General features: G+C 61.7%; 40 protein-coding genes and 3 pseudogenes. 31 read left to right on the top strand and 12 right to left on the bottom strand.

The features are described from left to right. Positions 1–6 precede the first annotated feature (6 nt). Positions 7–561, bottom strand: coding sequence for a hypothetical protein (locus tag FB009_RS28800; protein ID WP_145162631.1), 555 nt, complete (start codon positions 559–561; stop codon positions 7–9). A gap of 780 nt (positions 562–1,341) precedes the next feature. Beyond that, positions 1,342–1,560, bottom strand: a pseudogene (locus FB009_RS33990) (IS3 family transposase); the annotation flags it as partial. A gap of 711 nt (positions 1,561–2,271) precedes the next feature. Here FB009_RS33990 and FB009_RS28805 point away from each other — a divergent pair. Further along, positions 2,272–2,883: a hypothetical protein gene (locus tag FB009_RS28805; RefSeq protein ID WP_186447690.1), complete on the top strand. Its 612-nt coding sequence runs from the start codon at positions 2,272–2,274 to the stop codon at positions 2,881–2,883. 104 nt (positions 2,884–2,987) lie between these two features. Here the strand turns inward: FB009_RS28805 and FB009_RS28810 are convergent, their stop codons facing one another. Further along, on the bottom strand, positions 2,988–3,251 hold the full coding sequence (locus FB009_RS28810) for a hypothetical protein (protein ID WP_145162634.1): 264 nt from the start codon (positions 3,249–3,251) through the stop codon (positions 2,988–2,990). 1,226 nt (positions 3,252–4,477) lie between these two features. Between FB009_RS28810 and FB009_RS28820 the strand changes: the two genes are divergently transcribed. Genes FB009_RS28820 through FB009_RS28840 form a run of 5 tightly spaced genes read left to right on the top strand, consistent with a single transcriptional unit; the run spans position 4,478 to position 9,696 of the window. Then, the gene (locus tag FB009_RS28820) at positions 4,478–5,473 is read left to right on the top strand and encodes an ABC transporter ATP-binding protein (protein WP_014989622.1); all 996 of its coding nucleotides are present in this window, start codon (positions 4,478–4,480) and stop codon (positions 5,471–5,473) included. Continuing rightward, positions 5,466–6,284, top strand: coding sequence for an ABC transporter ATP-binding protein (locus FB009_RS28825; RefSeq protein WP_127628199.1), 819 nt, complete (start codon positions 5,466–5,468; stop codon positions 6,282–6,284). Before FB009_RS28820 ends, FB009_RS28825 begins: the two co-directional genes overlap by 8 nt. A gap of 44 nt (positions 6,285–6,328) precedes the next feature. Continuing rightward, complete coding sequence (locus FB009_RS28830; RefSeq protein ID WP_014989624.1) at positions 6,329–7,849, top strand: ABC transporter substrate-binding protein; 1,521 nt, start codon at positions 6,329–6,331, stop codon at positions 7,847–7,849. A 40-nt stretch (positions 7,850–7,889) separates the two neighbouring features. Beyond that, positions 7,890–8,807, top strand: a complete 918-nt coding sequence (locus FB009_RS28835) for an ABC transporter permease (protein ID WP_028055184.1) — start codon at positions 7,890–7,892, stop codon at positions 8,805–8,807. A gap of 4 nt (positions 8,808–8,811) precedes the next feature. Then, positions 8,812–9,696: an ABC transporter permease gene (locus tag FB009_RS28840; protein ID WP_145162637.1), complete on the top strand. Its 885-nt coding sequence runs from the start codon at positions 8,812–8,814 to the stop codon at positions 9,694–9,696. 15 nt (positions 9,697–9,711) lie between these two features. Here FB009_RS28840 and FB009_RS28845 read toward each other — a convergent pair whose 3' ends face one another. Continuing rightward, positions 9,712–10,644: a LysR family transcriptional regulator gene (locus FB009_RS28845; protein ID WP_014989627.1), complete on the bottom strand. Its 933-nt coding sequence runs from the start codon at positions 10,642–10,644 to the stop codon at positions 9,712–9,714. Positions 10,645–10,947: 303 nt separating this feature from the next. Between FB009_RS28845 and FB009_RS28850 the strand changes: the two genes are divergently transcribed. The 7 genes from FB009_RS28850 (at position 10,948) to FB009_RS28880 (ending at position 15,951) form a co-directional block, all read left to right on the top strand. Next, on the top strand, positions 10,948–11,733 hold the full coding sequence (locus tag FB009_RS28850) for an SDR family oxidoreductase (RefSeq protein WP_028055186.1): 786 nt from the start codon (positions 10,948–10,950) through the stop codon (positions 11,731–11,733). Positions 11,734–11,737: 4 nt separating this feature from the next. Then, complete coding sequence (locus FB009_RS28855; protein WP_028055187.1) at positions 11,738–12,106, top strand: cupin domain-containing protein; 369 nt, start codon at positions 11,738–11,740, stop codon at positions 12,104–12,106. 160 nt (positions 12,107–12,266) lie between these two features. After that, complete coding sequence (locus tag FB009_RS28860; RefSeq protein ID WP_014989630.1) at positions 12,267–13,049, top strand: substrate-binding periplasmic protein; 783 nt, start codon at positions 12,267–12,269, stop codon at positions 13,047–13,049. Between the two features lie 25 nt (positions 13,050–13,074). Next, on the top strand, positions 13,075–13,752 hold the full coding sequence (locus FB009_RS28865) for an amino acid ABC transporter permease (protein WP_014989631.1): 678 nt from the start codon (positions 13,075–13,077) through the stop codon (positions 13,750–13,752). Further along, complete coding sequence (locus FB009_RS28870) at positions 13,749–14,516, top strand: AroM family protein (protein ID WP_127587129.1); 768 nt, start codon at positions 13,749–13,751, stop codon at positions 14,514–14,516. Before FB009_RS28865 ends, FB009_RS28870 begins: the two co-directional genes overlap by 4 nt. Beyond that, positions 14,513–15,154, top strand: a complete 642-nt coding sequence (locus tag FB009_RS28875; RefSeq protein WP_145162640.1) for an ABC transporter permease subunit — start codon at positions 14,513–14,515, stop codon at positions 15,152–15,154. The genes FB009_RS28870 and FB009_RS28875 overlap by 4 nt, the downstream gene beginning before the upstream one ends. Further along, the gene (locus FB009_RS28880; RefSeq protein ID WP_028055190.1) at positions 15,151–15,951 is read left to right on the top strand and encodes an amino acid ABC transporter ATP-binding protein; all 801 of its coding nucleotides are present in this window, start codon (positions 15,151–15,153) and stop codon (positions 15,949–15,951) included. Before FB009_RS28875 ends, FB009_RS28880 begins: the two co-directional genes overlap by 4 nt. A 181-nt stretch (positions 15,952–16,132) precedes the next feature. Here FB009_RS28880 and FB009_RS28885 read toward each other — a convergent pair whose 3' ends face one another. The 3 genes from FB009_RS28885 to FB009_RS28895 are packed head-to-tail and all read right to left on the bottom strand — an operon-like array spanning position 16,133 to position 19,840. Next, positions 16,133–17,059 (bottom strand): dihydrodipicolinate synthase family protein, encoded by a 927-nt coding sequence (locus tag FB009_RS28885; protein ID WP_014989635.1) that lies wholly within the window; start codon positions 17,057–17,059, stop codon positions 16,133–16,135. A gap of 13 nt (positions 17,060–17,072) precedes the next feature. Continuing rightward, positions 17,073–18,434, bottom strand: coding sequence for a dihydroorotase (locus tag FB009_RS28890; RefSeq protein WP_153423489.1), 1,362 nt, complete (start codon positions 18,432–18,434; stop codon positions 17,073–17,075). Between the two features lie 23 nt (positions 18,435–18,457). After that, a complete protein-coding gene (locus FB009_RS28895; RefSeq protein ID WP_033051449.1) occupies positions 18,458–19,840 on the bottom strand; it encodes an amidase in 1,383 nt (460 codons plus the stop codon). A 147-nt stretch (positions 19,841–19,987) separates the two neighbouring features. Here FB009_RS28895 and FB009_RS28900 point away from each other — a divergent pair. From FB009_RS28900 to FB009_RS28915, 4 genes and pseudogenes are all read left to right on the top strand, one after another. Then, positions 19,988–21,244 (top strand): annotated as a pseudogene (locus FB009_RS28900) (ISL3 family transposase); the annotation flags it as partial. A 151-nt stretch (positions 21,245–21,395) separates the two neighbouring features. Continuing rightward, positions 21,396–23,093 (top strand): ISL3 family transposase, encoded by a 1,698-nt coding sequence (locus tag FB009_RS28905; RefSeq protein WP_101806773.1) that lies wholly within the window; start codon positions 21,396–21,398, stop codon positions 23,091–23,093. Between the two features lie 201 nt (positions 23,094–23,294). After that, positions 23,295–23,912, top strand: coding sequence for a type IV toxin-antitoxin system AbiEi family antitoxin domain-containing protein (locus FB009_RS28910; protein WP_011970322.1), 618 nt, complete (start codon positions 23,295–23,297; stop codon positions 23,910–23,912). Continuing rightward, entirely contained in the window at positions 23,905–24,774 is an 870-nt protein-coding gene (locus FB009_RS28915) for a nucleotidyl transferase AbiEii/AbiGii toxin family protein (protein ID WP_011970323.1), read from the top strand. The genes FB009_RS28910 and FB009_RS28915 overlap by 8 nt, the downstream gene beginning before the upstream one ends. A gap of 90 nt (positions 24,775–24,864) precedes the next feature. Here the strand turns inward: FB009_RS28915 and FB009_RS28920 are convergent, their stop codons facing one another. Beyond that, entirely contained in the window at positions 24,865–25,806 is a 942-nt protein-coding gene (locus FB009_RS28920; RefSeq protein WP_011970324.1) for a PfkB family carbohydrate kinase, read from the bottom strand. Positions 25,807–26,071: 265 nt separating this feature from the next. Then, on the bottom strand, positions 26,072–27,178 hold the full coding sequence (locus FB009_RS28925; RefSeq protein WP_011970325.1) for a LacI family DNA-binding transcriptional regulator: 1,107 nt from the start codon (positions 27,176–27,178) through the stop codon (positions 26,072–26,074). Positions 27,179–27,421: 243 nt separating this feature from the next. Here FB009_RS28925 and FB009_RS28930 point away from each other — a divergent pair, with 243 nt between their 5' ends. The 3 genes from FB009_RS28930 to FB009_RS28940 all read left to right on the top strand — a co-directional run bounded on the left by FB009_RS28930 (position 27,422) and on the right by FB009_RS28940 (position 30,047). Further along, the gene (locus FB009_RS28930; RefSeq protein ID WP_101778514.1) at positions 27,422–28,267 is read left to right on the top strand and encodes an ABC transporter substrate-binding protein; all 846 of its coding nucleotides are present in this window, start codon (positions 27,422–27,424) and stop codon (positions 28,265–28,267) included. A 68-nt stretch (positions 28,268–28,335) separates the two neighbouring features. Further along, positions 28,336–29,259, top strand: a complete 924-nt coding sequence (locus FB009_RS28935) for an amino acid ABC transporter permease (protein WP_101778491.1) — start codon at positions 28,336–28,338, stop codon at positions 29,257–29,259. Next, positions 29,256–30,047 carry an amino acid ABC transporter ATP-binding protein gene (locus FB009_RS28940; RefSeq protein ID WP_101793099.1) on the top strand — a complete coding sequence of 264 codons (792 nt, stop codon included), beginning with the start codon at positions 29,256–29,258 and terminating at the stop codon, positions 30,045–30,047. The genes FB009_RS28935 and FB009_RS28940 overlap by 4 nt, the downstream gene beginning before the upstream one ends. A 4-nt stretch (positions 30,048–30,051) precedes the next feature. Here the strand turns inward: FB009_RS28940 and FB009_RS28945 are convergent, their stop codons facing one another. Genes FB009_RS28945 through FB009_RS28955 form a run of 3 tightly spaced genes read right to left on the bottom strand, consistent with a single transcriptional unit; the run spans position 30,052 to position 32,730 of the window. Continuing rightward, positions 30,052–30,990 (bottom strand): ornithine cyclodeaminase, encoded by a 939-nt coding sequence (locus FB009_RS28945; RefSeq protein ID WP_127658497.1) that lies wholly within the window; start codon positions 30,988–30,990, stop codon positions 30,052–30,054. Between the two features lie 10 nt (positions 30,991–31,000). Next, the gene (locus FB009_RS28950) at positions 31,001–31,711 is read right to left on the bottom strand and encodes a GntR family transcriptional regulator (protein WP_003526921.1); all 711 of its coding nucleotides are present in this window, start codon (positions 31,709–31,711) and stop codon (positions 31,001–31,003) included. A 17-nt stretch (positions 31,712–31,728) separates the two neighbouring features. Beyond that, positions 31,729–32,730: an SIS domain-containing protein gene (locus FB009_RS28955; protein WP_101806777.1), complete on the bottom strand. Its 1,002-nt coding sequence runs from the start codon at positions 32,728–32,730 to the stop codon at positions 31,729–31,731. Between the two features lie 147 nt (positions 32,731–32,877). On the opposite strand from FB009_RS28955, the gene FB009_RS28960 reads away from it, so the two are divergent. The 11 genes and pseudogenes from FB009_RS28960 to FB009_RS29005 all read left to right on the top strand — a co-directional run. Further along, complete coding sequence (locus FB009_RS28960) at positions 32,878–34,011, top strand: FAD-dependent oxidoreductase (protein WP_234888307.1); 1,134 nt, start codon at positions 32,878–32,880, stop codon at positions 34,009–34,011. Then, entirely contained in the window at positions 34,011–34,361 is a 351-nt protein-coding gene (locus tag FB009_RS33435; protein WP_234888308.1) for a glycerol-3-phosphate dehydrogenase C-terminal domain-containing protein, read from the top strand. The genes FB009_RS28960 and FB009_RS33435 overlap by 1 nt, the downstream gene beginning before the upstream one ends. A 98-nt stretch (positions 34,362–34,459) precedes the next feature. Then, positions 34,460–35,299 (top strand): sugar phosphate isomerase/epimerase family protein, encoded by an 840-nt coding sequence (locus FB009_RS28965; RefSeq protein ID WP_101806779.1) that lies wholly within the window; start codon positions 34,460–34,462, stop codon positions 35,297–35,299. A 16-nt stretch (positions 35,300–35,315) separates the two neighbouring features. Continuing rightward, entirely contained in the window at positions 35,316–37,388 is a 2,073-nt protein-coding gene (locus tag FB009_RS28970) for an NADH:flavin oxidoreductase (RefSeq protein ID WP_127658495.1), read from the top strand. A 272-nt stretch (positions 37,389–37,660) separates the two neighbouring features. Further along, on the top strand, positions 37,661–38,356 hold the full coding sequence (locus tag FB009_RS28975; protein ID WP_101778481.1) for a GntR family transcriptional regulator: 696 nt from the start codon (positions 37,661–37,663) through the stop codon (positions 38,354–38,356). Positions 38,357–38,691: 335 nt separating this feature from the next. After that, positions 38,692–39,294 carry an amino acid synthesis family protein gene (locus tag FB009_RS28980; protein ID WP_127658494.1) on the top strand — a complete coding sequence of 201 codons (603 nt, stop codon included), beginning with the start codon at positions 38,692–38,694 and terminating at the stop codon, positions 39,292–39,294. A 19-nt stretch (positions 39,295–39,313) separates the two neighbouring features. After that, a complete protein-coding gene (locus tag FB009_RS28985) occupies positions 39,314–40,153 on the top strand; it encodes an alpha/beta fold hydrolase (RefSeq protein WP_101778477.1) in 840 nt (279 codons plus the stop codon). After that, positions 40,150–41,085 (top strand): flavin reductase family protein, encoded by a 936-nt coding sequence (locus FB009_RS28990; RefSeq protein WP_028055208.1) that lies wholly within the window; start codon positions 40,150–40,152, stop codon positions 41,083–41,085. The genes FB009_RS28985 and FB009_RS28990 overlap by 4 nt, the downstream gene beginning before the upstream one ends. Next, on the top strand, positions 41,082–42,122 hold the full coding sequence (locus tag FB009_RS28995) for an LLM class flavin-dependent oxidoreductase (protein ID WP_102045257.1): 1,041 nt from the start codon (positions 41,082–41,084) through the stop codon (positions 42,120–42,122). The genes FB009_RS28990 and FB009_RS28995 overlap by 4 nt, the downstream gene beginning before the upstream one ends. Positions 42,123–42,127: 5 nt before the next feature. Then, positions 42,128–43,591, top strand: a complete 1,464-nt coding sequence (locus tag FB009_RS29000; protein WP_101793094.1) for an aldehyde dehydrogenase — start codon at positions 42,128–42,130, stop codon at positions 43,589–43,591. 5 nt (positions 43,592–43,596) lie between these two features. Further along, positions 43,597–43,688, top strand: a pseudogene (locus tag FB009_RS29005) (NIPSNAP family protein); the annotation flags it as partial.

A 43,688-nucleotide genomic window follows, 5' to 3' on the forward strand; every position in this document is an offset into this window, starting at 1 on the left:
GTCGAGTCAGGCGCTCCACCCGGAGGTCTGTTGCGCACCGCCAGGGGGCATGCCGCCACCCGGCTGCCCGGCACCGCTGAAGCAGAGCTGCGCCGTCACCGGCAGGCCAATGCAGGCGCTCCACCCGGAGGTCTGTTGTGCACCGCCAGGGGGCATGCCGCCACCCGGCTGCCCGGCACCGCTGAAGCAGAGCTGCGCCGTCACCGGCAGGCCAATGCAGGCGCTCCACCCGGAGGTCTGTTGTGCACTGCCAGGGGGCCCCACCGAGGCCACACCAACCCCGGCTGAAACAGGTATATCGATGGGATGGACGACAGAGACATCTGGAGGCCCGTCGGTCAGTACAAGTTTCACATCATCCGGAACTTCAATGCCCCGCTCGCGAAGCACGGCTCTTGGGTCGTGCTCAACCTGTTTGCGAAAATCAGGATCAGCCCATGCTTTTGCGACTACTTTAGCCCACTCACGGTTGAATGAATCCGTATGCGCAAAGTCCTTGCGATCTCCCGCCTGCATCGTTTCCTCCCTCGTTTGTAGGTAATCTCGATCCGTATGCAGCATTCGACATGCCGCAACAAATGCCGTTGATTACTTTTGGAATCTGCCCAAACGCCATCTCATCAGTTGTCGAGATGAAGCTGCATAACCTTGAGGGCCAACATGTGTAGCGTACATTTGAAAACTTATGCCATGATGGCCAAATCAACTATGACGCGTGCTAATGTACGGGGGCGACATAACAGCCGGAGGGCGATGTCGACCTCCAGACGTGCCGCTCGAGATGTTATTTTCGAATGTAAGAAGATAATAATAAAAATACAAAACTTAGAAAATGTCAATGGAGAGATTATTAACCTCCGGAACTTGCGCCATATCCAAACTATTCAAATGATTATGTGGGACAAACTGAGTATATTTTCCCTATAATTTTTTAGGGGCAAATGTGTAAAAACGACGATTTCCAAGCAGGCAAGGAAGTAAATATCGCTTAAGTTGTAGACGAACCACCTGAAATTCGAGATGTTTTTAGTGGTGGTTCACGTCAATATCGCATTCTTGGAATGTAGCAACCTAAGACTGTGCATGCATCGTATAATTTCTAAGTTCGGTTTTGTATGGATAAACGGTGCCCGCGTAAGTCGCAGTGACCCGACTCGCGCCATTAAGTTTAGACACGGGCTCCGTGTAAGTCAGCTTCGGTGAGGAGCGGGGATCCTTTGCAAAGAGGACCGCTTCAGTGGTGAGATGTTCTCCTTCTGCGCCGCGAGAGTCACATGATGTCTTCTGTGTGCCGCCGCCGGGATGCAAGAACTGTCAATCGGTGAACATGTGATCGAATGTGGCGTTCGATTGCAGAAGCCGCACCGCCATGGAGACGATCATGCCCGCTTGCCCCGGCAAGCGATTAGCGTCGTTAGTCCGCGTGCGACACGCCGGACGGAAATCGAGGTGTCGGGGACCGACGCGACGGCACTCGCGCGTCGCATCATCAACGACATTGAGCACAATCTGCGACCGTAGGCGACTGGTCATGGCGAAATCCAGCGACGAGGGTGCGTTTTGTACTTGTGGAACGCGCCGTTCGCAGGTGTTTAGGTAAGGGCCGCTCATGGCGCACACGTGCTATCGGAGAGCTGGTGGCCTAAGGTCTCTTTTTGCAGCCCTATGCTTGCCCCTGGTTGAAACGGGTACTCATGATAGAAGATGCGCCAGGCGCTCCAAATCGCCAAAAGACCGCATCGCTTGTAATACGACGGCAGCACCCAAGTTGTTTGATGTCGGTGCCGGGGAAAGTTGATATCAAAAGAAGAACTGCAATTACTCGATCAAACAGGAGAACATAGAATTTCGAGGGCACCTTTGTCGCCAGCTGAATCACGGCTCTTATCGACACAGCTGTTCAGTTACATAGCAGAGCTGTTGAAAGAGAGAGGGATTCGAGGTGGTGGATACCTGTCATGACGGCAAGCATTGCTGCGGTTTCTGGTATAATGGGAATAATTGTTGGCGCAGTCCTTCGAGCAGGGAGCTGATCAAAGCTGCCCATATGTTGCTATCCGAAGCAGCGATTTACATGTCATCCGTTCTTCCTCGAGTTCGAGTCTAGGCTTGAGGAGCCGAGCGCAATTCTGCTGTTCTCTGCGACCTGCGGTTGAACTCAAAGCCTTAAGAAGCTGGGTTCCGTGACAGCGATCTGCGCATTCGGACGAAACGATCGGAAAGCAGACCGTCGGTTTCTAGAAGCTCGGTCGAGTAGCCTGGACGACTGACATGGGCGCAAAGCCGCTCAATCGAATGAGAGGCTCTCTGGACAAAAGGGCACGGCCCCACAACGCGTGGGGCCGTTCCCCCTCAGATTTCAGTGCCGACTGGCAGGCGCCCGCCTTGGCCGTGCGACCGCCCACCGCCGAGTATACCGCTGAGAGCAACAGTTACGACCATTCGATTACGCAGAACATCACCCTCAACCTGCCCGCTGGCTGGCTGATCGACGCGCTCGGCCTGCGCCTCTCCGATGGCCGGTCGATCGAATACCGCAACACGGATGCCGAAGTGGTGTTCATGGATCCGTCGGTGCACCGGGTCGGACGAAGCGCGGCCTTGGTTGATCGCGCCGCGTTCCTTGCGATGCTCGCGCGCGAGGAGCTGGTCGCGATATGGGCGGTGGCGGGGGAGAAAAGCGTCTTCGGCCAACTTCACAGCAGCGGCTTCGGCGGCCGCCGCGCCTTCACGCGCCTGTTCCATTCGGAGGCCGGCGCGCTTCAGGCGCTTCCGCGGTTCGAGACCTTCGAGAAGCCTTCCCGCCAACAGCGCGCGATCCTTCTAGGGGAGGACGCCGAGGGTCTGGCTGACGACGAGGAAGATGCCGATGTCGAAATGTGACCGCGACTGACTAGGCCGCGAGTAGCCGTCGCGGTCAGAACTGCCTCAGCGCGGGGAGGTCAGCGCCGTTATATTCGAAGTAGAGCAGCACCACGCGGCTGCGTTCAGCGAGGCCGGTTACTGTCTTGACGCGGTCGCCTTGAAAGCCAGCATGAAGCACTTCCGCTTCGGTCACTAAATTGGCCATCAAGTGCGTCACGCTGCGGCCCTTCGTCGCCGGCGCTGAGTTTTTCTCCGTTGAGATAAGATTCAAGAGCTTTGCAGCGGGCGCGCTGGGTCAGCCAGTAGCGGTCGTAGGCGACGGTGGTGACGATCGCAGTGAGGATGGCTGCCCATTCGAAGATTATCCCCAAAAATTCCTTGTACATCCGCCTATCCTCTGCCGGTTATCAGCGGCTCGGCTTTATCTCCCTGACCGTTTAGTAATTCGCATTAGATCTCTTTAAGAGCCATGCACACAGACGGCAGCCGATTCCTATGCGGCTTCGGGCTTCCCTGACGGCTGCGGTACGACGCGACGAGTATGCATAGCGCCAAAATGCGCCGCCTCCGACTGCAAGATCAGCGAGGCGAACGGCAGGTTTCGGGATCAACCAAGCTATGGCTGGATGACCAACATGGCGGCGCAAAGCGGCCGGCATGACTCTGCCCTTGAGACTCTGCATTCGGTCGAAGAGAGCCGTTCTTCACGTGGCCTGTCCACAGCTTGTTACGAGGATGTTCACGTTCTGGGCCAAAAAGATCGCATAATGTATCGATCGGAACAGGCGGGCGAGTATACGCCGGCTGTACCCACTTGCGGCCGCCCTTCATATCGAACGCTGCACGTCTGCTTCCAGACCCAAAAGCCGACACGGGATCAATGCCTTGCTTTTCCTTGGTGATTTCGCCAGCCAGCGTGACCAGATGGTTTTCGCAGACCGCTTTTACCAGCCCGTGAAGAACCTGCGTACGCTCAACCAGGATGATCGAGGCTGAACTTCATAATTGTCGGAAAGAACTTTCGGCGTCGCGGGCGAGAGGCCCATCCAATATTTTAGCCGGTCAAACGTAGTGCGCAACCCAGACGGGTCGAGTTCCACTGTTCATCAACACACAGTCAGTCAATTCGCGCAAGGATCGCTCGGTCGGTGGTACTATGCCTAAAGGCAACTTGCCCGAGCCGAAGCGGTAGCAGCTTGCCCGAGCGATTGAGATCGTGCGCGAGGAGTTCGCGGATGCCTTGGCGGGAGGCGAGGCGGAATTCAAGAAAAAGGGGAAAAGGGTTCGGATCCTACCAGATAAGCGAAGAGGCGCCTTCCTACCTCGACAAAAGGATTATGCCTATCGTCTCAAGGTGAATGACCTGGGCAGCACCTCGAAAAATCGTCGCCCTTGATTACGATCGTTGGGAGGCATTGAAATCTGAACTGTGGCCGGTCCGAAGGTTCAAAAGGAGGGCGACTCGCGCTTGATCATCGCCGATTAAATCAGAAGATTGGCATAGGCGATTAGCTATAGCGTCATCCGAAAAGGGATACTTTTCCTGCCCGGCACCCCTTTGCCATGATTTCCCCAGGTCCACGAAAGTTCGACATTGGCGGAAGGCGCATCGATGGCTTTGCTGGAGATAAGCGATTTAAACATCGAGGTCGTCACGGGTTCCGGCGTGCTTCACGCCGTGCGTGGCATCGATCTCGCTGTCAACGCCGGCGAGACGCTTTGCATCGTGGGTGAATCCGGTTGCGGAAAATCCCTGATGGCGCTCTCCATAACGGGCCTCCTGCCGCCCGTGGCCCGGTGTTCGGCAACACGTCTGGCTTTCGAGGGGCACGATATCCAGCATCTGTCGCGCCGCGAACTCGAAGACCTCAGGGGTAAGGGCATCGGCTTCATTTTCCAGGATCCGATGACCGGGCTCAATCCGACCATGACGATCGGACGACAGCTGATGGAGGTGCATCTGCGCCATGTCGGACGTGACCGCGAGGCGGCAAAGACGGCTGCGGTCTCTTTCCTGACACGGGTCGGCATCGCAAACGCCGCCACCCGGCTGCGCCAGTATCCGCACGAGCTTTCCGGTGGCCTGCGTCAGCGGGTGATGATCGCCATGGCGCTGATGGCCCATCCGCGGCTCATCATCGCCGACGAGCCGACCACCGCACTTGACGTCACTATCCAGGCGCAGGTTCTCTCTCTGCTCAAGTCGTTGCAGCGCGAGCACGGCATCGGCCTCGTCTTCATCACCCATGATCTAGGCGTCGTCGCGGCCATCGCGGACCGTGTCGCCGTCATGTATGCCGGGGAGGTGGTCGAGACCGGCGATGCCCGCGACGTACTTGCCGATCCCCGCCATCCCTATACCAGGGCGCTCATTTCCTGCGTACCTTCAACGACACCTTCGCCCGCCGGCGTTTCGGTTGAACTCGGCACGATACCCGGACGGGTGCCGCTGCTGCATGGCCGGATCGAAGGCTGCGCTTTTGCGCCCCGTTGCGCGCTGGTCCGGGACCGGTGCAGCACGGAAACGGTACCGGCGCGGCCCGCGGGCGCGGTGGAAATCTGCCGCTGTCTTTTCGCCATTGAAAAGAGGGAATTTTTCCATGCGTGAGCCCCAGGGAGCGCCCTTGCCCCGTCTCGCGCTGGAAGCGCGGGCTGTCAGTCACAGCTATCCCGGCCATCAGGCTTTCAAAGCGCTGACCAATGTCTCCATCGCCCTGCGAGAGGGTGAAACGCTTGCTGTCGTGGGGGAATCCGGTTCGGGGAAATCCACTCTTTCGCGCATCCTGCTCGGGCTTTCCCCATTGAGCGAGGGAAGGGTGCTTTGTTTCGGAAAGGACATCGGGAGCCTGTCCCGTCGGGAGCGGGCGGCCCGTATGCAGCCCGTCTTCCAGGACCCCTATTCTTCGCTCAATCCGCGCCACACGCTTGCCGAGATCGTCGCGGCGCCTTTGCTTGCGCGCGGCGAAGCCCGCGCCTCCGCCTTGAACCGGGCGACTGGCCTTCTCGAAGAGGTGGGGTTGGGATCGGCCTATGCGCGTCGCCGGCCGTCAGCGCTTTCCGGCGGTCAGCGCCAAAGGGCGGCGATCGCACGCGCCTTGATCGCTAACCCCGAAATCCTGGTTTGCGACGAGCCGACCTCGGCATTGGATGTGTCGGTGCAGGCGCAGATCCTAAACCTGCTCCAGCAGCAACGCCGGGAACGCAAGCTCTCCGTCCTGCTCATCACGCACAATATCGGCGTGGTCGCCCACATGGCGGATCGGGTGGCGGTGATGCGGCACGGCGAGATCGTCGAAACGGGAAGCGTTCGCGACGTGCTTCTGGAGCCGCGGGAGGATTACACGCGGCTCCTTATTTCTTCCGTACCCGATCTGCACGGCGGGCTCCATTCCGAAAGGCCCTGGGACGCCGCACCGTGACGTCCAATGCATGCCCTGAATTTCCCTCAACACCGGAGTTTGTGATGTCCAGAATGGTTTCGGCTGCCGTTTCTCTCTCGCTGCTGGCGGCGTCCGTCGCGGCGGCGACCCCCGCATTCGCCGGTAAAGCGGATGATACGCTGGTTGCGACCTTTGCCGCCCAGCTGCCGAGCCTCGACCGCTTCTATGCACCCGGTCGCGAGGGCTTTCTTCTCGGCCTCCTCATCTACGATACGCTGATCTACCGTGACACACAGACCTTCGAGCTCAAATCGCTACTGGCGACGGACTGGAAGTGGATCGATGAAAAGACGCTCGAACTTCATCTGCGCAAGGGTGTGACGTTCCACAATGGCGACCCCTTCACCGCCAAGGACGTCGCCTACACGTTCAATTTCGCCGCCGACCCCAAGAACAAGGTGTTTGACCGCATCACGTCCGCATGGATCGAGCGGGTGGAAGTCATCGACGATTACACCGTGCGTCTTCACGCCAGCAAGGTGACGCCGCTTGCCTTGCAGTACATCGTCCAGGTGCCGATGATGCCGGCGGATCACCGGGAGAAGATCGGGCTCCAGGCCTTTTCGGAGCAGCCCGTGGGAACGGGACCCTACAAGGTCGCGGGCAAAAAAGGGTCCGACATCGTCTTCGAGCGGTTCGATAGCTACTTCGACGGCGGCCCCAAGACCAAGCCCGAAATCAAGACGCTCGTTTACCGCACCGTTCCCGATGTGAACACCCAGGTGGCGGAACTGGCGCGGGGAGGGGTAGATTGGGCCTGGTATATTCCCGCTGACCAGGCTGAACGCCTTGCCGCCATTCCCACGGTTACGGTGGTGAACGCGCCGACCTTCCGCATCGGCTTCCTAACCATGGACGCGGCGGGCCTTGCCACGCCCGACGGGCCCCTGACGGACACGCGCGTGCGCCAGGCGATCAACCACGCCATCGACCGGCAGGCCATTGCTAAGACTCTGATCGGCGGATCGGCCGAACCCATTCGCTCCGCCTGCAATCCCATCCAGTTCGGTTGCGAGCAGGATGTGAAGGATTATGCCTACGAGCCGCAGCGGGCCAAGCAGCTCCTGGCTGAAGCCGGTTTTGCCGATGGCTTCGACATCGACATCTACGGTTTCCGCTCGCGTCCCGTGGCGGAGGCGATCGTTGGTTATCTCGGTGCTGTGGGCATCCGGGCCAATCTGGTCTGGCAGCAATACTCAGCCGTGGTGCAGCAACGCCGCGATCGAAAGGCGGCCCTCGTTATCGACGATTTCGGCTCGTCTGGTATTGCGGATGCGGGAGCCCCGACCAAGTTCTATTTCAACGGCGCGCCGGACGACCAGTCGCGTGATGCCGAAGTCGATGCGTGGCTGGAAGAGGCCGGCAGCACCAACGATGCCGACAGCCGCAAACAGGCCTTCTCGGCCGCGTTCAAGCGCATTGCCGATCAGGCCTATTGGACGCCGCTCTTTACCATGCCGATCAACTACGTGATGTCCGCCGAACTCGAAGGCCCCGTGCCGAAGGACGAGAACGTCGAGTTCTGGAAATACCACTGGAAATGATTACCGGCCAGGTTGTCGCCCGAGGCTGTGGGAGGCCGAGATGAAGAACTTTTTAATCCGCCGCGTGCTGATGGCGCTCATGGTGCTTCTCACCATTTCGTTCATCAGCTTCGTCATGCTGAAGGTCTCGGGCGATCTGGCCATTTCTCTTGCCGGCGAAAATGCCGGCGCGGATTATGTCGACTTCCTGCGCAAGACCTACGGGTGGGACAGGCCGCTCTACATTCAATATGGCGACTGGCTGTGGAATGCGCTGCACGGTAACCTCGGCGCGTCGTTCTACTATGGCAAGCAGGTGATGGCGCTGGTGGCCGAGCGCATGCCCGTGACCTTGAAACTGGGCGCGCTGGCGACCGGCCTTGCAATCGCGGCCGCGATCCCGATGGGCATGGCCGCGGGCATACGTCCAGGCTCTCTCGTGGACCGGATCGTGCTGTTCATCGCGCTGCTCGGGGGCGCAACGCCGATCTTCTGGACCAGCTTCCTGCTGATCCTGGTGCTCGGGCTTAATCTCCGCTGGCTGCCGATCACCGGTGGAACCGACATGCAACATCTGATCATGCCGGCGCTGGCGCTCAGTTTCTACTCCATGCCGGCGATCATCCGCATCGTGCGCTCCGGCATGGTCGACGTTATGGCGTCCGACTACATCCGGACCGCCCGGGCGAAGGGACTGCGCGGTCCGGCAATCTATTTTCGGCATGCGCTGCGCAACACGCTCGTGCCGGTTGTCGCCGTCGCGTCCGTCCAGTTCGGTTTCCTGCTCGGGGGATCCGTCGTCGTGGAGAACATCTTCGCCATCAACGGGATCGGATATCTCACCTGGGAGGCGATCAACCAGAACGACTATCCGGTCGTACAGGCTTCGGTTCTCACGGTGTCCGCAGCTTACGTGGTGCTGACGCTTTTCGCCGACCTCGTCAACCGCGCGATCGATCCGCGCATTCGACTGGAGTAAATCAATGACGGCATCGACCCCTCTTGTGGCGGATGACCAGCCGAGCCTCTCCCGCTCGCGACTTCCAACCGCCGGGCCGGGACTTTGGGTGGGAGGCGCGATCCTTCTCCTGACGGTTCTGCTGGCAATCTTCGCGCCTTTGCTCGCGCCGCATTCCCCGTACGCCCAGTCGCTAGCCGAGCGGCTCATTAAGCCGGTTTTTATGGGCGGAACCTGGGATCATCCGCTCGGCACGGATCATCTCGGCCGGGACGTGCTCAGCAGGCTAATCTACGGCAGTCGGATGTCGCTGGCGGTCGGTTTCGGCACGATCCTGATTTCGGCGGTCCTCGGCATCGGCCTGGGGCTCGCCGCCGGCTTTCGCGGCGGCAGGACGGACGCCTTCGTGGTGTTCCTGCTGACCGTCCGCCTCAGCCTGCCGATCATGCTGGCCGCCATCGCGCTCAATGGCCTTCTCGGCAATTCGCTGGGGCTGATGATGCTGATCCTCGCCTTCTTCCTGTGGGACCAGTTCCTCGTCGTGTCGCGGGCGCTGGCGATGCGGCTCAAGAATGCCGAGTTCGTCCTTGCCGCGCGCGCGGCCGGCTTCTCGGATTTCCACATCATAGTGCGCGAGGTATTGCCCAATATGACCGGCCCTCTTGTTATCGTCGCCACGCTGGAAATGGCCCACGCGATCATGCTGGAATCCGCCCTGTCATTCCTCGGGCTCGGAATCAGGCCGCCGGCGGCCTCCTGGGGCCTGATGATCGCCGAGGCGAAGGATTTCGTCTACTTCGAGGCTTGGCTGGTCAATATTCCGGGGTTTGCCATCTTCACGCTGGTGGCCGGGATCACCCTGTTCGGCGAAGGCCTGCGGACGGTCTTCGAAAACGCAGGCGGGCGTTAGGGAAAACGTCGCGCGTCAGCTCGGGACACGCGACGTCAGTCCGTGGTCGGCGATAACGTCGGCAAAGGCACGCAGTTCTGCCCGCAGGTGCTTCAGGAACAGCCGGCCAATGGGCGAAAGCCCTGGATGATTGTGGAACACCGCGACGAGCGAACGCTTGATTAGCGGGCGGAACGGGCGGGCCACCACTTGGCTCCCTTCCAGATGCTGGAGAACGTAGGGCAGGGTTATCGCCACACCCATCCCCTGTCGCACCATGTCCGATGCGATGGTGGAGAGATTGGTGGTGATGAAACGGGTGTCGTCGAGCGGCCGATCGAAGGCCAAGCGCACGTCGAACTCTTGCCGCACCTGCAAACCCAGCGTGATGATGGTTTCCTCGAGAAGATCGTCGGCGGTGACGATCTCCCTGGCCGCGAGGTGATGGCCCGGTGGCAGCAGGCAAGCCATCTCCGTCGTCATCAGCGGATGCTGGATCAGGTCCGGAACCTCGATCGGCAGGAAGGTCAACCCGAGATCGACCGATCGGTCCTGAACCTTCTGAACGACCTCGCGGCTCGAATAGCTTTCCACGGTGATGCGCACGCCTGGCTTGTCTTTGCGAACCCGCTCGATGGCAAGGGGAACCAGGGCCGCCGTCAGCGGCAGGACCGTGGAGATGGACAGCTGGTTCCGTTGTTCGCCGCGCAGGCGGGATGCCCGGTCGGCCAGCATTTGCATGTTGTCGAGCACGCCGTCTATCGAGGCCAGAAGCTCCTCGGCGGCGGATGTCAATCGCAGGCCGGATTTCGACCGGATCAGCAGGCTGACGCCAAGCTGCAGCTCCAGATCCTTGAGCGCCTGGCTGACCGAAGGCTGGGTAACGCGCAAAATGCGCGCCGTCTCGGTGACGTTCAAAACCCTTGAGAAAAGTCTGAAGATTTCAAGGTGCCGGATGCTTGGTCGCATGATGAGGCCTCCCGCCGCTTTCTGAAAGTTTCATTCGGGCCTGCCTGCCGACACTGACCACCTTAGCCGTCGGCACACCGCGCCATCAACTGCCAAATGTGACCCGAAACGCCGCGTTGCTCGGCGCGACGTCCCACTCGTGCTCGCGCGTGGTGAAATTTCAGGGCTTCGCCATGGTCATAGGCGAAGAGCTATATGTTGATAATTTGATCTTCGTAGACATTGCCGCCGCATCTTGAAACTCTTCCTCCATGCCCTCCGTCCGCGTTGCGGGAAAGGGAGGGACGACATAGAGGATGGATCATGGACTTCGGATTGAAGAACAAAACCGCGCTGGTGCTTGGTGCGGGCGGTGGCCTTGGCGGGGCGATCGCTCTTTCGCTTGCAAGCGAGGGTGCGCTAGTTGCGGTGGCCGACATCTCGCTCGACGCGGCAGAGGCGACCGTTGCCCGCATCGTCGGTGAAGGTGGCCGCGCGGTCGCCGTGCAATGGGATCTGGCGAACCTCGACGCGATTGCCTCAAATGTCGCCCGTATCGAAGCGGAAATGGGACCGGTCGACGTTCTCGTCAACAATACCGGCGGGCCGCCGCCGACCCCGGCCGAAGGCCAAAAGGCGGAGCTTTGGCTCGACAATTTCAAGTCCATGGTTCTGTCGGTCATCAAGATCACCGACACCGTATTGCCGAGCATGAAGGAGCGGCGCTGGGGGCGCATCATCACTTCCACGTCCTCCGGCGTGATCGTGCCGATCCCGAACCTTGCCGTTTCCAACGCGCTGCGCATGAGCCTCGTCGGCTGGTCGAAGTCGCTGGCCACGGAAGTGGGCCGTTTCGGCATCACCGCGAACATCGTGTTGCCGGGACGCATCGCCACGCAGCGCATCACCTTCCTTGACGAGCAGAAGGCCGGGCGGGAAGGGCGAACCGTTGAACAAGTGGCTGCTTCGTCCACCGCTTCCATTCCCGTCGGGCGTTACGGCGAGCCGGCCGAATACGGCGATGTGGTAGCCTTCCTGGCTTCTGCGCGCGCCTCCTACCTCACCGGCTCGGTCATCCGGGTCGACGGCGGCATGATCGCGAGCGTATGACGCCATGAAGATCGATTGGAACAGCTTGCCGCCTGCCGCCGGATTGCGGACAGGTACCGTGCGCAAGGCCGTCTGTGGCAATCTCATTTCCGCCGTCTTCATCGAAAACGCAGGCGATACCGTCTTCGACGGACGGCTGCACTGGCATGAAAACGAGCAGCTCATGGTCATTCTGTCGGGCCTTTGCACGATTGTCGTTGATGGCAAGGAGATCGAGGCGACACCGGGCGACCTTGTTTTCGTGCCATCCGGGGCGCGGCACGGTGTCGTGGCCTGCGGCCCGGAGGGGTGCAGCTACTACGAGATTTTCGCGCCCGCGCGACCCGATCAGTTGCCCGGGTGGGTCGGAAAGCCGGTGATGCATTTTGATTGAACCGTGAAGCGTCGGCGGGCCTCCATAAGCGTTCGCCTATGCCTTCATTGCCGGAATGAATCTGGCATGAAAACAAATTATCGGCTCATCTGAGCTTCTGAAAAAACAAGAATGGGGAACCGGCAAGCTGCTCCACTTGCCAAAACTGGAGATCAACCAAATGAAGATTATGAAACTGCTCGCTTTCTCCCTTGCCGGGCTAATCGCCGCCGGTCATGCGGTGGCGGATGATTTCAAACAAGCCCTCGTGCAAGAAGGCCAGTTGACCATCGCGACCACCGGTAACGCACCGCCGCTGACCCTTGTCCAGTCCGACGGCTCCCTCGGCGGCTTCGACGTGGCCCTGTGCGAGCGGATCGCCCAGGATCTCGGACTAAAGGCTGAGTTCGTGCGCGTTGATTTCGCGGCGACCATTCCCGGTCTCAAGGCCGGGCGCTTCGATATGATCTGTTCGGCGGTGGCCCGCACGCCAGCCCGCATGGCCTCGCCCGATCTCTATCTTTCCGAACCGACCGTCGAGAACTTCACCACTCTGGTCGTGCCGAAGGATAGTGAGGTCGCCTCCGTCGATCAGGGGCGTGGTCACCGGATCGGCGTCGTGCGCGGCGGGCAGGAAGGGCCTATTCTGGAAAAGATTTTCGAGGGCGACGTGACGGTGACGACTTACCCCGGTATCGCCGAGGAAATGCTCGATCTCAAGAACGGGCGAATCGACGCGGTTTCGATGAACTATCTTACTGCCCGTTTCCATGCGCGGGCAGAGGAGGGCGTGACCGTGCTTGAGCCCGGCTTCGTCGTCGAAAACGTTTCGCCCTATACGCACGGGCTCGTCGTCAGCCGCAACGAACCCGATCTGCTGGCAGCGGTCAATGATGCGCTCGCCAAGCTGAAGGCGGACGGCACGATCGACAAGCTGAAAGAGACATGGATCACCGGCGAGTGATCCTGACGGGAAGCGGACGGCATCCATGGATATGAACTATCTTGCGGAAAACCTTCCGCTTCTCCTGCAGGCGGCCTGGGTCACAGTTTGGTTGACGGTGCTGACGCTCATTCTGTCGACCGTCATCGCCCTTCCGCTTTCCGTCGTCGGCCTGACCCGCGTCTCGCCCGCCTCCCAAGCGCTGGACATGGCGACCCTTCTCCTGCGCTCGCTTCCGACGCTCGTCATTCTGTTTTTCTTCTACTATGGGCTTCCGCAGTTCGGCATCGTGCTTTCGCCCTTTCCGGTCGCAGTGATCGGGCTCACGCTTTCGGCCATCGCCTACAATATCGAGATTTTTCGCTCCGGCCTGCGGGCGGTCGATCCCGGACAGATCGAGGCGGCGCGGGCGCTGGGGCTACCCGGATGGCGCACCTGGGTCCAGATCGTCTTTCCTCAAGCGCTGCCGATCTTCACGCCCACCTACCTCTCCAATGCCACCCTTGTCCTCAAGGGCACGTCCGTTGCCTCGATCATCACCATTCCTGAACTCACATCTGTGGCCAACGAAATCGTTTCCATGACCTATCAGCCCTTCGAAATCCTGATCGCCGCTGCCCTCATTTATATCCTGATGGGGGGCGTGCTGAGCCTCGCCGCTCAGGCCGTACGCTGGAACATGACACGCCGGCTTGCGTCTTCGGCAAAGGAGGTCGGCGCATGAACGGCAACCATCCTCCCTTGAGGATCGGATTCGTGAGCCTCGGGCAGGGCCCGCGCCCCGATCTCGAAGCCCTGCATAACCGTCTTTTCGCCGCCCATGGCTTCGAAATCGTGCCGGTCTGGGAGCACGTCCTCGATAAACTGACGGCGACCGAGCTGCAAGCAATAGAGGCCGGCGCCGAAGCACCGGCCATCCGCGCGCTCCATCACGGCGCAGGTTCGGACCGGGCTGTCGGTCCTCCCGGAACCAATACATGGTTCGACCGGGAGGCGCTGACCGGTCGCCTGGGCGCGGCTATCTCCCGGCTTGAAGATAAAGGGGTGACCCTCACCATCGTCTGTGCCGCCGAGATGCTGCCGGCGCTTGATATTCGCTCCCGCCTGCCGGTCATCTTTCCCGCCTATGCGATGACGGCGCAGACCGAGATGCTCGCCCGCACCACGCCGGCTGCGCGCATCGGGTTTGTGGTCTATGGCGACCGCCAGCGCCGGCAGCAAGTCGAGGGGTGGCGGAGCCAGCCCTGGGCCGGAGAACTGTCGCTCCACTTCAGCGGTGCTGGCAGCGATATCGACGCGATCGTCGGCGATCTCGCGCCTGTCCGGCCGGATCTCGTCTTCATCTGGGCCTACGGTGCCGCAACCGGTCCCGGCGCGGCGGAGCAAATCTCCCGCCGGCTTGGCGTACCGGTCGTTTCCGCCGCCATGGCGGCCGTTCGCATGGCGCTGTCCTTCCTTCCCGCCGGCGCCGAACAGGCATCGTCATGACGGAGATGGGGCAGACGGTCGCACTTTATATGCAGGGTACCGGGCAGGCTTTGCTGCTGCTCGTCGTCAGCGGTGCACTCTCGGTGTTGATCGGGCTCGGTTTCATGCTGCTCGATATCGGCGGAAACCGCTTCAACGGCGCCGTGATCCGCATCTACAGCTGGCTCGCTCAGACGACGCCGCCGCTGATCCTGCTTTTCCTCGCATTCTACGGCTCGACCTGGGCTGGCTGGAACGTCTCGCCGATGATGGCGGCGATCGCCGCCTTCACCTTCTTCGCGGCCGCCTACTACTACGAGATCTTCCGGGCGGCCTATGAAGGTGTGCCCGTCGGCCAGGCCGAGGCTGCCCGGGCGCTCGGTATTCCATACTGGAGCTTTGTTCGCTCGGTTCTGCTTCCTCAGGTGCTCCGCATCGCATCCGGCCCGCTCATCGGCCGCACCACCGTGCTTTTCAAGGAGACCTCGCTTGCCTCGGCGATTTCCACCGCGGAGATCATGAGCGTTGCAAACGGGCGTATCTATGCGGGTGGCAATCCGCTCGTCCATGTCCTCATCGCCGGCGCAATCTACGCGACGATCAATATCGTTCTCATCCGGATCGAGCGCCGACTTTCCGCAAAGGTCACCTCCCCATGAATATAGCGAAGCAAGACCGGCGCTGGCCGGATCGTCCCGACCCGGAAAACATTGTCGAACTGCGCGGCGTTCGGCTGGATTATGGCATTCTCAACGTCCTGCACGATGTCAACTTGACCATACGCGAGGGTGAGACGGTCGCCATCATCGGCCCGTCCGGGTCCGGCAAGACCACGCTCCTGCGGTGCATCAACTACCTGGCGCGACCGACAGCCGGCGAAGTCTGGGTCGACCGGCATCTCGTCGGGCAGGTTGAAAAGGGCGGCAAGCTCCATCCCGCCACCGAAGGCGTCCTGCGCCTGCACCGGCTGGAGACCGGCATGGTGTTCCAGCAATTCAATCTCTTCCGCAACATGACGGTGCTGCAAAACGTTATGTATGCGCCAGTTGCCTGTCGTGTGACCTCGAAGGAGGAAGCACGAGATCGGGCTGTGCGGCTCATCGAGCGCGTCGGGCTCGGGGGAAAGCTGTCCGCCAGGCCCCACGAGCTTTCGGGCGGCCAGCAGCAACGCATCGCCATCGCCCGCGCGCTCGCCATGCAGCCTAAGGTCATGCTCTTCGATGAGGCGACCTCGGCGCTCGATCCGGAACTTGCCCGGGAGGTTCTTGAAGTCATGCGTGAGCTTGCCCGCGAGGGCATGACGATGGTGGTCGTGACCCACGAGATGGGATTTGCCCGCAACGTCGCCGATAGGGTCGTTTTCATGGAAAACGGCCGCATTGTCGAAGACGGTGCACCCGCGGTTATCTTCTCCGACCAGGCGCCGAAACGCATTCGGAATTTCCTGAGCCACTAGATTGCATGCCCCTTCGAGTTGGCTTTTCAGCACCGTCCTGGAGGCTTCCATTCAATAATGAAGCGCTCTGACACGGTTCTAGGGAACCGGACTGTGGCGCGGCCGCTCCAATACGGTTTATCAACGCAAACAAGGCCGGTGTCTTTCGACACTGGCCTTATTTGCGGGCAAGGCTTCCAGTTCAGAGCAACGCGGCGAGGCGCGCTTCCTGCCGGGCGATCAAACGCTCGAGCTCGGCGATGGCGGCGGCATTCAGCGGCGCGCCGGGCTTACGGATCGTTGCGGAGGCAATGGCGCCGCGCCGCGCAAGGACGTACTTGCGTACGGCAAGGCCGATGCCGGGCTGCTGTTCGTAGCGCACCAACGGCAGGTGGGCATCGAACACGTCCTGTGCATGGTCCATGTCGCCCTTCGTTACGCTCTCGCAGACCGTCACGAGCATTTCCGGATAAGCGAAACCTGTCATAGCTCCGTCGGCGCCGCGCGCCATTTCCTCCGGCAGGAACACCCCGCCGTTTCCGCACAGAACGGATATCCTTCGGCGTCCCTTGGCTTCGGCGGCGCGCAGGGCGGTAATCTTGTCGAGGCCCGGCCAGTCCTCATGCTTCAGCATGACGATTTCCGGCACATCGTCGACGATGCGGCCGAGAAGGTCGTTGCTGATTTGCACGGTCGTTGCGAGCGGAAAGTCCTGGAGGCAGATCGGCACGTCCACTCCAAGCGTCTCTGCGCATTGCCGGTAATAACCGAGGATCTGCTGGTCGGTGCGCAGGCTCATAGGCGGGGCGATCATCACGCCGGCCGCGCCCATGTCCATCACCGTCCGGCCGAGTTCGCCGATCGCGGCAAGCCCCGGTGCGCTGACGCCGACGACGACGGGCACATCGCCCGCCCGCAGGATGACGCGCTGCGCTACCTCGCGTGCTTCGGACTGGGTCAGCTTGGGAGCCTCGCCCATCATGCCGAGGATGGTGATCCCGCTCGCGCCGGATTCGATGTAGAAATCCGTCACCCGGTCGAGACTTTCGATGTCGATCGCACCGTTCTCGTGAAAAGGAGTGACCGCGATGACATAGACACCGCGCGAAGCGGCACTGATTTGCGCCATGAGACGTGACCTTTCAATGTGTTGGAAACCAGCCCAGGCCGTGGCGGCGAAGGTACTGACCGTTGCCCTGCGACAGCAGGATTTGCGAGCCGTTCCAGGCCGGCTTTCCGCGCAACCAGGTTGCCGCGACGCGAACATCGAACCGGCGGCCGTCGAATGGGCTCCAATTCAATCCGTCATGCGCCTTCGCGGCATCCCAGATGAATTCACCTTGTTCAAGCACGCAGAAATCCGCGTCGAGTCCAGGTGCGAGCGCACCCTTGCGGCCGGAAAGGCCGAAGAAGCGGGCAGGCCGGGCGGCAAGATACTCCGCCGTCAGCCGCGCAGCGTCGTGCCCGCGCGCCTGTGCGGCGGAGAAGAAGGCGGGTACGAGGGTTTCGAGGCCGGGAATGCCGGCGCCAGCCTCGTAAATCGAGACGGCGAGCTTGTTGTCGATCGGCCAGCTGGCATGATCGGAGGACACGAAGGCCACGGTTCCGCATTCCAGCGCGCGCCAAAGGCCGTCAATGGCATCGGGTCGGATCGGCGGGTTTACTTTCATGCGAGCGCCGAGTAGGTCACCGTCGTGTGCGGGGTCGAAGCAGAGATAGTGGACACAAAGCTCGCCGGTCACAGGAGCGCCGATGCCGGCGAAGGCGCCGACCTGCGCGAAACCTTCTTCGTGCGAGATATGGACAATATGGGCGTGGGCGCCGACGGCCTGGCCGAGCGCCAGGAACTGCCCGGTGGCGGCAAGCTCGGCGGCGAGCGGTCGGCTGTCGGAATGGGCGCCGATCCCGTCCCGCCCCGCCGCCCGTGCCTTTGCTGTGCGGGAACGGACGATCTCCTGATCTTCGTTGTGCAGGCCAAGGGGAAGATCGCGGCCAACAAGTTTTTCCAGGAGGTCAAGCGTCAGCGCTTCGTCTATGCGGGGGAATCGCACCGGGCTACTCTCGAATGAGGAGATCTTGAAGGCGACAACGCCGCCTTCGATCAAAGCTTCCACATGATCGAGACCGCTTTCCTTCGTCACCGTCGCGTAAAGTGCGACGTCGCAAAGGGAATGGGCCGCGACTGCGGATATCTTTGCCGCGAGCCGCTCCGGTATATCGAGCGGCAGCGGCATGTCGTACGGCATGTCGACGATGGTGGTGACCCCGCCCGCAAGCGCTGAAGCGCTCGCCGGCGCAAAGCCGACGAGGCCTTTGCTGTTGGTCGCGTGGGTCTGGCCGTCGATAGAGCCTGGCAGGATGAGGCAGTCACCGTAGTCCACCACGGTTGCAGCACTGGGCGCCACGCCGGCGCCGATCTCCGCTATCTTTTCCCCCCGGACGGCCACCCAGCCGGAGTGTGTTCCTTCCGGCGTGACAACCCGTCCCATGATCACCGAATCCATCGCTGTCTCCTTGTCCGTGCCCGTCAAATTGCGGGTGCGTTCTGAATCCACGGATGGGCTTCCTCGTAGAGCTTGGCGATGGAGACCAGCGACCAGTCGGCCCCGAACGGCGCGATCAGCTGGAAGCCAATCGGCATCCCGCTTGCGGAAGGTGAGGAGGGAATGGAAATCGCTGGCAGGCCGGCCGCGTTGACGAAGCCGGTGAACGCCCGGTGATAGGGAGGTGCGAAATCCTCGGCTTTCCAGGGCATGGCGCCTGCGGCCGGGGTAAGCACGAGATCGTAGGTGTCGAACGCACGCGCGAACTGCTCGTAGACAGAGCGGTAGGCCATCAGCGCGTCGAAGAATTCCACGGCCGTCAGCGCACGGCCCTTTTCGATCATCGGCGGATAGGGCGCGCCGACCTTGCCTTCCCAATCGGTGTCCTTAAGCAGCCAGGCAAGACCAGTCGCTCCCATCACCGGCCAGTGCTTCTCGAATAGGACGGCATCGAAGGGGGCAGGTCCGTCCTCAACGACGAAGCCGAGTGCCCTCAAGTTGTCCGCCACTTCCGCCACGGAGGCTGCGATCGGCTCCTCCACCGTCATGCCGGCGACCTCGCGTACGAACAGGACCTTCTGCCCGCGGCGCACGGGTTCCACCCCTCCTTTGGAGAACCCATAGGAGGCCCGGTCATGCGCGTCGGGGCCTTCGATGGCCGAAAGTGCCAAGGCGAGATCGTCCACGGTGCGGGCGAGCGGACCGATGATTTCGAAGTCACCAAGGATGGGCGGTAGGCCGTTGACACGGGCGACGCGCCCCGTCGAAGGCTTGAGGCCGACGAGATTGTTGTAGGATGCCGGACGGCGGATGGAGCCGCCGCCGTCCGTTCCAATTGCCACGGTTCCGACCCCGGCCGCTGTCGCCGCAGCACCGCCACCCGTCGAGGCGCCGGAAGTCAGCGCCGGATCATACGGGTTGCGTGTCACGCCGAAGGCGAGCGTGTTCACATTGCCACGCCCGAGGGTGAATTCCGATACATTCGTCTTGCCCAGGATGACGGCGCCTTGCGCGCGCAGTCTTTCGACCGGCGTCTCGTCTTTCTCGGCGATCTGGCCTTTGTAGAGCGCGCTGCCCCAGGCCAGCTGGAGATCCTTTACGGGAATGTTGTCCTTGATGGTGATCGGGATTCCGTCGAAATCCCCGAGCGGCGTATTGGCGGCAAAGCGTGCGTCGCTTTCACGAGCCGCCTGGCGTGCGCCTTCGGCATCGAGAACGGCAAAGAGGTTGAGAACGGGGTCGATATGGCCCGCGCGCACCAGGACGGCCTCGATGACCTGGCTTGGCTTGGCCTGGCCGCGACGGTAGGCTGCACCGAGCTCGCTCGCCGTGTATTGCCACAGCGGCTTTTCCGTTTCGATTCTCATATTCACTATCCTTCGGAGACTAAATTCTGAGCGCGAGACTGAATTTCTGCTCAATTTTTGTCCAATAGGATCGCGAGATATGACTATAGGCGTTGGACTATATAGGGCACTCGCATTGTAGGTTCGTGGTATCGCTGGCCACGAATGCTTGTAGGCTTGACTGGCCACAGGAGGGGCGGTCGCCCGGGTGAGTACTTAATGCATCGGCTCGGCATGCCGGTTAGCGACGACACGATCCTGCGGCAATTGAAGCGCAATCATCCGGCGTCCATGCAAAAGGACGATATTCGGGTTGTGGGCATTGATGATTGGAGCTGGCATTCCACGCGGTCCGGCACGATCATGGTCGATCTCGAGCGTCAATCGGTCGTCGATGTTCTGGACGACCGAAGCGTCGAAAGCGCAAAAGCATGGTTCCAAGAACGCCCGACGATCGAGGTCGTTAGCCGTGATCGCTGTGGTCCGTTGCCCAGGCAGCCCGGTAGGACGCACCGCAGGCTCCCCGGTGGCTGATCGCTTTCATCTGGTCCAAAATCTCAGGGCGGCGATCAAGGAGCAGATGAGCGTTTATGGTCACACCCATGTGAGACCCATTCTCTCCGAAGATGCTATTACCAGCGCTACGGCACAACACCGCCGAGCCCGCTTGGCGCACAGGCAATTCCGTTAGGAAATATTCGACACGCTTCAAGCTTTGCGCCAGCAGGGCCTCACCTACAGCGAGATTGCGAGGCGGACCGGATACGAGCGACGCAGCATCGCGAATTGGCTTACTTCCAACGCACCTCGAGACAGAAACCGGGCAGCATTGAACGTATTTCAAAACATTTCTGGCTGAATGCTGGAAGAATGGAAACCGCGTTGGGCGCCATCTGCTTTACGATATCAAGAACCGCGGCTACACGGGTAGCCGCTCCAATCTGGAGCGCCTGTTGAAGGTCTGGCGTGAAGCCGAAAACATTCAACCCGACGACCCGCCTCCAGATGTGGATGTTTCAGAACCCGTCCGCGATCCTGACCCCGGCCATATGATCTCGTCTGTGGTGGCCGCAGCTTTGTGCATAAAACCGCGCGGCCTGCTGACAGATCGTCAGGCCGGAAAAGCCAATGCCTTGAAGCAGGGTTCGACAGTGTTCGCCATAATGCGTGGCCTCGCCTTGCGCTTCAACGGCATCTTGCGCAGCAGGAATTCGGAGGCACGGGCTAAATGGATCGACGATCCATTGACACCGAGCTTACGGCAACATGCGTTTCGCCAGCGTTTTGCGCCGGGATATTGATGCCGTCAAAAATGCCATCGAACTCCCTTGGAGCAACGGTCAAGCCGAAGGGCAGATCAACCGCCTCAAGATGCTGAAGCGAGCAATTTACGGTCGCGCCGGTCCAGAACTGATGAGGGCGAGAAATGCTGCCGCTGAATCACAGAAATTGAGGATTGTCGTTTGGCACTTAAACGTAAGAATGCGGCCGTTTCTTTCTTGTTTGGCATTTAATTGGGTCTTCCTCAATTTGTGTGGTTCACTCGCCGTTAGGCATGATGCCGCTATAGGCGGGTATGCGAACGAAAATGAAATGGTCGCCCGGCCCGGGGGCAAAAGTTCTGGGTGTTGCGCTCACAGATGATGACGGTTGGGCTGTTTCAGCTGCCGGGCCAGCTTTCGGCATTTGCCCTGATTGCGGACGCCGGACCCGAAATCGGCATGGCTGGTCCAACCGAAGCCTCCAAGATCTGCCGGTCCAGGGCAAAACCGTAACGGTGAAGCTTCGGTTGAGCCGCTGGCGGTGCGCGCATCAGAAATGTGAACGACAAACATTCACCGACCGACTGCCGACGATTGCTTCCCCTTATGCGCGCCGGACAAGGAGGGTCTCCGAGATTGTCGGTCTGCTCGGCCATAGCGCAGGCGGCCGGCCCGGCGAGCGCTTGATGCGACGGCTCGGCATGCCGGTCAGCGACGACACGATCCTGCGGCAGCTGAAGCGGGATGCCGCGCTCGTTTCCTGCGATGCCACGATCCGGGTCATCGGCATAGATGATTGGAGCTGGCGGCGATCGTGGCGCTACGGCACGATGATCGTCGACCTGGAGCGCCGTTCGGTTGTCGATATTCTTGAGGACCGGAGCGTAGCGAGTGTCGCGCGATGGCTGGAGCAGCATCCTTCTGTCGAGATCGTGAGCCGAGACCGAGGCGGGCTGTACGCACAAGCTGCTCGCGAGGGTGCGCCGCAAGCTCGTCAAGTCGCTGATCGGTTCCATCTCATGCAGAATCTGCGAGTCGCAATCGAGGAGCAGATGAGCCTTGGCGGCCGCGCCACCGGACGAGCATTGCTGCCGGATAAATGGATCGGGAGCGCGCAAATCGATCTGCTTCAGGATGATCCGCACGTTGGCGCAAGGCACCGGCGCCGGGGGCGTCACGCTCATCGAGAATCACGGCAGGCGGTGTTCGATACAGTGCACGCTTTGAATGAGGAAGGTTTGTCCTGTTCGGAGATCGCACGTCGCACCGGCTACGGGCGGCGCAGCATCGCGAAATGGCTGACTTTCGAAACGCCACCCGACCGACAGAAGGCGGCGTTGAAGCCGACATCGCCCCTGTACTTTGAGGCGTTCCTCGCCGCGTGCTGGAAAGATGGCAATCGCTGCGGACGGCATCTTTTCCACGATATCAGACAGCGCGGCTACACGGGCAGTTTCTCGAATCTCGAGCGGCTTCTCGCAAGCTGGCGCCGCACCGAGAGGTCGGTCAAAGACAGTGCGTCGCCGGCTCCGATCATACCCGATCAACCGCCTCGCGATGCTGTCACCCCGATAAGGGATCCGGAGACCGGCTATGTGATCTCGCCGGTGGTCGCGGCTGCCCTTTGCATGAAGCCGCGAAGCACGCTGACGATCACTCAGGCAAGAAGGGTCGATGCCTTGAAACAGGGTTCGCCTGAGTTCGCTTTGATGCGCAGCCTTGGCATGCGCTTCCGCGGGATCTTCCGCAGCCGCGATCCGGGCAAGCTCGACAGCTGGATTGACGATGCCGTTAATTCGGGTTTGGTCGCAATTGAGCGGTTCGCACGCGTCCTGCACCGTGACATCGGCGCCGTCCGCAACGCCGTGGAACTCCCCTGGAGCAACGGCCAGGCGGAAGGCCAGATCAACCGTCTGAAGACAATTAAGCGTGCGATGTATGGCAGAGCGGGCGCGGCGCTCCTCAGAGCGCGCATGCTACCGCTGATCAATAATCATCACCACACAAAGTGAGGAAGACCCTAATTAAATGCCAGGCGACATGATGTCTTCGGGTTTGTCGCAGTCGCTCGACCTGTCCGGTAGTCCATCGTCGAGAAGTGCTGAATTTTTGCTTCATGGACGCCGACCGCGCAAACTGAGGGCTTTCTCAAGTCTGTGAAAGGTGATACAAATCCTCGTACAATAGTTTCTGTGCTCCGAGTTTTCGTATCAATGTCTGGCTCCGTCACTCAACGTCAAATCGCCCGGACCGTGCTCATCGAGCGCGGAATAGCACGCCTGGCGGAGCTTCGGAACGCTGGTGTGACGGCGGCAACCATGAGCCGGATGGAACGGGATGGCGAGGTGCTGCGACTTGCCCGTGGCCTCTACCAACTTCCCGACGCCGAGCTCGATACCAACCATAGTCTGGCAGAGACCGCCAAGCGTGTTCCGAAAGCCGTTGTCTGTCTTGTTTCAGCTCTCGCATTCCACGGCCTGACCGATCAGCTGCCGAGACACGTGTGGCTTGCCATAGGCCGCAAAGACTGGGCGCCGAAACTAGATGGCACACCTATTCGTATCGTGCGCTTTACGGACAGCCTGCTTAACGATGGTGTCGAAATCCATGTGGTCGAAGGCGTTCCTGTAAAGGTCTTTGGAGTCGCCAAAACAATTGCCGATTGCTTCCGCCATCGCAGCAAGATCGGTCTTTCTGTGGCGATCGAGGGACTTCAGGAAGCACTGCGGCAGCGCAAGGCTACGCCCAGCGACATCGTCAACCAGGCCGAACGTGGTGGTGTCGGCACCGTGATCCGCCCCTATCTCGAGGCATTGACCGTCAATGGCTAAGGAGATCAGAAATGTTGGTGCCTCGGTGCGCGCCCGCCTGCTGCAACTCGCCAAGGCAAGCGGGCAAAGCTTCGATGTGGTTCTGACGCGTTTTGCCCTTGAGCGGTTACTGTTCCGGCTCAGCCGGTCACCCCATGCCGGTCGTTTCGTGCTGAAGGGCGCCATGCTGATGATGAGCTGGTTCGACGATCCGCACCGCGGAACGCGCGACCTCGACCTTCTGGGCTTTGGTAATCCCGAGCCGGACCCGATGCTGGCGACCTTTCGGGAAATCCTGGCGCAAGAGGTTGATGATGGCGTCATGTTCGATGCCGACACCCTGCGGGTGGATCGCATCCGTGAGGAGCTGGAATATGGTGGGCTCCGGCTACGGGCGGTCGCTTCGATCAGCGGCGCCCGGATCAACCTGACGATCGACATCGGCTTCGGCGATGCGCTAGAGCCCGGGGCGGAGATGTTGGACTATCCTTCAATGCTGGATTTCCCGGCGCCACGACTCCGGGCCTATGCGCGGGAGACAGTCATCGCCGAGAAGTTCCAGGCGATGGTCATGCTCGGGCGTGTGAACAGCCGGATGAAGGACTTCTATGACATCTGGATTCTCAGCAGGTCTTTTGATTTCGATGATGACAGGCTGGCGCGCGCAATCGCCGCCACCTTCGAGCGCCGCGAAACGCCGATCCCTGAAGACCTACCGGATGCTTTGACGGATGCTTTTGCTAAGGACGAGCAAAAGCAACGGCAATGGCGCGCTTTTGTCGAAGGCGTTGCGCACAATCCGGGGGATCTGACGAATGTCATCGCGGAGATTGCTTCGTTCCTGATGCCGCACGCTATTGCAGCCGCGAAGCTGGGAAAATAAGAGCTTGGCTTCAGACCGTCGGACAGTGGAGCATCGACAAATCGGCTACGTTGGCCGGCTATCGGTATAATGCGTCGTCATTTATCCTCCTTATATCAGGGAGCGTTTGCTTTTATCCTGGTTTTGTCGCAGCGGCGCGTTGTAGGCGGCTTCCTCGGGCGGGCTTGCGGAACGAGTGGTGCGGTAGATCTCCTCCAGGTCCATCATGTTTGAAAGGTCAACACTCATGGTGGCCGCGTGTCCAAAGGCGCCGCGCGTCAGGCAGGTCTTCGCAGCCGCCTCTGCCGCCTCCTTCAGGACCGTTTCTGGATGGCGGTTGTTGAGAAGACCGACGAGGACGTTGGCGATATGAGTATCGCCCGCGCCAAGAGTATCGATCGCCTCGACCGGAGTGGCCGGTGCTTCGAACACTCCGCCCTCACCAGCCAGAAGCGCACCTTCGATACCACGGGTGACGAGGCTCCAGCGTGCGCCGGCTACCCTCGCGTTCTGCGCAAGCGCCACCGCTTCCTCACGCGAAGCGCCGCCACCCGAGAAGGCGATTAGGAAGCAATGGGGCGCAACGCGGGTGATGTGCTCGGCGTCGTGTACGGTCGCAAGATCATAGGAGACCTTCGTTGCCTCTGCGAAGCGCGGCAGCCACGCATCGACATGGCTTGAGCGGCCGGTGTGGATGGCGTCGAAGTCAGGAAGCCGCGCGAGGTCCGCCTGGGAGGGAGCAATGATCGACACACTAAGGTTCGCGCCCACGAACACCCGATCACCGTCCTGCGTCTCGATCACACAATAGGCCGTCCGCCCTGGCTCTATCCGCAGTGAGGCGACATCGACGCCTTCTTTAATCAGTGCGTCGCGGATAAGGCGTCCCGCATCATCGTCGCAGACTGCGCCGGCATAAGCCGTCTCCGCCCCCGCGCGGCGGGCAAAGACGGCATGGTTCACGCAATTCCCGCCGGGGAACATGAGGTTCTCGCCGCGGTAGCAATCGACCACATTGTCACCGAAGGCTAGGATTCTGACGGGTCGTGGCATCTAACAAGCTCTCCTGAGAAGACACTGAGAACGTTCTCAATTAAAGAACTGCGCCTTGAAAGGCAACTAATTTACTCGGTGGGACGGTCTGAAACGAAGACCGTAGCTGGTCTGAAACGAAGACCGTAGCTGGAATGCGGGCGAAGTCCGGACGGCAGGAGCTTAGTGCCCAACGAAACTCGCGGGCGTTCGAGGAGAATTCTCAAAAATGAGTGCCAGGCGCTTGCGCACCTTGCGAGGGCAACACCTGGGCTGACCTTGTGGGTTACAGCCGGGCGACGGAGCCGCGTTCGATCAGTTCGGCGGGCATCAACACCGTGCGAGGCGGATAGTCCTCGCCGCGAATGCGCTCAAGCAGCATCCGCGCGGCGGCTTCGCCCATGGCGAGACGCGGCTGTGCCACGGTGGTGATGCCGGGGCGGTGGAAACTCATCCAGTCGAGATCGTCGAAGCAGATGATAGAGAGATCCTGCGGGATCGAAAGCTTCAGCTCCGTGAGCGCCCGCATGGCGCCTTCGGACATTGTGCCGTCCGTGGTGAACAGCGCCGTTGGCGGGTCCGACGCTATCATCAGGCGCGGGACGACCGCTTGCGCCGCGAGCGCGGAATAGCTGCCCGCTTGCAGTATCAGGCGCTGGTCGACGGGCAGGCCCTCGATTCTATGCGCCCGGATATAGCCGAGGAGGCGCTGCCAGCTCGGATAGAGCGTATCGGTCTCGATCGGATCGCCCGCCACGGCGCGGGCGAGGAATGTATCCAACCCGCCGCTTCCTTCGTCGACGAGTTCCGCCACGATGGCGATCCGGCGGTGTCCGGCTGCAATCAACTGGCGTACCGCATGTTCGGCGGCGGCGATGTTGTCTGTTGCTACGCGGTCCACCATCAGGCCGGCGACCGCACGGTCGATAAGAACGAGCGGGACGCCCACGGTTCGCAGATTGTGCAGGTGCCGCGCCTTGCGCGTGTCGCTGGGGGTGACGATCAGTCCGTCCACCTGCTTCTGCGCCAACAACTCGACCGAATGAACCTCTTTGAGCTGTGTTTCGTCGCTGTTGGTGATCAGCAGGCCGAAGCCGTTGGCCTCCGCGACATTGGAAATACCGCGCAGCACCGAGGCGTAGAACGGGTTCTGGATATCGCCGGCAACGACGCCGAGCGTGCGGGTTTTGCCGGTGATGAGGCTGCGCGCGAGCGAATTAGGCCGGTAGCCGAGATCCTGGGCGGCCTTGAGCACCTGCTCCCTCTTCTTTTCGCTAGTATAGCCGTAGCCGCCAAGAACGCGGCCCGCGGTCGCCGTGGAAACGCCTGCTGTGCGTGCAACATCCGCGATCGTCGCCTTGCTTTTCGGAGCCCCGGGGAAATTTCCTCTCACATCTATGGCCTCGCTAAATGAGAATTTTTTCAGTTAGGGTTTGAGAAAAATTGTAGTCCTTTTTAGGTGTTACCAGATCGGCGTTCCATTTCAACGTCTATTGCAACCTTTTTGTCCGCACGAGCACGCTTGACTGACAGGCATTCTCCGTGTCTCATATGTGAGAACGTTCTCGTTATGCACAAGGGGAACCAGAGAACGCAATCGCGGACCCACCGTGTTCGCTACAACAAGGAGGATGTCATGTTTAAATCCATTCTGGCTGGATGTGTCCTAAGTGCGGTGCTGGCGATGCCGGCGCTCGCCGAGGTCATTCCCGCGCTCCACGATGCCCTGCCGCAGGAGTACAAGGAAAACGGCGTAAAGGCCGCGGTCTTCAACGATTGGGCACCGGACGAGTTTCAGGACGCTGACGGCCAGCTCAAAGGCTGGAGCGTCGATATCGCCAAGGAGATGGAAGAGCGCCTCGGCGTGCCCTTCACCTTCGAAGGGACGAGCTTCGACGCCATCATCCCAGGCCTTCAATCCAAGCGATTCGATGCGGGCTTCTCGTCCTTCGGCACCACGGCGGAACGCCTGAAGACACTGGATTTCGTCTCCCAACGCAAGATCGGCACCTCGTTTGCCTATCCGGCCGACAGCAAGCTCGACATCAAGACGGCGGCTGATGCCTGCGGTCTGACGGTTGCGGTGCTGAACGGCTCGTGGGATCTCGGGCTTCTGGAAAAGCTGAACGACAACGAGTGCAAGGATAATCCGGTGACCATGCAGACACACGGCACGCAGGCCCAGGCGGAGCTCGCCGTTCGCTCCCAACGCGCTCAGGCGACCGTGGCCGGTTCCGTCAAGCTCGCCTACATGGCCAAGCAGACCGGGGACCTGAAGGTGTCCGAACTGGTTCTCTCGCCGGTGAACAGCTGCATCGGCGTGCGCAAGGGCGATCCGCTCGGGCAGGTCATGACGGATGCGATTCAGTCGATGATCGACGACGGCACCTATGAGAAGATCATGGCCAAGTGGGGTCTGAACGATTCCGGAATGCTGACCCAGGCGCTTTTGATCACGGAAGAAAATCCGGCGGACCTCTAGGAACGCCCCCCCGGCCCGGGCCTTTCCTCCGGGCCGGGGGGCGCTTGCGACCGGCACAGGATATGACAATGTCTCAAGAACCGTTACACCGCCCCTCGATCCACGACGTCAAGCCCATCGCGGTGCCGAAGGTCGGCCACTGGATCGGCGGCGTGGTCCTTGCCATCCTGGCCGTCGTCTTCCTGCAAGTGCTCGTCACCAACAAGAACATGCAATGGAGCGTCGTCGCCAAATACATGTTCAGCCCGGCCATCCTGTCGGGCCTCGGCATGACGCTGCTCCTGACGTTCCTCGCCATGGTTCTCGGCCTCGCGATTGGCGTCGTGCTTGCCATCATGCGCCTGTCGGCTAGCCGCGTCTTCCAGGTCGTCAGCTGGGGGTGGATCTGGTTCTTCCGAGGCGTGCCGCCGCTGGTCCAAATGATCTTCTGGTACAACCTGGCGCTTCTCCTGCCCGAAATCTCGATCGGCATTCCCTTCGGCGGGCCGAAGTTCCTTTCCTGGAACACCAACCAGCTCATCACCCCTTTCAGCGCCGCGATCATGGGCCTTGCCTTCACCGAGAGCGCCTATGCCGCCGAAATGATCCGCGCTGGCATCCAGGCCGTGAATGCAGGCCAGACGGAAGCGGCCGCCACGCTCGGCATGAAGCGCGGGCAGACGTTGCGCCGCATCGTGCTGCCGCAGGCGCTACGCATCGTCATTCCGCCGATCGGCAACGACACGATCTCGATGCTGAAATTCACCTCGCTCGTCTCTGTGCTGGCGCTGCCCGATCTGCTCTATTCCGCCCAGATGGTTTATGCGCGCACCTACCAGACCGTGCCGCTGCTGCTCGTCGCGACGATCTGGTATCTCGTGCTCACCACGGTCCTGACGGTCGTCGAACACGCCGTCGAGCACCGATTGAAATCCGAACACCACGCCGGCGCGAAGAAGGCGGGCGGGTTTTTCCCATTCCGGCTCTTCGCACGCCAGCGGGAGGCCATATGATGAACGACGAAATGACTGCCGAGCCGCTGCTGAAGGTCGAGCGCCTGCGCAAGAGTTTCGGCGCGCATGAGGTGCTGCGCGGGATCGACGTCGCGGTGATGCGCGGCGACGTGACCTGCATCGTCGGGCCCTCCGGCTCCGGCAAGAGCACGCTTCTGCGCTGTCTCAACTATCTCGAAAAGCCGACCGGTGGCGCGATCTTCCTGCGCGGCGAGCCCGTCGGCGTGCGCTGGAAGGGCGAAAAACTCTACGAGATGAGCTTCAACGAGCTAGCCCGCCAGCGTCAGCGGATGGGCATGGTCTTCCAAGGCTTCCATCTCTTTCCGCACAAGACCGTGCTCGAAAACGTCATCGAGGCGCCGTTGCAGGTCAAGCGCGTGCCGCGCGCCACGGCGGTCGACGAGGCGATGGTGCTTCTGGAGCGCGTCGGCATGAAGGACCGCGCGACCTACTATCCGGCGCAGCTCTCCGGCGGCCAGCAGCAGCGTGCGGCAATCGCACGTTCGCTGGCGATGAAGCCGGATGTCATGCTCTTCGACGAGCCGACTTCGGCGCTCGACCCAGAGCTCGTCGGCGAGGTTCTCGCCGTGATGCGTCAGCTTGCGGACGACGGCATGACCATGGTCGTCGTCACGCACGAAATGGGATTTGCGCGGGACGTCGCCGATCACCTGATCTTCATGGACGGTGGGGTGATCGTCGAGCAGGGGCAGCCAGTCGAGGTGCTGACGCGCCCGCAGCACGACCGCACGCGGGCCTTTTTGGCACGGGTTCTGGCGGACGCCTAAGGCGTCAGCCGAGCGTCTGCGAAAGCGCAGCGGCGGTGAAAAGGTCGAGATGGGCGCCGCCGTTGTTCTTGAACACGGTGATCTGATCAGCGCCGGTGCGGCCTTCTCTTTTCCCCTGCACGAGCTCGAAAAGATCGGCCCCTACGGCATTCCAGGTAATTGCGCCGGATGCGACGGCCTGCGAAAGATCGCCGCCGCCCTGCATGTTGTTGCGGCTGTCGACGAAGATCGTGCCGCGCGTCAGGGCCGCGTTGTCCGCTTCTCGAAGATGAGGCAGATAGGCACCGACGAGATCGAGATGGGCGCCGGGCCGCAGAAGCGTGCCCTTGACCAGCGCCTTGTCCGACATGGTGACGCAAGACACCACGTCGGCGCGGGCAACGGCGTCATCGAGATCGTCGCCGACCACAGCGTCGATGCCCTTCTCCCGAAGCTGGGCTGCGACAGCCTCGGCCCTTGAGGGGGTGCGGTTCCAGATCGTGACCCGCCGCAGCGAGGGGCGTGCGGCGAGATGCGCTTCGGCGAAATGCGAAGCGAGCGCACCGGCGCCGACGACCAGAAGGTCTTCGACGTCCTCGCGGGCGAGGATGGCGGCGCCGAGAGCGGAATCCGCGGCTGTCTTGCGCGCCGTCATGGCTGCGCCATCGGCGATAAGCAGCGGCCCGCCGGTCTTGCCGTCGAATAGCGCCACCAGCCCTTGAACGGCCGGCTGCGGTGGCGTGAGGCTCGTGTTCTGTGGAAAGACGCCGACCATCTTCACGACGATCGGGCCGCCATTTGCCCAACCGGGCAGCGTGACGAATTGGGCTTCGCCGCCGGCTGGGTCGGATTGCACCACGACCTCGGAGGCAGGCATTTCCCCGAGATGCGCCTTGCGCAGTGCCTCGATCAGAAACTGCCAGGAAAGCGCCGCGTGAACGGCGGCGGCGTCAAAAACATGCATGTCGAACCTTTCAGGACTTGATCGTGTAGGTGACCAGATGGCTTGGGGTGACGAGCTGCGACAAAGCGAGCGGGCGCCCCTCGGCGTCGGTGACTATCTTTTCGATGCGGTAGACGGGCTGGGCGGCGCTGACGGAAAGAATGGCGCGCTCGCTGGCCGAGGCGAGGTTGACGTCGATCTGCCGCTCTGCATGGGCCGGCTCAATGCCGGCCTTGTCGCGCAAGGCGGCGAAGAAGGAGCCGCCGGCGGCGACCGTCTCTACCACATCGGGAAAGCGCGCCGCGTCGAACCAGAGGGTTTCGAGCGTCATCGGCCTGCCGTCGTCCTCCAGCAGCCGGTCGAAGCGGATCAGGGCTTCCGCCTGCACCCGGGCGCGGATGGCCGGCGCATCGGGATTGTCGGTCCGAGCAAGGATGCGATGGCTGGCTTTTCGGCCGAGCCCGTCCATCGTTTCGGAAAAGCCGGAGAGGGAAACGAGCGTCTGGCGCACCTTTCCCGGCATGACCAAGGTGCCGCGGCCCTGCTGCCGCTGCAGGCGGCCGTCGCCGCAAAGCTCGCCGATGGCGCGCCTGATGGTGATCCGGCTGACGCCATACCGCGCCATCAGCTCCGGCTCGGGGGGCAGAAAGCTGCCCTCGGCGAACTGCCCGGTTTCGATGCCGGCCAGGATCTCGCGCCGGACCTGTTCGTAGAGCGGCAAAAGGTTCGCTTGATCTTCCATCCGCCCTTCCAGGCCCTTCAGTAGCTGATCTTCTTCATGTAGCGCCGCGCCTCAAGCATTTCGTGCTTGCGCAGGTCGGCGATCTTATAGGCGAAACGCCAGAGCGTGTCGAAGAAGATCAGTGGCACGACGTTGCCCCGGAACTGCGGGTCGATGCCGGAGAGATCGAGCTTTTCAGCATCCAGCACCAGGATGTTCTCGGCCGAGCCGAAGCGGTGCAGGAATTCGTCGGCGCGCTGTTCGAGCGGCCGCGTGCTGTCGAGACCCTTCATCAGGATGAAGGCGCGGTTCTTGTCCAGCACCTCGAAGGGGCCGTGGAAGAACTCGTTGGCATGGATCGCCTGGCTGTTGATCCACTGCATTTCCATGAGCACGCAGATCGCGAAGGAATAGGCCGCGCCGTAGCTCGCGCCGCTGGCGACCGTGTAGACCACGTCTTCCTTGGCAAAACGCGGCGCATAGTCCTCGAACATCGGCGCGAAGGTGGCGTGCGCCCGGTCGATTGCCGGCTGCAGGGCAACAAGGCTGTCGATCAGCGTCTCGGTCAAGTCTTCGCCGCCGGTGAGCGCAACGAGACCCATCACGATCTGGTAGATCCGCGAATAGTTGCCGTTCTTCGCATCGATCGGCACGCCGGTCGTGTAGGGCGCTTCGAAGCCGACAACATGGTCGACCGCCTTCGCGAGGGGGGAGGCGGGCTCCACCGTCAGGCCGATGGTGGTGGCGCCTTTCGAACGGGCGAATTCGGCCGCGGCGGTGGTTTCCTTCGTGGTGCCGGTCATCGAGCAGAGAATGACCAGCGCATTCCGGTCGAGCGAGCGCGGAGCGCGGGCGACGAACTCGGCGGCATTATAGACGTCTGACGGCAGCGGCGCGTGCTGGTCGAGCAGGAACTTGGCCGGATGCATGAGCGACAGCGAGCCGCCGCAGGCGACAAAGAACACATACTTCACCGATTTTGCGTCGAGGGCGGAAAGCGCCGCAACGACGCCGGCGTCAAAGGCGGAGGGGAGGGACATGGTCGTACCTTTCTATATGACGTCATAATACGTATTGTAAATTTCACGGAGGTGTCAAGCGGACCTTGACACCTCGGCCAAAACTTTGCGAACGTTCTCACATGGTAACGGGAATGTCATCGCTGCGGCGGTGGGCGGGAGTGGAGCGTGACCGAGATCTACGATACCGTGGTTGTCGGCGGCGGCATCATCGCCGCGGCGGCTGGTCAGCACCTGGCGGCGGCGGGCTATCGCACGCTGCTGGTCGAGCGCGACGACTACGGCGCGGGCACCTCCAGCAAGACCTCGCGGTTGCAGCATTGCGGGCTCGGCTACCTTTCCGCCGCCAGCGGATCGATTGCTGCCTTTCTGGCCCACCCGCGCAGCGCGATCGAGTGCGTCAGCCTCATGCGCCGCTCGATGCAGGGGCGGGCGGAGTTCGTGCGTTTGGCGCCCGAGCGGGTGAAGCCCGTCGCCTTCATCATTCCGCGGACGCCGGAAAACGCCATTCCCCACTGGAAAGCCCGCCTGGCTTTTCGTCTGATGACGGCAAGCGACGGCGGCAAGGTGCCGCTCAACCTTCGCATCCTTTCCGCTGAAGAGGCGCGGGCGCATCCGGCGCTTCAGGGCATGGCGGGCCTTAAAAGTATTCGGGGAGTGATGAGCTTAACCGAATACCAGTATCACTGGCCGGAGCGCATCGTGGTCGATACGGTGATGAAGGCGCGGGCGATCGGCATGGAGGCGCTGAACCATACGGCCGTGACGGGGCTGGCGCGGGAGGGTGATCTCTGGCGGGTCATTCTGACGGCCGCCGAGGGATCGCGCGATGTTCTGGCGCGTGCGGTCGTCAATTGCGCGGGCGTGTGGATCGATGAGGTCACTGCGCTGGCGGGGGCACCGCATATTCGCAAGAATACCGGCGAGAAGGGCACTAACATCGTTGTCCGCCTGCCGGAGGGCCTGCGCGGCATCGGCTTCGAGACCGTGACGGCGGCGGGTGCACCCTTCTATCTAATCCCCTGGGGCGAGCTTCATTATGTCGGCCCGTGGGATTCTGCCTCGGATGGCAGGCCGGAAGGCTTTCGCGCGACGGAGGCGGAGATCGCCGCCATTCTCGATCAGCTCGGCCGCCTGTTCCCGAGTTTCGGCCTGAAGCGCGAGGATGTGCTCTATGCCTGGGCTGGCGTGCGGCCGCGCAGCCTTGCCAGGGACGGCAGGGGTCCGCGCCCGTCGTCCGCGAGCATGATCTCACCGATGAGGGCTTGCCTAATGTCTTCACTTTCACCGGTGGGCTGCTGATGACCCACCGTGATGCCGGGCGGCGGCTGACGCGCGCCGTTGCGCGCCGGCTAAGACCTTCCGGCCCGCCGCGCCAGCTCGATGAGCCGTCGCTGCATCTTCCGGATATGGACCAAGTCACGGAAGCCTCGGTCGCCCATGCTGTCCTCAACGAGCAGGCGCGCACGCTCTCAGATATCCTGCGCCGCCGCCTTTCCGTCGGCTGGGAGCCGGATCTCGGCCTACGCAATGTGGAAAGTGCCGCGAAGCTTGCGGCGCCGCATCTCGGCTGGACGCCTGAAGAGACGGCGGCAGAGATCGCCGATTTCATCGACGAGACGACAACCGAATTCAGTGTTCGGACATCTTAGCCGCCATGAAGCGGCGCGCCGACCTGCAGAATCGAATGAGAACGTTCGCATAAGTAAGCTGAAGTTACCGCATCGGCGATCACTAAAGAGGACAGAATATGGCACTTGATGAGCGCAATATCAGCGTGATGAATTTTCACTATGTGCGGCATACGATGGACCGGTTTCTGGCCGATGTCTGCGATGCCGGGGTTTCGCGTATCGAGCTTTGGGCCGCCGCGCCGCATTTCTATATCGACGACAAGACGCTGGCCGACGCGCGGGCTCTGGGACGGAAAGTGCGTGGCATGGGCCTCAACATCGTTGCCTTCACGCCTGAGCAATGCATCTACCCGATCAATATCTCCGCGAGGGAGCCGGAGCTGCGCGACCGCTCGCTGCGCTACTTCCTGGAGTCGATGGAATTTGCCACCGAATGCGGCGCCCCGGCGCTTCTGGTCACCGCAGGCGGCGGTTATCGCGACGAGCCGACGGAACAGGCACTGGAGCGCTGTGTCGACTCCATGGGCATCCTCTGCGACCGCGCGCAGAAACTCGGCATCCATCTCTGGATGGAATCCCTGCCGGACTCCTTTGCCAACATCATCCGCTCGGCCCGGGAAATCCGCGAACTGATGGACAAGCTTAAGAGCCCCGCGCTTCACGCGGTCTACGACGTGGCCGGCGCGGTGATGACACATGAGACGCCGGAGGACTATTTCACCCAACTCGCCGGCCGCGTCGCGCATGTGCATTTTACGGACTCCGATGCTGGCGGCAGCCATCTCGCCTGGGGCGACGGCGTCATCGACCTCGACAAGCTGGTCGCCTATCTGCGGAGCCAGAATTACGAAGGGTCGCTGACGGTCGAGCTGACCAACTGGAAATACAATGTCGATCCTACCCCGCCGCTGAAACAATGCATCGAGGCTATGCGCACAGCCCTCGCTAGGGCATAGGCAGGAGCGGATGGACATGGAGGAACGAACGTCACCCGCTGCTCCTACGGACATGCCGCCCACTTCGGCGGGCAAGCCTGATCCGTTGCTGCGGCCGTTACAGCTTGGCCAACTCACCCTGCGTAACCGGATCATGAGCACCAGCCATGAGACCGCGCTTGACGAGGGCGGTCATCCGTTGGAAGCCTATCAGCGTTATCATGAGGAAAAGGCCAAGGGCGGGCTTGCGCTGACGATGTTCGGCGGCTCGGCGCGCATCTCCGCCGATACGAGCTGGGGCGGCACGCAGCTTGACGTGTCGAGCGATGCGATCATTCCGGTGTTCCGCGCCTTCTCCGACCGCATCCACCGTCATGGTGCGGCGCTCATGTGCCAGATTTCCCATGTCGGCCGGCGGGCGAATGCCACGGCCGGCGCCTGGCTTCCCGCGCTCGGACCCTCCCATTCCCGCGAGGATTATAACCGCAGCTTCGCCCATGAGATGGACAGCCACGATATCGCGCGCATTGTGCGAGACTTTGGCCATGCGGCGCGACGGGCGCGCGAGGGCGGTCTCGACGGCATCGAGACGATGACCGGAGGCCACCTGATTGGGCAGTTCCTGTCGCCGATGGTCAATCGCCGCACCGATGAATTCGGCGGCTCGCTTGAAAACCGGATGCGCTTCCTGCGCATGGTCTACGAGGAGATCCGCCGAGAAGTCGGAAGCGATTATCCGGTCGGCATCCGCTACACGATCGATGAGGATCACAAGGACGGCCTGAGCTTTGCCGAGGCAGTCACCGTTGCCAACAGGCTGGAGCGGGAAGGGCTGGTCGATTTCTTCAACTGCATCTTCGGCCGGTTCGACACCCGCCTCAACCTGCTGGTCTATAACATTCCCGACATGACGGCGGCATCCGCGCCATGGCTGCGCCAAGTCGGGACGTTCAAGGCGGAAACGAGCCTGCCGGTCTTCCACGCTGCCAAGATCGCGGATGTCGCGACCGCGCGCTACGCGATCGATGCGGGGCTGGTCGACATGGTCGGCATGACGCGTGCGCATATGGCAGATCCGCAGATCGTCAACAAACTGCGCTCGGGCAGGCAGGACCAGATCCGGCCGTGCGTCGGCGCATCGCATTGTCTCTATCGTCCGGTGCATTGCATCCACAATCCGGCAACGGGCCGCGAGACCTGGTTGCCGCAGGTGATGGGGCGCTCGGCGGATGCCGGGCGCAAGGCAGTCGTCGTGGGCGGCGGGCCAGCAGGGGTGGAGGCTGCGCGGGTGCTCGCCGAGCGAGGCCACTACGTCGTGCTCCTGGAAGCGGCGGACCGGCTTGGCGGGCAGCTCGTGCTGGCTGCAAAGGCCCGTCTCCGCCGCGACCTGATCGGCATCGTCGGCTGGCGCGTTGCCGAGCTGGAGCGCCTCGGGGTGGATGTCCGGCTCAATGTCTATGCGGAGGCGCTGGACGTTCTTGCCGACGCGCCAGATCTCGTTCTCGTCGCCACCGGCGGCATTCCGGATTTCGGGTCCGTCGGGGGAAGCGAGCTGTGCCTCAGTGTCTTCGACGCTCTTGGCAATCCCGCGCAGGTCGCGGATGACGTGCTGATCTATGACGCGACCGGGCGCCATCCCGCGCCCTCGGCCGCCGCCGAGATCGCAGCAACCGGTAGAACGGTGACTTTCGTCGCCCGCGACGCTTCCATCGCGCCGGAGATGGAGCATCACTCGAGCATCACCTACCGCAAGGCGCTCGCCGGGCATGACGTGCGGGTCCTCTTGGAATACGAACTGGTTTCGGTGCACGCGCGGGAGGGGTGGCGCGAGGTGGTGTTGCGCCACCTCCTCACGGGCCAGGAACGCCGCGAGAGCCACGCCCAGGTCATCGTCGAGCATGGGACGGTCCCGGTGAACGACCTCTTCGACGAATTGCGGCCCCTCTCGGCGAACGATGGGATCACGGAGATCGAAAGCCTGATCGGTCCTGCGCCTCTGCGCCCCCGGCCAGCTTCCGGTTTCGAACTGCACCGGATCGGCGACGCCGTCAGCAGCCGGTCTGTTCATGCCGCCATGCTGGATGCCCTCAGACTCGGGGTGCAGTTCTGAAGGACATGCACTGACTAGGCGAGGGCGGCGGAGGCGCGCTCGACGACTTCCGTCCGCGGGTCGATGCTGCCACTAATCGAATGGATGCTGGTACAAACTTCTAGGGCTGCTGGCCTAGCCTCTGCTGTGCTGTTGTTTTGGATCGCCCGATTAGAAGCCGACAAAGGACGCGGCCGCAGTTGCTTTTAAGGTCGTGCAAGGCTAATAATCTGGTACGCCATAATACAGTGGACCACACTGTTCTCCGCATGCGGTTAGAGGTAGGTGAGACCATGAACACTAATTTGCCGGGGACTGCCATTCGCGTAGAGCGCCCGACCAAGACTTTGAGGGAACTGGCGCTCGACAAAGTCCGGGACGCCATTGTCGACGGTTATTTCAAGCCGGGTGATCGCCTTGTCGAGCGCGATCTCTGCGCAAAACTGGGTGTCAGTCGTACGATCGTGCGAGAGGTACTGCGGCATCTTGAATCCGAGGGGCTCGTTGCGACCTTGCCGAACAAGGGGCCGATCGTTGCGCGTCTGGAGCTCAAAGAGGCAAAGCAGATCTATGAAATTCGCGCTGCTTTGGAGGGCATGGCCGCGCGGCTTTGTGCGGAGCAGCGTGACCCTGCAATTGCCGATGCCCTGCAAGCGTCCCTCGAAGACATCCGCAAAAGCTATGCTGCCAAGGATATGCCTGGCGTTCTCAGTCATACGTCCGCTTTTTACCACACACTGTTCACCAAGGTTGAACGACACGTCGCCTGGGGGGTCGTCAACCTACTGACCGTCCGGATTAACCATCTGCGTTCGATGACGATCAAAACCAAGAACCGCAATGTCGACGGACCGGCGCAGATGGAAAGGATCGTCGAGGCGATCAGAAGGGGCGATGGCGAGGCGGCTTACCTTGCCGCGCATGATCACGTCACCAACGCTTCTTCGATCGCCGTGGCGGTGCTCTCCGCCCAACAAACCGGCGAATAAGGCGAACGGCCCGCAAGTCGCGCCCGGAGTACTCTGGCGTGGGCGTATAGATGTGCGCAACTCTGTGCCCCTGCCACCATTCAGCGCAATATAGACAAAGCCTGAATTGTTCGTCTGGACGCGCCGGCCAGTCATTCGCGCCGACGTCCTGAGGGAGATGCGGTTGTCACTCATGAGCTTCTACCGCGGCGCCGCGGCGAGGCCGTACAGCAAACCCATTCTATTTACAGCGAAAAAGTTCATCGTTGCCGGCTCGAAGGCTGGAGTGCCAAGGGCGCTTGACACTTCGATATTATGGCATACCATAGGCCATAATAGCTCAGAGAGGCGCTCCGATGACGATTCAAATCCGCAAGACACTGCTCCAGGTCGAAACGACGCTGGTCGAGGGAAACAAAGCTGCCCCCCAACCATTGAAACTCTATTCGGCGCTGGCGGTGGTCAAGAATCCGTGGGCCGGGCGGGGCTTTGTCGAGGACCTCACGCCGGAGATCCGTGCTGCAGCCCCCGCCCTCGGCGAGCTTCTGACCAAAATGATCATTGAAGCCGTTGGCTCCGGAGAAGCTGTTGAGGGCTACGGCAAGGCCGCTGTCGTCGGCCTCGTCGGCGAGATCGAACACGCGTCGGCGCTGATCCATACGTTGCGCTTCGGCAATCATTATCGCAACGCAGTAGGCGCCAAGTCCTATCTGGCCTTCTGCAATACCCGCGGCCCGGCCAATGCTCCGATCATGATCCCGCTGATGGATAAGAACGACGAAGGCCGCCGTTCGCATTACCTGACCATCCAGACCGCCGTAGCGGATGCGCCGGCCGCCGACGAGATCGTCGTGGCACTTGGAGCATCGGTTGGCGGGCGTCCTCACCATAGGATAGGCGACCGCTACCAGGATCTCAAAGACCTCGGCCAGGAAGTTGACAACCCGGCTGGCGTGTAATCGAGAACGAGGACGTCAAATGCAGACGATCTCATCATCGAATGCGCGCGAGGCAGGTGCCGCTCCGCTCGCGCGCCGGACGACTGGAAGCGGAGCCGCCTATTTCGAACATGGGACAGGCGAAACGTTGATCCTCGTTCATGGCGTCGGCATGCGGCTCGAAGCCTGGACGCCGCAAATCGAGGTGTTCTCCAAAACGCACCGGGTTATCGCTGTCGACATGCCAGGGCACGGCGAGAGCGAGAGACTTTCGGCAGGCAGCACATTGAGAGATTTCGTAGCCTGGTTTGGCCGCTTTCTCGACGATGTGAACATCACACGCGCGAATGTTGCGGGCCATTCTATGGGCGCACTCATTTCTGGCGGTGCTGCGGCAACATTCGCTCACCGGATCACGCGTGTCGCTTATCTGAATGGCGTCTACCGCCGCGATCCGGCGGCAAAGGCGGCCGTCCTGTCACGCGCGGCGGCGATCCGCAATGAGGGTCCCGATACCGAAGGCCCGTTGCTGCGATGGTTCGGAGACGACCCGCAGAGCCAGCGTGCACGGGAACTGACGCGGGCGTGGCTGGAGAGGGTTGATCCGGAAGGCTATGCCGTTGCGTACGCTGCCTTCGCCGGTGGCGACGAGACTTACGCCGACTGCTGGCCCGCGATAACCTGCCCCGCCCTTTTTCTCACGGGCTCCGATGATCCGAATTCGACACCGGAGATGGCCGAACAGATGGCAGCTCTGGCGCCGAACGGATGGTCCCGCATCGTCGAGGGTCACAGGCACATGGTCAATCTGACGGCTCCGGAAACCGTCAATGCGCTTATGACGGAATGGCTGGCGCGCAAGGAGGAGGAACTGGCATGAATGTGGAAGCTTTCGACCCAAGAGCCTTGCGTGATGCGTTTGGCGCCTTCGCGACCGGCGTGACGGTGGTCACCGCGAACGATGCGGCGGGCAAGCCGATCGGCTTCACAGCCAATTCCTTCACGTCCGTGTCGCTGAGCCCGCCCCTGCTGCTCGTCTGCCTCGCGAAAACCTCGCGCAATTATGCGACGATGACCGAAACCGAGAGTTTCGCGGTCAACATACTTTCCGAGACACAGAAAGACATCTCGAACACCTTCGCCCGCCCCGTGGAGGATCGGTTCGCTGCGATCGATTGGAGGAGGGCGCCTAATGGATCCCCGATATTCTCACAGGTGTCGGCCTGGTTCGAGTGCTCGATGCGCGATGTCATCGAAGCTGGCGACCATGTCATCATGGTCGGTCGTGTAACCGCGTTCGAAAACAGCGGCCTGAACGGTCTCGGTTATGCACGCGGGGGCTATTTCACCCCGCAACTCGCGGCAAAGGCGGTTTCGGCGGCCGCTGGCGGAGAAATTCGCCTCGGCGCGGTGCTGGAGCGGCATGGCTCGGTGTTTCTCCTGGGCGAGGAAACCCTTTCCCTTCCGAGCTGCGCTGGCGAGGGCGGCGATCCGGCAAAGACGCTGGCGAGACATCTCGAGCAATTGACGGGACTGAGTGTCACCATCGGCTTTCTCTATTCAGTCTATGAGGACAAGACCGACGGCCGCCAGCACATCGTTTACCACGCGCTCGCCAGCGATGGCGCGCCACGAGAAGGCAGGTTTCTGGCGCCTGCGGACGTTACCGGTGCACAATTCAGCAACGGCGCCACAGGCGATATCGTCAGCCGGTTTGTGCTCGAAAGCTCCATCGGCAATTTCGGTTTGTATTTTGGCGACGAGACCGGCGGCACGGTTCATCCGATCGCGAAAAAGGACGCACGCACATGAAGTTCTCGCTTTTCGTACACATGGAACGACTCGATCCCTCGCAGGACCACAAGTCGCTCTACGAGGAATTCGTGGCGCTCTGCGAGATCGCCGACAAGGGCGGCATGCATGCGATCTGGACCGGTGAGCACCACGGGATGGAATTCACCATCGCCCCCAACCCGTTTGTAACGATTGCGGACCTTGCGCGCCGCACCAAGAATGTGCGCCTCGGCACAGGCACGGTGATCGCCCCGTTCTGGCATCCGATCAAGCTGGCCGGCGAGGCCGCGATGACGGACCTCATCTGCGATGGCCGGCTGGACATCGGCATTGCCCGCGGCGCCTATTCCTTCGAATACGAGCGGCTGTTGCCGGGGCTCGACGCCTGGAGTGCCGGGCAGCGCATGCGCGAGCTCATCCCGGCGGTGAAGGGGATCTGGGCGGGTGATTACGCCCATGAGGGCGAGTTCTGGAAATTCCCCGCCACGACCTCGTCGCCGAAGCCACTGCAGAAGCCGTACCCGCCGATCTGGGTCGCTGCCCGCGATCCCAATTCGCATGAATTCGCTGTCGCCAACGGCTGCAATGTGCAAGTGACGCCGCTCTGGCAGGATGACGAAGAGGTCCGAAGCCTGATGGCTCGGTTCAACGACGCCTGCGCCAAAAATACTGATATCGGGCGGCCGAAAATCATGCTGCTGCGCCACACCTATGTTGGCTCCGACGAGGCGGATATCGCACAGGCCGCTCATGAGATGAGCGTCTACTACAACTACTTCTTCGCCTGGTTCAAAAACGAAAAACCGATCAAGCAGGGGCTAATCGAACGGATTCCTGATGAGGCCATAGCAGCCAACGCCATGCTCTCGGGCGAGGCGATGCGTCGCAACAACGTCGTGGGGACGGCCGACGAGGTCATCGCCCGACTGAAGACCTACGAGGCAATGGGCTACGACGAATATTCCTTCTGGATCGACACCGGTATGAGCTTCGAGCGCAAGAAGGCCTCCCTCGAGCGCTTTATTGCCGAAGTGATGCCGGTCTTTGCGGAGTAGGGTAGATGCAGCGCTTCCAGTGTTACATCGATGGTGAGTTCGGCGACGGCGAGGCGCGGTTCGAGAGCATCGACCCGGCAACGGGCCGTGCCTGGGCGGAGATGCCGGAGGCGCGCGAGGCCGATGTCGATCGCGCCGTCGAAGCGGCGCATAAGGCGCTCTATGCCGGAGCATGGCCGAAATTGACCGCGACACAACGCGGCAAGTTGCTCTACAAGCTTGCCGATCTCGTGACCGCGAATGCCCAGAAACTGGCGGAACTGGAGACGCGCGACACCGGCAAGATCATTCGTGAGACCTCCGCACAGATCGCCTATGTCGCCGACTATTACCGCTATTACGCCGGTATCGCCGACAAGATCGAGGGCGCCCACCTGCCGATCGACAAGCCGGACATGGATGTGTGGCTTCGCCGCGAACCGATCGGCGTCGTTGCCATGGTCGTGCCGTGGAACAGCCAGCTCTTCCTATCCGCGGTAAAGATCGGCCCAGCGCTGGCGGCTGGCTGCACCATGGTGGTGAAGGCCTCGGAAGACGGTCCGGCGCCGCTTCTCGAATTCGCCGGGCTCGTCCATGAGGCGGGCTTCCCCGCCGGTGTCGTCAACGTCATCACCGGCTTCGGTCCCTCCTGCGGCGCGGCGCTGAGCCGTCACCCGAAGGTTGATCATATCGCCTTTACCGGCGGACCGGAAACGGCGCGCCATGTCGTGCGCAATTCGGCGGAGAACCTCGCCTCGACGTCGCTGGAGCTCGGCGGCAAGTCTCCCTTCATCGTCTTCGCCGATGCCGATCTCGAAAGTGCGGCAAACGCGCAAGTTGCGGGGATCTTCGCGGCGACGGGCCAGAGCTGCGTCGCCGGCTCCCGGCTCGTCGTCGAACGAGGTGTCAAGGATCGCTTCCTGGAGATTCTCAAGGCGAAGGCCGAGGCAGTGCGCCTCGGCAGCCCGCTCGACATGGCGACCGAAGTGGGACCGTTGGCGACCCGGCGCCAGCGCGAGCATATCGAGGCGCTGATCGCCCGCTCGCTAGCCGCCGGCGCCAAAGTGGTAACGGGGGCGAGCGCCCCCGAAGGCGACGGCTTCTACTACCGGCCGACCATTCTCGACTGCGACGGCGGCCGCTCGCCCGCGCTGGAGGAGGAGTTTTTCGGGCCGGTCCTTTCAGTCGCCTCCTTCGAGAACGAGGCAGAGGCGCTGGCGATCGCTAACGACACCCGTTACGGCCTAGCGGCCGGGCTGTTCACGCGGGATCTCACGCGTGCGCACCGGTTGATGAAGGGCATCCGCGCCGGGATCGTCTGGGTCAATACCTATCGGGCGGTCTCGCCGATCGCACCTTTCGGCGGTTTCGGGCTTTCCGGCCACGGCCGCGAGGGCGGCATGGCCGCCGTTCTCGACTACACCCGGACCAAGACCGTGTGGCTCCGGACCTCGGACGATCCAATCCCGGATCCGTTCGTGATGCGGTGACGGCGATGTTTTACGAGATCCGCACCTATCGACTGAAGAACGGCGCCATCCCCACCTATTTGAAGGTGGTCGAGGAAGAGGGGATCGCCATCCAGAA

The organism is Sinorhizobium medicae (assembly GCF_007827695.1).
GTDB lineage: Bacteria > Pseudomonadota > Alphaproteobacteria > Rhizobiales > Rhizobiaceae > Sinorhizobium > Sinorhizobium medicae.

Bases quoted from the DNA above. Each gene is read 5' to 3' on its own strand.
- FB009_RS28800 (WP_145162631.1), bottom strand. From the start codon at position 561: ATGCTGCATACGGATCGAGATTACCTACAAACGAGGGAGGAAACGATG.
- FB009_RS28970 (WP_127658495.1), top strand. From the start codon at position 35,316: ATGGAGGAACGAACGTCACCCGCTGCTCCTACGGACATGCCGCCCACT.
- FB009_RS28920 (WP_011970324.1), bottom strand. From the start codon at position 25,806: ATGCCACGACCCGTCAGAATCCTAGCCTTCGGTGACAATGTGGTCGAT.
- FB009_RS28860 (WP_014989630.1), top strand. From the start codon at position 12,267: ATGAAGATTATGAAACTGCTCGCTTTCTCCCTTGCCGGGCTAATCGCC.
- FB009_RS28975 (WP_101778481.1), top strand. From the start codon at position 37,661: ATGAACACTAATTTGCCGGGGACTGCCATTCGCGTAGAGCGCCCGACC.
- FB009_RS28805 (WP_186447690.1), top strand. From the start codon at position 2,272: ATGGGCGCAAAGCCGCTCAATCGAATGAGAGGCTCTCTGGACAAAAGG.
- FB009_RS28810 (WP_145162634.1), bottom strand. From the start codon at position 3,251: ATGTACAAGGAATTTTTGGGGATAATCTTCGAATGGGCAGCCATCCTC.
- FB009_RS28875 (WP_145162640.1), top strand. From the start codon at position 14,513: ATGACGGAGATGGGGCAGACGGTCGCACTTTATATGCAGGGTACCGGG.
- FB009_RS28935 (WP_101778491.1), top strand. From the start codon at position 28,336: ATGTCTCAAGAACCGTTACACCGCCCCTCGATCCACGACGTCAAGCCC.
- FB009_RS28880 (WP_028055190.1), top strand. From the start codon at position 15,151: ATGAATATAGCGAAGCAAGACCGGCGCTGGCCGGATCGTCCCGACCCG.
- FB009_RS28955 (WP_101806777.1), bottom strand. From the start codon at position 32,730: ATGTCCCTCCCCTCCGCCTTTGACGCCGGCGTCGTTGCGGCGCTTTCC.
- FB009_RS28825 (WP_127628199.1), top strand. From the start codon at position 5,466: ATGCGTGAGCCCCAGGGAGCGCCCTTGCCCCGTCTCGCGCTGGAAGCG.
- FB009_RS28850 (WP_028055186.1), top strand. From the start codon at position 10,948: ATGGACTTCGGATTGAAGAACAAAACCGCGCTGGTGCTTGGTGCGGGC.
- FB009_RS28940 (WP_101793099.1), top strand. From the start codon at position 29,256: ATGATGAACGACGAAATGACTGCCGAGCCGCTGCTGAAGGTCGAGCGC.
- FB009_RS28910 (WP_011970322.1), top strand. From the start codon at position 23,295: ATGTCTGGCTCCGTCACTCAACGTCAAATCGCCCGGACCGTGCTCATC.
- FB009_RS28915 (WP_011970323.1), top strand. From the start codon at position 23,905: ATGGCTAAGGAGATCAGAAATGTTGGTGCCTCGGTGCGCGCCCGCCTG.
- FB009_RS28895 (WP_033051449.1), bottom strand. From the start codon at position 19,840: ATGAGAATCGAAACGGAAAAGCCGCTGTGGCAATACACGGCGAGCGAG.
- FB009_RS28820 (WP_014989622.1), top strand. From the start codon at position 4,478: ATGGCTTTGCTGGAGATAAGCGATTTAAACATCGAGGTCGTCACGGGT.
- FB009_RS28855 (WP_028055187.1), top strand. From the start codon at position 11,738: ATGAAGATCGATTGGAACAGCTTGCCGCCTGCCGCCGGATTGCGGACA.
- FB009_RS28885 (WP_014989635.1), bottom strand. From the start codon at position 17,059: ATGGCGCAAATCAGTGCCGCTTCGCGCGGTGTCTATGTCATCGCGGTC.
- FB009_RS28985 (WP_101778477.1), top strand. From the start codon at position 39,314: ATGCAGACGATCTCATCATCGAATGCGCGCGAGGCAGGTGCCGCTCCG.
- FB009_RS28980 (WP_127658494.1), top strand. From the start codon at position 38,692: ATGACGATTCAAATCCGCAAGACACTGCTCCAGGTCGAAACGACGCTG.
- FB009_RS28865 (WP_014989631.1), top strand. From the start codon at position 13,075: ATGGATATGAACTATCTTGCGGAAAACCTTCCGCTTCTCCTGCAGGCG.
- FB009_RS28930 (WP_101778514.1), top strand. From the start codon at position 27,422: ATGTTTAAATCCATTCTGGCTGGATGTGTCCTAAGTGCGGTGCTGGCG.
- FB009_RS28905 (WP_101806773.1), top strand. From the start codon at position 21,396: ATGCGAACGAAAATGAAATGGTCGCCCGGCCCGGGGGCAAAAGTTCTG.
- FB009_RS28965 (WP_101806779.1), top strand. From the start codon at position 34,460: ATGGCACTTGATGAGCGCAATATCAGCGTGATGAATTTTCACTATGTG.
- FB009_RS28870 (WP_127587129.1), top strand. From the start codon at position 13,749: ATGAACGGCAACCATCCTCCCTTGAGGATCGGATTCGTGAGCCTCGGG.
- FB009_RS28950 (WP_003526921.1), bottom strand. From the start codon at position 31,711: ATGGAAGATCAAGCGAACCTTTTGCCGCTCTACGAACAGGTCCGGCGC.
- FB009_RS28945 (WP_127658497.1), bottom strand. From the start codon at position 30,990: ATGCATGTTTTTGACGCCGCCGCCGTTCACGCGGCGCTTTCCTGGCAG.
- FB009_RS29000 (WP_101793094.1), top strand. From the start codon at position 42,128: ATGCAGCGCTTCCAGTGTTACATCGATGGTGAGTTCGGCGACGGCGAG.
- FB009_RS28830 (WP_014989624.1), top strand. From the start codon at position 6,329: ATGTCCAGAATGGTTTCGGCTGCCGTTTCTCTCTCGCTGCTGGCGGCG.
- FB009_RS28995 (WP_102045257.1), top strand. From the start codon at position 41,082: ATGAAGTTCTCGCTTTTCGTACACATGGAACGACTCGATCCCTCGCAG.
- FB009_RS28835 (WP_028055184.1), top strand. From the start codon at position 7,890: ATGAAGAACTTTTTAATCCGCCGCGTGCTGATGGCGCTCATGGTGCTT.
- FB009_RS28840 (WP_145162637.1), top strand. From the start codon at position 8,812: ATGACGGCATCGACCCCTCTTGTGGCGGATGACCAGCCGAGCCTCTCC.
- FB009_RS28845 (WP_014989627.1), bottom strand. From the start codon at position 10,644: ATGCGACCAAGCATCCGGCACCTTGAAATCTTCAGACTTTTCTCAAGG.
- FB009_RS28990 (WP_028055208.1), top strand. From the start codon at position 40,150: ATGAATGTGGAAGCTTTCGACCCAAGAGCCTTGCGTGATGCGTTTGGC.
- FB009_RS33435 (WP_234888308.1), top strand. From the start codon at position 34,011: ATGACCCACCGTGATGCCGGGCGGCGGCTGACGCGCGCCGTTGCGCGC.
- FB009_RS28890 (WP_153423489.1), bottom strand. From the start codon at position 18,434: ATGGATTCGGTGATCATGGGACGGGTTGTCACGCCGGAAGGAACACAC.